The 55052-nt window shown below is 62.2% G+C and carries 59 protein-coding genes (2 of these 59 only partly in view); 29 read left to right on the top strand and 30 right to left on the bottom strand.

Going from position 1 to position 55052, the window contains the following annotated elements:
* Both ACX82Z_RS02735 and uvrB read right to left on the bottom strand, forming a co-directional pair.
* A protein-coding gene (locus ACX82Z_RS02735) for a VOC family protein (RefSeq protein ID WP_459586613.1) crosses the window boundary here: on the bottom strand, nt 1–52 show its 5' portion. It extends 350 nt beyond the left edge of the window; 52 of the gene's 402 nt are visible here — the first part of the coding sequence; the start codon lies at nt 50–52; its stop codon lies off the left edge, out of view.
* Between the two features lie 10 nt (nt 53–62).
* Nucleotides 63–2975, bottom strand: coding sequence for an excinuclease ABC subunit UvrB (gene uvrB, locus ACX82Z_RS02730; protein ID WP_459586612.1), 2913 nt, complete (start codon nt 2973–2975; stop codon nt 63–65).
* 167 nt (nt 2976–3142) lie between these two features.
* On the opposite strand from uvrB, the gene ACX82Z_RS02725 reads away from it, so the two are divergent.
* Nucleotides 3143–3334, top strand: coding sequence for a hypervirulence associated TUDOR domain-containing protein (locus ACX82Z_RS02725; protein WP_459586611.1), 192 nt, complete (start codon nt 3143–3145; stop codon nt 3332–3334).
* On the opposite strand, the gene ACX82Z_RS02720 is transcribed toward ACX82Z_RS02725, so the two are convergent.
* The 3 genes from ACX82Z_RS02720 to ACX82Z_RS02710 all read right to left on the bottom strand — a co-directional run bounded on the left by ACX82Z_RS02720 (nt 3335) and on the right by ACX82Z_RS02710 (nt 6411).
* Entirely contained in the window at nt 3335–4363 is a 1029-nt protein-coding gene (locus ACX82Z_RS02720) for a fatty acid desaturase (RefSeq protein WP_459586610.1), read from the bottom strand. It abuts the gene before it with no gap.
* 195 nt (nt 4364–4558) lie between these two features.
* Nucleotides 4559–5593: a serine hydrolase domain-containing protein gene (locus tag ACX82Z_RS02715; protein WP_459586609.1), complete on the bottom strand. Its 1035-nt coding sequence runs from the start codon at nt 5591–5593 to the stop codon at nt 4559–4561.
* Between the two features lie 56 nt (nt 5594–5649).
* The gene (locus ACX82Z_RS02710) at nt 5650–6411 is read right to left on the bottom strand and encodes a transglycosylase SLT domain-containing protein (protein WP_459586608.1); all 762 of its coding nucleotides are present in this window, start codon (nt 6409–6411) and stop codon (nt 5650–5652) included.
* 262 nt (nt 6412–6673) lie between these two features.
* On the opposite strand from ACX82Z_RS02710, the gene ACX82Z_RS02705 reads away from it, so the two are divergent.
* Both ACX82Z_RS02705 and ACX82Z_RS02700 read left to right on the top strand, forming a co-directional pair.
* Nucleotides 6674–6919 (top strand): hypothetical protein, encoded by a 246-nt coding sequence (locus ACX82Z_RS02705; protein WP_459586607.1) that lies wholly within the window; start codon nt 6674–6676, stop codon nt 6917–6919.
* 1 nt (nt 6920) lies between these two features.
* The gene (locus ACX82Z_RS02700) at nt 6921–7424 is read left to right on the top strand and encodes a hypothetical protein (protein WP_459586606.1); all 504 of its coding nucleotides are present in this window, start codon (nt 6921–6923) and stop codon (nt 7422–7424) included.
* A gap of 4 nt (nt 7425–7428) precedes the next feature.
* Here the strand turns inward: ACX82Z_RS02700 and ACX82Z_RS02695 are convergent, their stop codons facing one another.
* The 7 genes from ACX82Z_RS02695 to ACX82Z_RS02665 all read right to left on the bottom strand — a co-directional run bounded on the left by ACX82Z_RS02695 (nt 7429) and on the right by ACX82Z_RS02665 (nt 14323).
* The gene (locus ACX82Z_RS02695; RefSeq protein WP_459586605.1) at nt 7429–8514 is read right to left on the bottom strand and encodes a sn-glycerol-3-phosphate import ATP-binding protein UgpC; all 1086 of its coding nucleotides are present in this window, start codon (nt 8512–8514) and stop codon (nt 7429–7431) included.
* Between the two features lie 4 nt (nt 8515–8518).
* Nucleotides 8519–9367, bottom strand: a complete 849-nt coding sequence (gene ugpE / locus ACX82Z_RS02690) for a sn-glycerol-3-phosphate ABC transporter permease UgpE (RefSeq protein WP_459911597.1) — start codon at nt 9365–9367, stop codon at nt 8519–8521.
* Between the two features lie 61 nt (nt 9368–9428).
* Nucleotides 9429–10313: a sn-glycerol-3-phosphate ABC transporter permease UgpA gene (gene ugpA / locus ACX82Z_RS02685; RefSeq protein ID WP_459586604.1), complete on the bottom strand. Its 885-nt coding sequence runs from the start codon at nt 10311–10313 to the stop codon at nt 9429–9431.
* Between the two features lie 101 nt (nt 10314–10414).
* A complete protein-coding gene (gene ugpB / locus ACX82Z_RS02680) occupies nt 10415–11725 on the bottom strand; it encodes a sn-glycerol-3-phosphate ABC transporter substrate-binding protein UgpB (RefSeq protein WP_459586603.1) in 1311 nt (436 codons plus the stop codon).
* A 173-nt stretch (nt 11726–11898) separates the two neighbouring features.
* The gene (locus ACX82Z_RS02675; protein WP_459586602.1) at nt 11899–12513 is read right to left on the bottom strand and encodes a glutathione S-transferase family protein; all 615 of its coding nucleotides are present in this window, start codon (nt 12511–12513) and stop codon (nt 11899–11901) included.
* Nucleotides 12514–12606: 93 nt separating this feature from the next.
* Nucleotides 12607–13461: an EAL domain-containing protein gene (locus ACX82Z_RS02670; protein WP_459586601.1), complete on the bottom strand. Its 855-nt coding sequence runs from the start codon at nt 13459–13461 to the stop codon at nt 12607–12609.
* 1 nt (nt 13462) lies between these two features.
* Nucleotides 13463–14323, bottom strand: a complete 861-nt coding sequence (locus tag ACX82Z_RS02665; protein ID WP_459586600.1) for an EAL domain-containing protein — start codon at nt 14321–14323, stop codon at nt 13463–13465.
* Between the two features lie 170 nt (nt 14324–14493).
* On the opposite strand from ACX82Z_RS02665, the gene ACX82Z_RS02660 reads away from it, so the two are divergent.
* The 5 genes from ACX82Z_RS02660 to ACX82Z_RS02640 all read left to right on the top strand — a co-directional run bounded on the left by ACX82Z_RS02660 (nt 14494) and on the right by ACX82Z_RS02640 (nt 19190).
* Complete coding sequence (locus ACX82Z_RS02660; protein ID WP_459586599.1) at nt 14494–15696, top strand: pyridoxal phosphate-dependent aminotransferase; 1203 nt, start codon at nt 14494–14496, stop codon at nt 15694–15696.
* A 197-nt stretch (nt 15697–15893) separates the two neighbouring features.
* Entirely contained in the window at nt 15894–17528 is a 1635-nt protein-coding gene (locus ACX82Z_RS02655) for a BCCT family transporter (RefSeq protein WP_459586598.1), read from the top strand.
* A gap of 204 nt (nt 17529–17732) precedes the next feature.
* Nucleotides 17733–17945 carry a cold-shock protein gene (locus tag ACX82Z_RS02650; protein ID WP_252913784.1) on the top strand — a complete coding sequence of 71 codons (213 nt, stop codon included), beginning with the start codon at nt 17733–17735 and terminating at the stop codon, nt 17943–17945.
* A 380-nt stretch (nt 17946–18325) separates the two neighbouring features.
* Nucleotides 18326–18538 (top strand): cold-shock protein, encoded by a 213-nt coding sequence (locus tag ACX82Z_RS02645; RefSeq protein WP_459586597.1) that lies wholly within the window; start codon nt 18326–18328, stop codon nt 18536–18538.
* Between the two features lie 208 nt (nt 18539–18746).
* Nucleotides 18747–19190: a BA14K family protein gene (locus ACX82Z_RS02640; RefSeq protein WP_459586596.1), complete on the top strand. Its 444-nt coding sequence runs from the start codon at nt 18747–18749 to the stop codon at nt 19188–19190.
* An 85-nt stretch (nt 19191–19275) separates the two neighbouring features.
* Here the strand turns inward: ACX82Z_RS02640 and ACX82Z_RS02635 are convergent, their stop codons facing one another.
* Nucleotides 19276–19914, bottom strand: coding sequence for an MBL fold metallo-hydrolase (locus ACX82Z_RS02635; RefSeq protein ID WP_459586595.1), 639 nt, complete (start codon nt 19912–19914; stop codon nt 19276–19278).
* Nucleotides 19915–20058: 144 nt separating this feature from the next.
* Nucleotides 20059–20949, bottom strand: coding sequence for a branched-chain amino acid aminotransferase (locus ACX82Z_RS02630; protein ID WP_459586594.1), 891 nt, complete (start codon nt 20947–20949; stop codon nt 20059–20061).
* 270 nt (nt 20950–21219) lie between these two features.
* Here ACX82Z_RS02630 and ACX82Z_RS02625 point away from each other — a divergent pair, with 270 nt between their 5' ends.
* The 4 genes from ACX82Z_RS02625 (at nt 21220) to ACX82Z_RS02610 (ending at nt 24432) form a co-directional block, all read left to right on the top strand.
* On the top strand, nt 21220–21753 hold the full coding sequence (locus ACX82Z_RS02625; RefSeq protein ID WP_459586593.1) for a MarR family winged helix-turn-helix transcriptional regulator: 534 nt from the start codon (nt 21220–21222) through the stop codon (nt 21751–21753).
* Between the two features lie 30 nt (nt 21754–21783).
* Nucleotides 21784–22488 (top strand): response regulator, encoded by a 705-nt coding sequence (locus tag ACX82Z_RS02620; RefSeq protein ID WP_459586592.1) that lies wholly within the window; start codon nt 21784–21786, stop codon nt 22486–22488.
* Nucleotides 22485–22961, top strand: coding sequence for a RidA family protein (locus ACX82Z_RS02615; protein ID WP_459586591.1), 477 nt, complete (start codon nt 22485–22487; stop codon nt 22959–22961). Before ACX82Z_RS02620 ends, ACX82Z_RS02615 begins: the two co-directional genes overlap by 4 nt.
* Before the next feature lie 151 nt (nt 22962–23112).
* Nucleotides 23113–24432 (top strand): ATP-binding protein, encoded by a 1320-nt coding sequence (locus ACX82Z_RS02610; protein ID WP_459911595.1) that lies wholly within the window; start codon nt 23113–23115, stop codon nt 24430–24432.
* 6 nt (nt 24433–24438) lie between these two features.
* Here the strand turns inward: ACX82Z_RS02610 and ACX82Z_RS02605 are convergent, their stop codons facing one another.
* From ACX82Z_RS02605 to ACX82Z_RS02590, 4 genes are all read right to left on the bottom strand, one after another.
* The gene (locus tag ACX82Z_RS02605; RefSeq protein ID WP_459586590.1) at nt 24439–24798 is read right to left on the bottom strand and encodes a tRNA-binding protein; all 360 of its coding nucleotides are present in this window, start codon (nt 24796–24798) and stop codon (nt 24439–24441) included.
* 143 nt (nt 24799–24941) lie between these two features.
* A complete protein-coding gene (locus ACX82Z_RS02600; RefSeq protein ID WP_459586589.1) occupies nt 24942–25442 on the bottom strand; it encodes a type III secretion system chaperone family protein in 501 nt (166 codons plus the stop codon).
* A gap of 359 nt (nt 25443–25801) precedes the next feature.
* Complete coding sequence (locus tag ACX82Z_RS02595) at nt 25802–26074, bottom strand: accessory factor UbiK family protein (RefSeq protein WP_459586588.1); 273 nt, start codon at nt 26072–26074, stop codon at nt 25802–25804.
* A gap of 95 nt (nt 26075–26169) precedes the next feature.
* Nucleotides 26170–28152, bottom strand: a complete 1983-nt coding sequence (locus ACX82Z_RS02590) for an oleate hydratase (protein ID WP_459586587.1) — start codon at nt 28150–28152, stop codon at nt 26170–26172.
* Nucleotides 28153–28346: 194 nt separating this feature from the next.
* On the opposite strand from ACX82Z_RS02590, the gene lgt reads away from it, so the two are divergent.
* From lgt to ACX82Z_RS02560, 6 genes are all read left to right on the top strand, one after another.
* A complete protein-coding gene (lgt, locus tag ACX82Z_RS02585; RefSeq protein WP_459586586.1) occupies nt 28347–29183 on the top strand; it encodes a prolipoprotein diacylglyceryl transferase in 837 nt (278 codons plus the stop codon).
* 44 nt (nt 29184–29227) lie between these two features.
* Entirely contained in the window at nt 29228–30241 is a 1014-nt protein-coding gene (locus tag ACX82Z_RS02580; protein WP_459911593.1) for a class I SAM-dependent methyltransferase, read from the top strand.
* 99 nt (nt 30242–30340) lie between these two features.
* Nucleotides 30341–31135 carry a peptidoglycan editing factor PgeF gene (gene pgeF / locus ACX82Z_RS02575; RefSeq protein ID WP_459586585.1) on the top strand — a complete coding sequence of 265 codons (795 nt, stop codon included), beginning with the start codon at nt 30341–30343 and terminating at the stop codon, nt 31133–31135.
* A 3-nt stretch (nt 31136–31138) separates the two neighbouring features.
* Nucleotides 31139–32290, top strand: a complete 1152-nt coding sequence (locus tag ACX82Z_RS02570) for a M24 family metallopeptidase (protein WP_459586584.1) — start codon at nt 31139–31141, stop codon at nt 32288–32290.
* A gap of 31 nt (nt 32291–32321) precedes the next feature.
* On the top strand, nt 32322–32846 hold the full coding sequence (locus tag ACX82Z_RS02565; protein ID WP_459586583.1) for a hypothetical protein: 525 nt from the start codon (nt 32322–32324) through the stop codon (nt 32844–32846).
* 113 nt (nt 32847–32959) lie between these two features.
* Nucleotides 32960–33892, top strand: coding sequence for a ribose-phosphate pyrophosphokinase (locus ACX82Z_RS02560; protein WP_459586582.1), 933 nt, complete (start codon nt 32960–32962; stop codon nt 33890–33892).
* Here the strand turns inward: ACX82Z_RS02560 and chrA are convergent.
* A complete protein-coding gene (gene chrA / locus ACX82Z_RS02555; protein ID WP_459586581.1) occupies nt 33889–35193 on the bottom strand; it encodes a chromate efflux transporter in 1305 nt (434 codons plus the stop codon). The two genes, ACX82Z_RS02560 and chrA, sit on opposite strands and share 4 nt — an antisense overlap.
* Before the next feature lie 47 nt (nt 35194–35240).
* Nucleotides 35241–36833, bottom strand: a complete 1593-nt coding sequence (locus ACX82Z_RS02550) for an ABC-F family ATP-binding cassette domain-containing protein (protein ID WP_459586580.1) — start codon at nt 36831–36833, stop codon at nt 35241–35243.
* Nucleotides 36834–37025: 192 nt separating this feature from the next.
* On the opposite strand from ACX82Z_RS02550, the gene ACX82Z_RS02545 reads away from it, so the two are divergent.
* Nucleotides 37026–37331 (top strand): hypothetical protein, encoded by a 306-nt coding sequence (locus tag ACX82Z_RS02545; protein ID WP_459586579.1) that lies wholly within the window; start codon nt 37026–37028, stop codon nt 37329–37331.
* Nucleotides 37332–37344: 13 nt separating this feature from the next.
* A complete protein-coding gene (locus tag ACX82Z_RS02540; protein WP_459586578.1) occupies nt 37345–38352 on the top strand; it encodes an alpha/beta hydrolase family protein in 1008 nt (335 codons plus the stop codon).
* Here ACX82Z_RS02540 and ACX82Z_RS02535 read toward each other — a convergent pair whose 3' ends face one another.
* Entirely contained in the window at nt 38353–39150 is a 798-nt protein-coding gene (locus ACX82Z_RS02535; RefSeq protein ID WP_459586577.1) for an AraC family transcriptional regulator, read from the bottom strand.
* Between the two features lie 89 nt (nt 39151–39239).
* Between ACX82Z_RS02535 and ACX82Z_RS02530 the strand changes: the two genes are divergently transcribed.
* The 9 genes from ACX82Z_RS02530 (at nt 39240) to ACX82Z_RS02490 (ending at nt 47067) form a co-directional block, all read left to right on the top strand.
* Nucleotides 39240–40451, top strand: coding sequence for an MFS transporter (locus ACX82Z_RS02530; RefSeq protein ID WP_459586576.1), 1212 nt, complete (start codon nt 39240–39242; stop codon nt 40449–40451).
* 59 nt (nt 40452–40510) lie between these two features.
* Nucleotides 40511–41623 (top strand): LBF_2804 family protein, encoded by a 1113-nt coding sequence (locus tag ACX82Z_RS02525; protein ID WP_459911591.1) that lies wholly within the window; start codon nt 40511–40513, stop codon nt 41621–41623.
* A 175-nt stretch (nt 41624–41798) separates the two neighbouring features.
* On the top strand, nt 41799–42488 hold the full coding sequence (locus tag ACX82Z_RS02520) for a 50S ribosomal protein L25/general stress protein Ctc (protein ID WP_459586575.1): 690 nt from the start codon (nt 41799–41801) through the stop codon (nt 42486–42488).
* 30 nt (nt 42489–42518) lie between these two features.
* Entirely contained in the window at nt 42519–43229 is a 711-nt protein-coding gene (gene pth, locus ACX82Z_RS02515; RefSeq protein WP_459586574.1) for an aminoacyl-tRNA hydrolase, read from the top strand.
* Nucleotides 43230–43313: 84 nt separating this feature from the next.
* The gene (locus ACX82Z_RS02510; protein WP_459586573.1) at nt 43314–43916 is read left to right on the top strand and encodes an exopolysaccharide biosynthesis protein; all 603 of its coding nucleotides are present in this window, start codon (nt 43314–43316) and stop codon (nt 43914–43916) included.
* Between the two features lie 73 nt (nt 43917–43989).
* Nucleotides 43990–45093 (top strand): redox-regulated ATPase YchF, encoded by a 1104-nt coding sequence (gene ychF, locus ACX82Z_RS02505; protein WP_459586572.1) that lies wholly within the window; start codon nt 43990–43992, stop codon nt 45091–45093.
* A 12-nt stretch (nt 45094–45105) separates the two neighbouring features.
* Complete coding sequence (locus ACX82Z_RS02500; RefSeq protein WP_459586571.1) at nt 45106–46071, top strand: magnesium transporter CorA family protein; 966 nt, start codon at nt 45106–45108, stop codon at nt 46069–46071.
* Nucleotides 46072–46135: 64 nt separating this feature from the next.
* The gene (locus ACX82Z_RS02495) at nt 46136–46603 is read left to right on the top strand and encodes a MaoC family dehydratase (RefSeq protein WP_459586570.1); all 468 of its coding nucleotides are present in this window, start codon (nt 46136–46138) and stop codon (nt 46601–46603) included.
* Nucleotides 46600–47067: a MaoC family dehydratase gene (locus tag ACX82Z_RS02490; protein ID WP_459586569.1), complete on the top strand. Its 468-nt coding sequence runs from the start codon at nt 46600–46602 to the stop codon at nt 47065–47067. The genes ACX82Z_RS02495 and ACX82Z_RS02490 overlap by 4 nt, the downstream gene beginning before the upstream one ends.
* 3 nt (nt 47068–47070) lie before the next feature.
* Here ACX82Z_RS02490 and ACX82Z_RS02485 read toward each other — a convergent pair whose 3' ends face one another.
* From ACX82Z_RS02485 to ACX82Z_RS02445, 9 genes are all read right to left on the bottom strand, one after another.
* Complete coding sequence (locus ACX82Z_RS02485) at nt 47071–47697, bottom strand: FMN-binding negative transcriptional regulator (RefSeq protein ID WP_459586568.1); 627 nt, start codon at nt 47695–47697, stop codon at nt 47071–47073.
* Nucleotides 47698–47767: 70 nt separating this feature from the next.
* A complete protein-coding gene (locus ACX82Z_RS02480; RefSeq protein ID WP_459586567.1) occupies nt 47768–48283 on the bottom strand; it encodes an N-acetyltransferase family protein in 516 nt (171 codons plus the stop codon).
* Nucleotides 48283–48828, bottom strand: a complete 546-nt coding sequence (locus ACX82Z_RS02475; protein WP_459586566.1) for an adenine phosphoribosyltransferase — start codon at nt 48826–48828, stop codon at nt 48283–48285. The genes ACX82Z_RS02480 and ACX82Z_RS02475 overlap by 1 nt, the downstream gene beginning before the upstream one ends.
* 85 nt (nt 48829–48913) lie before the next feature.
* Complete coding sequence (locus tag ACX82Z_RS02470) at nt 48914–49759, bottom strand: cytochrome c1 (protein WP_459586565.1); 846 nt, start codon at nt 49757–49759, stop codon at nt 48914–48916.
* A gap of 33 nt (nt 49760–49792) precedes the next feature.
* A complete protein-coding gene (locus tag ACX82Z_RS02465; protein ID WP_459586564.1) occupies nt 49793–51097 on the bottom strand; it encodes a cytochrome b in 1305 nt (434 codons plus the stop codon).
* A gap of 21 nt (nt 51098–51118) precedes the next feature.
* Entirely contained in the window at nt 51119–51682 is a 564-nt protein-coding gene (gene petA / locus ACX82Z_RS02460; RefSeq protein ID WP_459586563.1) for a ubiquinol-cytochrome c reductase iron-sulfur subunit, read from the bottom strand.
* A 226-nt stretch (nt 51683–51908) separates the two neighbouring features.
* Nucleotides 51909–52217, bottom strand: a complete 309-nt coding sequence (locus ACX82Z_RS02455; protein WP_459586562.1) for a DUF6665 family protein — start codon at nt 52215–52217, stop codon at nt 51909–51911.
* 4 nt (nt 52218–52221) lie between these two features.
* Complete coding sequence (locus tag ACX82Z_RS02450; RefSeq protein WP_459586561.1) at nt 52222–54111, bottom strand: ABC transporter ATP-binding protein; 1890 nt, start codon at nt 54109–54111, stop codon at nt 52222–52224.
* Nucleotides 54108–55052, bottom strand: the 3' portion of a protein-coding gene (locus ACX82Z_RS02445; RefSeq protein ID WP_459586560.1) for an ABC transporter ATP-binding protein. It continues 921 nt past the right edge of the window; 945 of the gene's 1866 nt are visible here — the last part of the coding sequence; its start codon lies off the right edge, out of view; it ends in the stop codon at nt 54108–54110. Before ACX82Z_RS02445 ends, ACX82Z_RS02450 begins: the two co-directional genes overlap by 4 nt.

Genomic DNA, 55052 nt, shown 5'->3' with positions numbered 1-55052 from the left:
ACGCAGCAGCGCGTGACAGGTCGCTGACGCCGATCATGGTGTAGCCGATCATTTGTTCTCCCTTACTGCCCCGGCCTTCCGGTCTTGCCCGGACGGCGCTTTTGCTTGCGCTGGTCGGCCGGGTCCTCGTAAGAGCCGATGCCGGCGCGCTCGCGCTTGACGGGTTTATCCGGCAGATCGCCCTCGACCGGCTTTTCGGTGCGCCGCACCGTCATCTCGTCAAGATCGTTCTTGCGGAAGAGCGACCGGCCGGCGGGCACGGCATAATCGCCGGCCCTGCCCATATCGTCCAGATGCGGCTTGGCGAAGAGCGATTTGCCATCCTCCTCCACTGTGCGATGGCGCGCTTTGCCCTTGTTGTGCTGGCCCTTGCGGCGACCCGAATCCGGACTTTCCAGCTCGACTTCGCGGGCAAGCGGGTCGTCGGAAATCGCAAGCTCGGTTTCGCGTAACCGCTTGACCTCGTCGCGCAGGCGCGCGGCGCGCTCGAAATCGAGATCGGCTGCCGCGTCGCGCATCTCCTTTTCCAGATGTTCGAGATGCGCCTTGAGATTGGCGCCGACCATCTGGCCGTCCTTCGTGACGCCGGAAATGTCGGGACGCACATGGTCGCGCTCGTAAACCGAAGACAGGATATCGCCGATGTTCTTCTTCACGCTTTCGGGCGTGATGCCGTGCTCTTCATTGTAGGCGAGTTGCTTCTCGCGGCGGCGATCCGTCTCCGCCATCGCCCGATCCATCGAGCCGGTGATATTGTCGGCATAGAGCACGACCTTGCCGTCGACGTTACGCGCGGCGCGGCCGATGGTCTGGATCAGCGAAGTTTCGGAGCGCAGGAAGCCCTCCTTGTCGGCGTCGAGAATGGCAACAAAGCCGCACTCGGGGATGTCGAGACCCTCGCGCAGAAGGTTGATACCGACGAGTACATCGAACGCGCCGAGACGCAGATCGCGCAGGATTTCGATACGCTCCAGAGTGTCGATATCCGAGTGCATGTAGCGCACGCGAATGCCCTGCTCGTGCAAATACTCGGTCAGATCCTCAGCCATACGCTTGGTCAGAACGGTGCACAGCGTACGGTAGCCCTTGGCGGTCGTCTCGCGGATTTCGCCGAGAACATCGTCGACCTGGCTCTTGGCCGGGCGCACCTCGACGGGCGGATCGATCAGCCCGGTCGGGCGGATGACCTGCTCGGCAAAGACGCCGCCGGACTGGTCCATCTCCCAACCGCCGGGCGTTGCCGACACCGCGACGGTAAGCGGACGCATTGCGTCCCATTCCTCGAAGCGCAGCGGCCGGTTGTCCATGCAGGACGGCAGGCGGAAGCCGTATTCGGCCAAGGTCGCCTTGCGACGAAAGTCGCCCCGGTACATCGCGCCGATTTGCGGCACGGTGACATGGCTCTCATCGATGAACACGAGCGCGTTGTCGGGAATATATTCGAACAAGGTCGGCGGCGGTTCTCCGGGGGCTCGCCCGGTCAAATATCTGGAATAGTTCTCGATACCCGCGCAAGAGCCTGTCGCTTCCAGCATTTCGAGGTCAAACCGCGTGCGCTGCTCAAGCCGTTGGGCTTCCAGCAAGCGACCGGCCTTTTCGAGTTCGGCGAGGCGCAACTGAAGCTCCGCCTTGATCGATTTCGATGCCTGATTGAGCGTCGGGCGCGGCGTGACATAGTGCGAATTGGCGTAGATCTTGACCGATTTCAGATCGCCGGTCTTCTGGCCGGTAAGCGGATCGAACTCGACGATGGTCTCGATCTCGTCGCCGAACATCGAGATGCGCCATGCACGATCCTCAAGATGGGCCGGAAAGATTTCGATCGTGTCACCGCGCACGCGGAACGAGCCGCGCACGAAATTGATGTCCTGACGCTTGTATTGCTGGGCAACGAGGTCGGCGAGAAGCTGGCGCTGGTCGAGCCGGTCGCCGACGCTCATCTGGAACGTCATCGCAGTGTAGGTTTCGACCGAACCGATACCGTAGATGCACGAGACCGACGCGACAATGATGACGTCGTCGCGCTCCAGAAGCGAGCGGGTCGCGGAGTGGCGCATCCGGTCGATCTGCTCGTTGATCGACGATTCCTTCTCGATGAAGGTGTCGGTGCGCGGAACGTAAGCCTCCGGCTGATAGTAGTCGTAATATGAAACGAAATACTCGACCGCGTTGTTCGGGAAGAACGACTTGAACTCGCCGTAGAGCTGTGCGGCGAGCGTCTTGTTCGGCGCAAGGATGAGCGCCGGGCGCTGCGTTTCCGCGATCACCTTGGCCATGGTGTAGGTCTTGCCCGAGCCGGTGACGCCGAGCAGAACCTGTGTGCGGTCGTGTTCGGATACGCCCGAGACGAGATCGCGGATGGCGGTCGGCTGGTCGCCGGACGGCTTGAACTCCGTTTCCATCCGGATCGAGATGCCGCCTTCGGACTTTTCCGGCCGGGCGGGCCGGTGCGGCACCCAGGCCTTACCGTTCTTGTGCAGCGGATTGCCGCTTTCGATCAGCGCCGAAAGCGCGGCCACGGTGGCGGTGACGCCCGATGATGAGAGAGAGGCTGCATCCTCAAGGCTGACATCCAGACCCGCGACGGGATTGAGGCCTGCGGCAGCGCGCTCCTTCGGCGAAGCCGCACCGCCCATCGACGTGCCACGGCCCGAGCGCGTGGGAGCGGAAGAGCGCTCCGGGATTTTCTTGTTTTTCTTTGCACTCGCGCTGTCGCCGCTTTGCGGCTCGCTCCGTGAGGGCGCGCCATCCGGCGCGACGGCCGGTCGGCCTTGCCGGGCGTTGCCCGGTGTTTGCGGTTTTGCCGCTTCGTCGGAAATCTGCTTAGCCCAATCGGAGACTCCGCCGGTCAGCGGCGCGCCCTCGAATTCGGATTGCGGTGCTTCGCCGAAGCCGCCCGGCTCCAGCGGTTCCGACGCATCCATGAAATCGGTCAGCGGGCTGCGCCGCTGCTGTTTGGGGGAGGTTTTGGCCATTGCCGGAATATGGAGAGAGTCCGGCCGGAAGAAAAGGGTATGCCTATACTGGACGTGCCATCCTGACAGAAGGGTGTCAGGATGGCAGGAACTTGCGCGCCGCTCCCCGCATTGCATCCTGTTTGAAAGGGTGCGCGGCATGAGCAAATACCGCAAGGGGGGCGAAAGTGAGCTGGAACTGGGCCAGCGGCACCGCAACCGGCAAGGTGGTCGAAAGCTTCACCGACGGTGTGGAGCGAACGATCAAGGGCGCGAAGATCAAACGCAAGGCGTCAAAGGACGAGCCGGCCTATCTCGTCGAACAGAAGGACGGCGACAAGGTGCTCAAGAGCCATTCGGAACTGACGAAGGCGTCGTGATCAGACGACGGCCATACGCACTTCGCGGAAAGAACAGAGGCGACGGCTCTGCTCGTCCCAAAGAACGAGCTTTACGCAGCGAAGGCTTTCCAGAAAGGTAATGCGACCGATGCCGCGCAATTCGGGATGATCGTCCAGAACCTGCGGCAGGCGATAGAACGGCACCTTGCTCGACAGATGATGGACGTGGTGGATGCCGATATTGCCGGTAAACCAGCGGAAAACCGCCGGAAGGTCGTAATGCGATGAGCCGTGCAGCGCCGCCTGTTGAAAATTCCAGTCCTGCTGCTCGCTCCAGTGCGTTTCCTCGAACTGGTGCTGAACGTAGAATAGCCAAACTCCGACCGTGGCCGCCATGAGCGTAATCGGCAGTTGCACCATCAGGAACGGTCCGAGACCCATCAACCAGATCAAGATCGCTGCCGGCACGGCTATGCCCAGATTGGTCGCCAGCGTCGAGGTCCATGGCGTGATGCCGGCCCGCATCAGGCCGATCGGCAGGCGGTACTGGCAGATGAAAAGCCAGGCTGGCCCAATTCCGAACATGACGAGCGGGTGACGATAGAGCCAGTATTTCGTGCGCCCCCAACGCGAAAGCGCCCGGTATTCCGCCACCGTCAGCGTATCGATGTCGCCGATGCCACGCTGGTCGAGATTGCCGGTCGTCGCATGATGAACGGCATGCGTGCGCCGCCAGTAATCGTAGGGCGTAAAGGTGAGGACGCCGATGATGCGGCCGGTCCAGTCGTTCGCTCCGCGACGCGCAAACAGCGAACCGTGGCCGCAATCGTGCTGAAGCATGAACATGCGCACCAGAAAGCCAGCGGCGGGGATCGTCAGCACCAAGGCCCAGTAATGGCCATAGACGACGCCGAGCGCGGCTGCGGTCCACAAAAGAACGAAAGGCACCACCGTGACGGCGATTTCGAAGACGCTGCGCTTCGTGCTCGGCTCGCGATAGCGGGAAAGAACCTTGGTCCAGGCGCGCGCGCTCTGCACGGCATCAGCGGTCGTGGTGTCAGGTGTCATCGAAGGTCCATGCAAGAAGAAGGAACGCCAACTGCCGAAACATCCGACGCGTAAAATTCAGGTGAAGGAACGTTCTGGACGTCAATTGCGTCGAAAGACGGTGCAATCGAATCTGTCATCCCCCTGCCGCTGCGTAGTCACATTGGCGAAGCGGCGCAAGACGCAAGTGCGTCGGTCACTTTCGATGAGGTGGTATCAATCCGCTTGAAGATCCGCCGTATCCCCCGTACGCGCGACGTCGATGATGCGACCAAGCAGCGCATGAAGGTCCGTACGATGACCGGTGCGGGCAGAACCATTGTTCTCGTCCGAAGTCATCACGACGGTGAGGTTTAGTGCTGGCACGATGTAGAGCATCTGGCCGCCATAGCCCCAGCCATATTTCACGTCCTCGCCGTTGATCCGGCGCAGGAACCAGCCATAGCCGTAGCCATCGCCGTTGAAGCGCGAATTGGTGCGCCGCTGCCAGGACTGCTCGATCCAGTCGGCCGAAACGATGCGGGTGCTGTCGGGCGTCTCGCCGCCATTGCGATAGACCTCGCCGAAAGCGAGCAGCGCGCGCGGGCTCATCGCCATCTGGTTGCCGCCGAGATAGATGCCTTGCGGATCGCGCTCCCAGCCGCCGATGCGAAAGTCAGGGATCGGGCCGAGCCATTCGCGAGCAAGATCCAGCGTCGAGCGGCCGGACTGCCGGGTCAGGATGGCGGACAAAAGGTGCGTGGAGCCTGTCGAATAAAGCATCCGCCCGCCGGGCTCGTCGTCGAACGGCATGGAGAGCGCGGCGCGCACCCAGTTGCGGCTCGCCACCCAGCGCCCGTAATTGCCGCCCGACGTGCGGCCGAGACCCGCCTGCATCGACAACAGATGGCCGATCGTGATGTCCTCGATGCGCGGGTCGGGATCGGCAGGCATGTCGGCGCCAAGAAGCGGCGCGATCCTCTGTTCCGCGCTTTCCAGCACGCCCTTGTCGATGGCGATGCCGACAAGCGCCGAGACGACCGATTTGGAGGCCGACTTGATGTTTGTCGGCGTATCGACGGAATTGCCGCGATAGCCACGCTCGGCCACCGTATCACCGTTGAGCGAGACGACGACCGTTTCGAGCGGCGCGAGCGCTGCCGCGTCGTCAAGGATGGCCTCGAATGTGACGGGCGCGTCCTCATCCTGCGCGAAGGCGGGAACGACGAGCGTGGCGGCGATGGTGCTGAGAAGCAGGGTGCGACGGTTCATGATCGCGAGATAGGCCGAAGCTGCGGCGAAGTCACGACCGTCACGTCAAAGTGAGATCAGGAGCGCAGGCCCGTTTCGCGCAGCAATCCCTTGCGCTTGGCGTCGTAGTAGTAGCCGCGCGCGTAAAGCCGCACCGCGCGGTCATGGTCGCCATCGGCCGTCAGGAACGCGCCGCGCAGATATTTGACGGCGTAGCGCAGATTCGTCTCGGCATCGAGAAGCCCCTCGGCCGAGCCGCGATAGCCCATGGTGCGGGCGGTATCGTGCCGGATCTGCATGAGGCCCCAATAAGGACCGTTGCGCGCGCCGGGATTGAACGTGCTTTCGCGATCGACGACGCGGCGAACAAGTTCGACCGGCACCTGATAATGCCCGGCATATTTGACGATCAGGATATCGAGTTCGGGGCTGCGCGCGGCAACCTTGCCGATGCCTGATGGAACGATGGCTGCCTGTAACGCGCTCGAATGGACGATCGCGCCGGTAGCCCCGCCCGATGGCGTGGCACCCGCATAGGCGGCCGCAACGACGACAGGCTCTTCGGTCTGCACCGCAGCAACCTGAGTGGTGGCAGGAGCGGCTTCGGCGTCTTCTGAGGCGGCGACAGGTTGGGGAGCATCGGCAGGCGCGGCCGTGGCAGTCGCCACATTCGGCGAAGGACGCACATCGACCTGATCGGGAAGCGCGACCTCCTCCTCGGCGGCAGCCTGAAGCTGCGTGGCAAGGTCGCCATTGGTAGAAGTGCAGCCCGAAATCAGGCCGATCGCAACAAAGGAAACGGCGGCGTATCGCGCCGGAAACGTCTTTTGGGAAGCCAAGGTCGCCTCTCGCAGATTGTCTCGAATATCGCTCCGCCCCGACGCTTCTTTACGCGAGTGCGACGGTCAGGGCAATCGGGTGTGTTAACCACGTATCGGCTGCAACGGAAAGTGCGGCGTACGCAATAACAATCGACATCTTGCGCCAGGCTTTCCACGCTATCCACTTCTTCTTGTGCCTGCGGCTAAGCACGCCATACTTGGGACAATCGATTCGCATCATGAAGGCGTCGGAAGAACGTCGCGTTTCAGGGGCAACGACATGACCAAGCCAGTGGAAGATTGCGCGAAGCGTCGCCTGATCGAACGCCGCGAGCTTGAATTCGCAATCCGTTTCATGTGCCAACGCGGTGTCGAACTGGGCGACGTTCCGGTGCAATTGACACGTTATTATTATGTCGACATCGACGAGGTGAACGACATCCTCGCCGAGATGGAAGCCACCGAACAGACCCCGGCCGAAACCGTGACGCCCGCAGCGGCGCAGACCTTCAGCAAGGTCGCCTGACATGCGCGCGCTGCGGACCGCTGCACTGACGCTCGCTCTGGCAGTATCTGCGCTCGCGATCTTCCCGCCCTCGTCAGCCCCGGCCGCGCAAGCCGACTATGTGAAGATCGGAACCTATTCCGACATGATGATGCGCGCAGCCACGCTTTTCTCGGAAGGCGAACACGACCGCGCGACATTCTGGTTCTATGCCGGCCAGTTGCGTTTCCGAAGCTATCTCGTGGCCAATCCCGACATCGACCCGTCGGGCGGACCGGCTCTTTTCGCGTCCCTCATGGAAACGGTCGGGCGGCCGATTAACGAATATGCCTATGGCGACATTCCGCGCCTCGTTGCAATCCTCGACGAGGTCTTGGAATGGGACGAGGCCGATCCCGATCCGGCCTTACCGGCCGAAACGCACCGCAACATTCGCGAGGGCCTCGAAGGGCTGCGCGACCAGACACAACGCGACGCCGCACAAATCCGCACGCAGCGTGAAGCGAACGGCCTGCCGAACCGCTAGATACTCAAATCCGCTTGCCGGTGGCCGCGTCGAACAGATGCGTCATGCCTGGAGCGATAGCGAGGGGAAGCGTGTCGCCGACCTCGACCTTCGTGCCGCCCGGCAGGCGCGCGATGATCTCGCCGCCGGCCTGCGCCGCGTCGACCGGCTGTCCATGGGCCAGAACGTCCGCGCCGAGAATTTCGACCGCCATCACCTTGAGCGTAAGATCGGCCGTGTTGCGGCTGTCCGTCATTTTCATGTGCTCGGGACGAATGCCCAGAACCACTTCACGGCCCGCTTCGGGAAGAACGGTGTCGCGCGGCTTCACGGTGCCGCCACCGCCCGCCAGCGTCAATCCGCCATCGGCCACGGTTGCGGTCAAAAGGTTCATCGCAGGCGAGCCGATGAAGCCCGCCACGAATGTCGAGGCCGGCTTTTCATAGATCGCCATCGGCGTGTCGATCTGTTCGGCAAGACCGCCATTCATGACGACGAGCGTGTCGGCGAGCGTCATCGCCTCGACCTGATCGTGGGTGACGTAGACAGAGGTGACGCCGAGACGACGCTGCAACGACTTGATCTCGACGCGCATCTGGCCGCGCAGCTTGGCGTCGAGATTGGACAAGGGTTCGTCGAATAGGAACGCCTTGGGGCTGCGCACGATGGCGCGGCCCATGGCCACGCGCTGGCGCTGGCCGCCCGACAATTCGCGCGGACGGCGCTGGAGGAATTCGGCCAGGCCGAGCGTGGCGGCAGCTTCCCGGACGCGCTTTTCGATCTCGTCCTTTGCCATGCCCCGGTTCTTCAGGCCGTAGGCCATGTTGTCGTAGACCGACATATGCGGGTAGAGCGCGTAGTTCTGGAACACCATGGCGATGTCGCGCTCGACCGGGCCCTTGTCGTTGACCACCCCGTCGCCGATCGAGATTGTGCCGTCGGTGATGGATTCAAGACCGGCGATCATGCGCAAGAGCGTGGACTTGCCGCAGCCCGACGGGCCGACGAGGACGCACATCTGGCCGTCGGGAATGGAGATGGAGACGCCTTTGACGGCCTCGACCTTGCCGCCATAGACCTTGCGGACGTTGTTCAGTTCGACGGTTGCCATATTCTCACTTCTCGGTTTCGACGAGGCCCTTGACGAACCAGCGCTGCATGAAGACGACGACGGCGACGGGCGGCAGCATGGCCAGGATCGCCGTGACCATGACGATGTGCCACTGCGTTTCGGCGTCGGCGAACGAGATCATCCGGCGCAGCGCGATGACGATCGTGTTCATGTCGTTCGACGTGGTGATCAGTAGCGGCCACAGATATTGCGTCCAGCCATAGATGAACATGATGACGAAGAGCGCGGCGAGGTTGGTCTTCGACAAGGGAAGCAGGATGTCCTTGAAGAAGCGCCACGGCCCTGCCCCGTCGACGCGCGCCGCCTCCACCAGTTCGCCCGGAATGGTCAGGAAGAAGGTGCGGAAGAGAAGCGTCGCCGTCGCGGACGCGATCAGCGGAATGATGAGGCCGGCATAGGTGTTGATAAGGCCGAGATCGACCATGACCTTGTAGGTCGGCAAAATGCGTACCTCGACCGGCAGCATCAGCGTGATGAAGATCAGCCAGAAGAAGATCATCCGCCCCGGAAAGCGAAAGAAGACGATCGCATAGGCCGACAGGAGCGAGATCGCGATCTTGCCGACCGCGATGCCGAGCGCCATCACCATCGTGTTGAAAAGCAGGAGGTCAGCGCCGACGCCGCCCGTCTGACGCACGCCGCCGAAGATCGCCTGATAGTAGTTCGCGAAGAACTGATCGCCGGGCAAAAGCGGCAGCGGCGGACGCAGGATCGTCTGCAACGAATGGGTCGAGGCAACGAAGGTGTAGTAGATCGGGAAGGCGACGATGATTACGCCGATAATCAGGATCGCATGGGCGATGTAGCGCGACGTCTTCGAGACGCCAAGCATCGCACCCTCTTCCTTGCGGCCGAGCTTGGCGGCGGTGGATTTTCCGGTCACGGCGACAGCTTCAGCCATAGTGCACCTTCTTTTCCACGTAGCGGAACTGGATCGCCGTCAGCGCGATGACGATGACCATGAGGATGACCGATTGCGCAGCGGAATCGCCGAGAATGAGGTTCACGAAGCCGTCGTGATAGACCTTGTAGACGAGCGTTTCGGTAGCCCGGCCCGGTCCACCGCCGGTGACGGCGTGGATGATGCCGAACGTATCAAAGAAGGCATAGGTCGTGTTGATGACGAGCAGGAAGAACGTCGTCGGCGCGAGCAGCGGGAAGACGATCGTCCAGAAACGCTTGGTCTCGCCCGCGCCGTCGATGGCGGCGGCTTCGATGAGCGTCTTCGGGATCGCTTGCAGGCCGGCGACGAAGAACAGGAAATTGTAGGAGATCTGCTTCCACGCGGCCGCCGCGATGACGAGCCACATGGCCTGATCGCCCTTCAACAGCGGGTCCCACGCATAGCCCGACGAGCGCAGCATATAGGCGAAAGTGCCCATCGCCGGATTGAACATGAACAGCCACACCATGCCGGCGATCGCCGGCGCAATGGCGTAGGGCCAGATCAGCATGGTCCGGTAGAAGCCCTTCCCCTTGATGATCTTGTCGGCCATGACCGCCAGAAGCAGCGCGATACCCATGGCGAGGAAGGCGACGGCGACGGAGAACACGGCCGTGTTCTGGACCGCGTTGATATAGTTGGGGTCGGAGAGGACGCGCTGGAAATTGCGCATGCCCACGAAGGTCGTCCGAAGGCCGAACGGGTCTTCTCTCAGCACGGACTGATAAAGCGCCTGGCTCGCAGGCCAGTAGAAGAAGATGGCCACGATGATGAGCTGCGGGGCAAGCAGCACATAGGGCAGCACCTTGTTGGGAAAGACGACGCGCGGGGACAAGGATTTTCCTCTCGGGCCAGATCGCGGGGGTCGTTCCCCGTTTTATCAAGAAACCGCCCGCGTGTCGTCCACGCGGGCGGAAAGAGCGTATCGCGTCGGTCTTAGTTGCCGATCGCTTCCTGGATGGCGGCGTTGCCGCGACGAACGGCGTTGTCGAGCGCCGTCTGGGCATCCTGATCGCCGGCGAGCATGCGCTCGAACTCTTCATTCTGGATGTCGCGGACCTGCGGCAGGTTGACGAGGCGAACGCCACGCGAATTCTCGGTCGGTGCCTTGCCCATCATCTGCGTGATCGGGATTTCGCGGCCCGGGTTCTCGTCATAGAAGCCCGATTCCTTGGTCGCCTCATAGGCGGCCATCGTCACCGGCAGATAGCCCGAAACCTGATGCAGGCGCGCCTGGATTTCGGTCTGCGACAGGAACTCGAAGAACGCCGCGACGCCCTGATATTCCTCGTCCGACTTGCCCTCGAACACCCAAAGGCTCGCGCCGCCGGGGATCGTGTTCTGTGGAGCGCCTTCGGCTTCCGGATAGTAGGGAAGCTGGCCGAGGCCGTAATTCATGCCCGAATTGATGACGTCGCCGAGGCCGCCTGACGATTCCGTCAGGATCGCGCATTCGCCGGAGGTGAACAGGTTTTTGGCTTCGGACGTGCGGCCGCCATAGCGGAACGTGTCGTCGGCGGCCAGATCGGCGATGTTCTGGAAGTGCGTGACGAACATGCCCTCGTTGATCTTCAGCTCGACATCGGTGCCGGCAAGGCCGTTCTCGTTGGTGCCGTACTGGAGGTTGTTCCAGGCTGCGAAGTTCTCAAGACCGATCCAGGTCAGCCAGGTCGAGGTGAAACCGCAGGCGGCAGCGCCCGATTCCTTGATGGTGCGGGCAGCCTCGAAGACTTCCGGCCAGGTGGTCGGCGGGTTCTCCGGATCGAGGCCGGCTTCCTCGAACAAATCCTTGTTGTAGTAGAGGATCGGAGAGGACGAATTGTAAGGGAACGACAGCATTGTGCCGTCCGGACGCGAATAATAGGCGACGATGCCCGGCAGGTAGTTCGCCGGATCGAATTCCTCGCCCGTCAGCGAGATGATCTCGGCGACCGGCTTCGTCGCGCCTTCGGCAGCCATCATGACGCCGGTGCCGACGTCGAAGACCTGAATGATGTGCGGAGCCTGATTGGCGCGGAAAGCGGCGATGCCGGCGTTCAGCGTCTCGGGATAGGTGCCGCGATAAGCCGGCACGACGCGATAGTCGTCCTGGCTGTCGTTGAATTCCTGGGCAAGCTCTTCGACGACGTCGTTGTTGGCGCCGGACATGGCGTGCCACCAGTCGATCTGCGTCTGCGCGAGCGCGGTCGACGCGCTCAAAACGGTGAAGGTTGCGGCAAGACCGGCCGCATAGGTTTTCATGGACATGTTTCGCTCCCGTTTGTTGGCGAAAGAGTTGACTTCCGCGACCCGCACTATCGGCGGTCTGTGACAACTGGACGACACCAAGTTCGTCATCCAGTGAAACTGACAAACGAAATTTCCTGAAATCGGCTAAGAGTCAACTACATTGACGCAAAAAGCCGCGCTTTGCTTAGCGTTTAAGCAGGTTTCCAACCGATTTCGACGTGGCCCGCATCTTCGGCAACGCGCGAAAGCCACGCCGAAACGAAAGGAAAGCGCGCCAGATCGAAACCCGCGATGGCTGCATCATGCGTGTAAGCGTAAAGCGCCAGATCGGCCACGCTGATCGTTTCGCCGGCGAAGAACGGGGACTTCGCAAGACCTTCTTCCATGACGGCGAGCGCCTTGTTGCCGCCTTCCAGAAGCGCGGCCATCCGCTGTTCGGTCGCGTTGGCAGCCAGATGCGGGTACTTCACCAGCGAGCGGCGAACGGCGATCTGCGGCTCATGACTGTATTGCTCGAAGAAAAGCCACTGATAACAAAGCGCGCGCTGATAGGCGTCGGCAGGCAGAAAGCGCGTGCCTTCGGCCAGATGAAGGAGGATCGCGTTGCTTTCAGCCAGAAGCCGCCCGTCCTCCAGTTCCAGAAGCGGCACCTTTCCGTTCGGGTTTTTATCCAGATAATCCGGTGCACGCGTGCCGCCATCGGTCGTGCTGACTTCGACATGGCGAAACGGGACGCCCAGCTTCGCCAGAAGCAGGCGCGGCTTGTAGCAATTGCCGCTGTCGGTCATTCCATAAAGCGTCAGCATGGTTGTCTCCCCGTGAAGTCGATGAAGACTGCCCGTTTCGCCGACCGGATGCGAGGCCGTAACGGCGATGGTTCGATGATTTTCGCTGATGGATCAGGCGGGCCGGCGCAGCGGAATGATGCGTGCGCGTGGACGCAGGAGTTGCGGCAGGCCGAGAGGTCGTTCCGTAACCCTTGCTCCCGCAAGAACCGGCGGTGAAAACAGGAAGCCCTGGAAGAGGTCCGCACCGATTTCGAGCGCTGCCTCGAGTTCATGAACCGCCTCGATCCCGTCAGCCAGAATCTCGATGTCGTCCGCGTGGAGAACTGCGATGACACTGGACAGAAGCTTGAGAGCCTCGGGCATGCGCGCGACCTGACGGAACCATGTGCCGTCGATGCGCACATAGTCCGGCTTCGCGACGCGCGCGATCTCGACGCCGGCGATGTCCGGTCCGAAATCACGAAGCGCAACGCGAAAGCCGTGGCGGCGCACCGCGTCCGCCCGCAGCGCGGACGCCTCTTCGAGGCCGCATCCCAGTTCGCAGGTGATGCGCGGCGGATCGTAACCCTCATTTCCAAGCTCGGTGACGGCCGTACTCAACAGCGCCAACGCGATTTCGAAATCGTCGGCGTCGGTCGCATCGATGCGAAGCGACAGCGACCGGGTCTCAAGATCGAGATGCGGAAGATTGGCGATATGCAAGGCGCGGCAAAGGCACTCCAGACGCAGCCGGTCGGCCGCGCTCAGCCGGTCGAAAAGACGCACCGGAACCGACGGGCGTCCGCCCCTGACAGGGCGCACCAGCCCGCGCGCGCCAGCGACCGCCATTTGCCCCTCATGCGAGCGATAGATCGGCTGATATGCGCTGCGCAAAACATGCGCGTTGAACTGCGCCACGCTCGGGCCGTCATCCTCGTGACGGATCGAAGCTTCTATCGTCTCGTAAAGCTCGTCCTCAACACCCATTTCACATCCTCCGCCGACCGAATGCGCGACCCGACCGTCGACGACCTGTCCCGATGCCGGGCGGTGGTTCATCGTCCTCCAGAGCCGCAAAATTCGTCGGCGCGATCTGGGGACGGGCAAGCGCAAAACCCTGGACCATGGAAACACCGATTTCGGCAGCCACATCGATCTGCCATTCTTCCTCGATGCCCTCGAACACGGTCCGGATATTCTTTTGATGGAATTCCTCGACCATGACGCTCAAAAGCGCAATACCCGGCCGCGTTTCCATCAGCCGGACGATCCATTTGGCATCGAACTTGACGATGTCGGGATGCAACTGCTTTACGCGCTCCATGTCGGAACTTTGGGTTCCGTAATCGTCGACGGCGACACCATAGCCATCGGATCGCAAGGCGGCTACGAAATCCTGAAGTGCAGCGGCTGAGGTGGAAGACTGTTCCGTCACCTCGCAAACGATACGCTCGGGCCGCAATCCGGCACGGGCGACGACATCGCGCATTTCGCCGAGTGCAGCATCCACGATCGCCCTGTCGCAAAAAAGCGACGGGTCGAAATTTATAAACAGGATGACGTCCGGCCCGAACGAAATGCCGGCGTTGAGAATTTGGAGATCGCGGGACAGCGTCTCGATTGCAAGACGATCGATCGCCGGGACCGCCTTGAAGAACACCTTGGGCGACAGCGCACTGTCATCGCGCGACGGGCGCACCAGAGCTTCGAACGCGTAAGGGCGCAGATGCCCCTTTTCAAAAGCGAAAATCGGCTGAAAGGCAGTTTGAAGAACGTAAGGACCCCAATGCCCGACGACCGTGCCGTCCGGCTCGTTGACGATATTCGAATGACTAAGGCCTCTGGCCAAATAGGGTCCTCCCTGGCCAACAACCCGTCAACTGTCCCTTAACAACGCTAATCGGCGGTTAACCGGCGAACGCACTGGCACAATTGCGAAACCTTGCGATTTCGCGGCAGATCATTCATGAAACGCGCGGCCGCGACAAGCGGCGCCAACCCATCCGGAGACGAAATATCATGGCCTTCCTTGCCGATGCCCTTTCCCGCGTTAAGCCGTCCGCGACCATCGCGGTCTCGCAAAAGGCGCGCGAACTGAAATCGGCCGGTCGCGACGTGATCGGACTGGGTGCGGGCGAGCCGGATTTCGACACGCCGGATAACGTCAAGAACGCGGCGATCGAGGCGATCCAACGCGGCGAAACGAAGTACACGCCTGTTTCCGGCATTCCCGAATTGCGCAAGGCTATCGCGGCGAAGTTCAAGCGCGAGAACGGTCTCGACTATACGCCCGAGCAGACGATCGTCGGCACCGGCGGCAAGCAGATCCTGTTCAACGCTTTCATGGCGACGCTCAACGCGGGCGACGAAGTCATCATCCCCCGCCCCTACTGGGTGTCGTACCCGGAAATGGTGGCGATCTGCGGCGGCGAGAACGTCTTTGCCGAAACGTCCATCGACAACGGCTTCAAACTGACGCCTGAGGCGCTGGAAAAGGCGATCACGCCGAAGACCAAGTGGTTGCTGATGAACTCGCCGTCTAACCCGTCCGGCGCGGCCTACACTGAAGTCGAATTGCGCGCGCTCGCAGACGTGCTTCTCAAGCATCCGCATGTGTGGACGCTGACCGACGATATGTACGAGCATCTCGTCTTCGATGACTTCGCGTTCAAGACGATCGCGCAGGTCGAGCCGAAGCTCTACGAGCGCACGCTGACGATGAATGGCGTCTCCAAGGCATATGCCATGACCGGCTGGCGTATCGGCTACGCGGCCGGCCCGCTCGCGCTCATCAAGGCGATGGACATGATCCAGGGTCAGCAGACCTCGGGCGCGTGCTCGATCGCGCAATGGGCCGCCGTCGAGGCGCTCAACGGTCCGCAGGACTTCGTGGAAAAGAACAAGGCGATCTTCCAGAACCGCCGCGACCTCGTCGTCTCGATGCTGAACCAGGCCAAGGGTATTTCCTGCCCGGTGCCGGAAGGCGCGTTCTACGTCTATCCGTCCTGCGAAGGGCTGATCGGCAAAAAGACGCCGGGCGGCAAGGTGATCGAAACCGACGAGGATTTCGTTTCCGAGCTTCTCGAAGCCGAAGGTGTCGCGGTCGTCCACGGATCGGCGTTCGGTCTCGGACCGAATTTCCGCATTTCCTACGCAACGTCGGAAGCCTTGCTGGAAGAGGCCTGCAGCCGAATTCAGCGCTTCACGGCGTCGCTTATCTGAGCCGGGTTATCCACCGCCGGCCAGAATTATGGTTGAAATGAGGCGTCAGCGCGTTAGGTTCCCGGGCCATCGCGCTTTCGCCGGCTTTCTTTCAGGTTGATCAGATACCGTCATGATATGCCGCAGCGGAAGCTGTGCATTCCAGCTTGCTGGCAGAGGATAGCTCTGAGCAAGGAACTGACGACGGGGAGCAACCCATGGAAGACGAACCAAAGAAAAGCGCGGTCACGGTCGATGACATCGACTATGAGGTCGGGCAGGACAACATTCAGGTCTTTGGGCTGGACATTCACAACCCGGTCTTCGCGATTTCAGGCGGTGTGGTCGTCGTCTTCGTGATCCTGACGCTGCTATTTCCAGTGACGACGGAGGAATTCTTCTCATGGCTGCGTCCCTGGCTGACGGATAATTTCGACTGGTTCCTGATGATCGCGGGCAATCTGTTCGTGCTGTTCAGCCTCGCGCTGATCGTCACGCCGCTCGGCTCGATCCGCCTCGGCGGGGCCGACGCAACGCCCGATTACAGCTATCTGGGCTGGTTCTCGATGCTGTTCGCAGCCGGCATGGGCATCGGCCTCATGTATTTCGGCGTTTCCGAACCACTCGGGCATTATCAGGCAGCGCTCGGCGGCATTACTGTCGAAAACGGCGTTCGCACGGACTGGGCTCCGCTCGGCGGCGCAGAAGGTGACGCGGCTGCCGCGCAAAGCCTCGCAATGGCCGCGACCATCTATCACTGGGGCCTTCACCCTTGGGCGATCTATGCCGTCCTCGCGCTGTCGCTCGCTTTCTTCTCCTATAATCGCGGCCTTCCGCTGACGTTGCGTTCGGTCTTTTACCCGCTTCTGGGTGAACGCGTCTGGGGCTGGCCCGGCCACATCATCGACACGCTCGCCGTTTTCGCCACGTTGTTCGGTCTTGCGACCTCGCTCGGCTTCGGCGCGGAACAGGCGATGGCGGGCATCGAGTTCCTGTTCGGCATCCCGGCGACGGACACCAACAAGGTGATCCTGATCGTCATCATCACCGCCATCGCGCTCGTATCCGTCGTCGCCGGGCTTGAAGCTGGCGTGAAGCGGCTGTCCGAGATCAACATGGCGCTCGCGCTCGTGCTGCTCACGTTCATCCTTCTGGCCGGCCCGACACTGGTTATCGTCACCGGCTTCTTCCAGAACACGGTGTCGTACATCACCTACTTCCTGCCGCTCGCCAATCCGTTCGGCCGCGAGGACGTGAACTTCCTGCATGGCTGGACGACCTTCTACTGGGCCTGGTGGATTTCCTGGTCGCCCTTCGTCGGCATGTTCATCGCACGTGTTTCGCGCGGCAGAACGGTGCGCGAATTCCTGACATGCGTCCTGATCGTTCCGACCATCCTGTCGATCATCTGGATGTCGACCTTCGGCGGGACGGCGATCGAGCAGGTTTCCAGCGCAACCAACGCGCTCGTCGCCGAAGCATCGGACGACCTGAAACTGTTCATCATGGCGAACGCATTGCCGCTGACGCAGATCGTCTCGTTTATCGGCATCGTGCTCGTGATCATCTTCTTCGTCACGTCGTCGGATTCAGGCTCGCTGGTGATCGACACCATCACCGCCGGCGGCAAGGTCGACGCACCGACGGCGCAGCGTGTCTTCTGGGCCTCCTTCGAGGGACTGGTCGCCATCACGCTTCTTTTGAGCGGTGGTCTGGCTGCATTGCAGTCCGCGGCCGTGGCGACGGGTCTGCCTTTCGCACTCCTGCTGATCCTGATGATGTTCAGTACCTTGCAGGGCCTGCGCGGCGAGCGATACGTGACGACGCCCCCGGCAACCGCGCCGGGTCAGTAACCCGCTACGGGGCCAAGGCGAGGTGCAACCATACCTTGCCTTGGCCCGTTTTCCGTGCAATGGATTTAAACGTTCGGGTATTTGACGGCCCGGAGACTGGAACGTTTTGGACGACCTTTCCCCGATTTCGTGAACTCTCGACAACAGCGATACCGTGCAAAATCGTATGGACGCTAACTGCAATCAGGGCACAGGAGTCCCAAAATGAGCCAGAGCGGCACCGTAAAGTTCTTCAACACCACCAAGGGTTTCGGCTTCATCACGCCTGACGACGGCGCCAAGGACGTTTTCGTCCACATTTCGGCAGTCGAAAAGTCCGGCCTGCGCACCCTCGTCGACGGCCAGAAGGTCACGTTCGACATCGAGCCGGACCGTATGGGCAAGGGCCCGAAGGCCGTCAACCTTCAGGAAGCCTGATCGCTTCCAGCCTTGTGCTGAACGTTTTGAAAAGCGCCGCGATTCGTGGCGCTTTTTGTTTGCACGCACAATTCGCTTAACATGTAAATCAAACTTTTTGTTGCCGTATGTGAAAAAATGCGGGACAGTCTTGACGTTCGGGCAACTGCCAGCCCGGAGACTGGAATAGAATGACCGGATCGACCAGACGACCATGATCGCTTGCCCTGTCCATCCGGCTCGACCGCGTAAGAAGAGGGTTTTGATGACGACCCCGTACGCGCTGGCCTGTTTCTTCTCCCGCACGAGCGCACTGCCCACCCCCGCATCGATAAATCAACGGGCCGGATTTTCAGGTGCCGAACACGCCTGACGTAAAATCCGGGAGAGAGGAACTTCCCATGTCGCAAAGTGGAACAGTCAAGTTTTTCAATCACGCCAAGGGCTTCGGTTTCATCACGCCGGACGATGGCCAAAAGGACGTGTTCGTCCATATCTCGGCCGTGCAGGCATCCGGCCTGCCGGGACTGGAAGACGGCCAGAAGGTCTCGTTCGAGACCGAGCCAGACAAGCGCGGCAAGGGGCCAAAGGCCGTCAATCTGACGATCGGCTGATCGGCGGCACCAGGTCTCGTTTCGAGCGGCGTTCACCGACAAGCGTGTGCGCCGCATACCCAGGGACCGTCATGCGCACGCCGGGTCCGTGCGCAACTGGTGATGAATCGGCGGCATGGACACCGTTCAGCCGCCATTCATGTTCAAAATCCTATCTCTTCAACAACGCCGGCGTCGGGATTGCTGGTCCGGCGAAGGAGTAGGATCGATGAACAACATTGTGAAAACTGCTGCCGCCTCGGCGCTGATCGCTGCGACGACGCTGGTCGCGATCGCGCCTGCAAGTGCGCATGATCACCGCCGCTATCGCGACAACACCGGCGCGATCGTCGCTGCCGGCGCGCTCGGCCTTGCCGCCGGTGCGCTGATCGGAAACGCGAACCGTCAGGGCGATGTCGTCTATCGCTATGGCGACGATGCCTATTACGACCGTTACGACGAGCCGCGCTACGCACGCCCGCTTCCTGCCTATGAGCGACCGGTGCGTGTCTATGAACAGCCGCGCCCCGTCTATGTCGAGCGCTATTCGAGCTTCGAGCCATGGACGCGCGACTGGTATCGCTACTGCTCGGACCGCTACCGGTCCTTCGATGCGCAAAGCGGCACCTTCATGGGCTATGACGGCGTACGCCATTTCTGCGTGGCGAACTGAGTATCCAAGCACAAAACAAGCTTCGATATGCGAGGCTGATCCGGAAGAACCCGCCGCAAGGCGGGTTTTTTCGTTGACGCTGCCGTCAGGTCAGAAACGGATTGTTGCGGCGCTCCTCGCCGAAGCGGCCGCCCGGCCCGTGGCCGCAAATGAAGCCGATTTCGTCGCCGAGCGGCAGGAGCTTTTCCTTGATCGAGCGGATCAGCGTGGCGTGATCGCCGCCCGGCAGATCGGTGCGACCGATCGAGCCGGAAAAGAGCACATCCCCGACATGGGCGAATTTGGCGTTGCGATTGTAGAAGACGACATGGCCGGGCGCGTGACCGGGGCAGTGCAGCACTTCGAATATGTGGTCGCCAAATGCGACCGTCTGGCCCTCGGTCAGAAAACGATCAGGCGTGCAGTTCGCAAGGCCGGGAATGCCATATGTGCGCGCCTGTTCGGCAATGCGCGACAAAAGCGGAGCGTCGGCCTCGTGCGGGCCGACGATCTCGACGCCGAGCGCGTCCTTCAGTTCCATCGCGCCGCCCGCATGGTCGAGGTGGCCATGCGTGATCCAGATGGCTTCGATCGTCAGGCCGTTATCCTCGATGGCCTTGACGATCGCCGGTACGTCACCGCCCGGATCGACTACGACCCCCGCCTTCGTCTCGTCGTCGAACAGGATGGTGCAGTTCTGCTGAAACGGCGTGACGGGAACGATCCCGGCGCGAAGCTGACCCATGAAAATCTCCTTTTGTTGCGTCCTAACTGAGGAGAAACCGGGCCGATTGCAAGGGCGCGGACAAGAGTGCTGCGCGCCTTCATGAGCGGCCAAAAGGAAAGGGCGGCCAAAGCCGCCCTCGCCTGCGCATGAGATTCGGCGCGATTATTCGGCTGCGATGGCCTTCGGCTGCACTTCGGCCGAATAATCGTTCATCAGCGTGGCCGAGATTTCGCCCGGCGTGAACCGGTAGGAACCGACTTCCGAAACTGGCGTGACTTCCGCTGCCGTGCCGGTCAGGAAGCATTCCGTAAAGCTTTCCATTTCCTCCGGCATGATCACGCGCTCGTTGACCTTAAGGCCGCGCCGACGCGCAAGATCGATGACCGTACGGCGCGTGATGCCGTCGAGGAAGCAGTCGGGCGTCGGCGTGTGAAGCTCTCCGTCCTTGACGAAGAAGACGTTCGCGCCGGTCGCTTCGGCCACCTGCCCGCGCCAGTCGAGCATCAGCGCGTCGGCATAGCCCTTCGCCTCGGCCGCGTGCTTGGAAAGCGTGCAGATCATGTAAAGGCCGGCGGCCTTCGACTTCGAGGGTGCGGTGCGCGGATCAGGCCGGCGATACTCGGCCAGGTCGAGACGGATGCCCTTGAGTTTCTGCTCGGGATCGAAATAGCTCGGCCATTGCCAGATCGCGACCGCGCAATTGATGCGGTTCGTCTGCGCCGACACGCCCATCATCTCCGACCCGCGCCAGGCGATCGGGCGGACATAGGCGTCGGAAAAGCCCTGTTTCACCAGAAGCTGGCGGCAGGCGTCGTCGATCTCGGCCACCGAATACGGAATCTGAAAGCCCAGCAGACGCGCCGATTCATGCAGGCGCTCGGTGTGCTCGGTCAGCTTGAAAATCTCGCCGCCATAGGCGCGCTCGCCCTCGAATACGGCGCTGGCGTAATGTAGCCCGTGCGTGAGCACATGTATCTTGGCGTCCGCCCATTTGACGAATTCGCCGTTCATCCAGATATGGCCGTCCAGTTGATCAAAAGGAACGGATGCCATGAAAACCTCCCGTGGGCCGGTGGCCCTTTCGGTCTAGAGCTGAAGTTGCAGTCCGTGGCTGCATCCTCGCCAGATTGACCCGAAGCATAAGGCAAATTGAAGGAAATTCCGTCGAATTCCGTTTGGACTTGCCTTTTCGTTCGTCAATTGGCGAAAAGATTGGCAAAAGTTACAAGCCCATGCAATTTAAGTCAACAAGGCTGACATAAATTTCGGATCACGATAGGTTGGCAAGGATGCGGCCCGCTCGGCTGCGCGAAAGGTGACCTGATGGGGGATGCATTGGAAAAGGCGATCCGTACGCCGCTGACCGTGGATGACGGGTTCGATTTCTCGCTGATCGAGCTCTTCTTCTTCGCCTATCGCGACTTCACCTCCGATCCCGACCAGATCCTCGACACCTATGGTTTCGGGCGCGCGCACCACCGCGTCGTCCACTTCGTCAACCGCATGCCGGGCCTGACGGTGGCCGAACTCCTCGACGTTTTGAAGATCACGAAACAGAGCCTTGCCCGCGTGCTCAAGCAACTGATCGACATGGATTACATCGTCCAGATTCAGGGCCTTCGCGACCGGCGGCAGCGCGAACTCTACCCCACCGCCAAGGGGCGCGATCTGGCGCTGGCGCTGGCAGCGCCACAGTCCCGCCGCATCGCGAGCGCACTCGATAGCCTTGAAATCAACGATCGCACCGTCATCGAGACATTCCTGAAATCGATGGTCGATCCGCATTTGCGCGCGCAGATCGACAAGCTTCCCGCAGTCGGCCATGAACAGGATGGAAAACCGGCGCGGACGGACTAGTTTACGGGCGGACTATCGAAGGAAACATCCATGAGCGAATCTTCTTCCATTCCAGACGACGACGCCCCGCATCTGCTCGTCGTCGACGACGACACACGCATCCGCAGCCTGTTACAGCAGTTTCTCGGCGAGAACGGCTTCAGGGTGACGATCGCCGGTTCGGCGGACGAAGCGCGGCGCAAGCTCTCGGGCCTCGACTTCGATCTGATCATACTCGACGTCATGATGCCCGGCGAAACCGGCGTCGAACTGACGAAATCCCTGCGCGAGGAAAAGGACGTACCGATCCTTATGCTGACGGCGCTGTCGGAGACGGACAATCGGGTCGAGGGACTTGAAGCGGGCGCCGACGATTATCTGCCGAAACCCTTCGATCCGCGCGAACTGATCCTGCGCGTGAATGCGATCCTGCGCCGCGGTGGGCCGCAGGCGACGCCGAAGGTCGAGCAGATCGTTTTCGGTCCCTACACGTTCCAGATCACCCGCCGCGAACTGAAGCGCGGCGGCGAACTGCTGCGCCTGACGGATCGCGAACAGGAAATCCTCGCAATGTTCGCCGAACGCGCAGGCGAGACGATCCCGCGCTACGAACTGGTCGGCGATGGTTCCGAAGTCGGCGAGCGCACGATCGACGTGCAGATCAACCGCCTGCGCCGCAAGATCGAGAAAGACCCGTCAAATCCGATCTGGCTGCAAACCGTGCGCGGCGTCGGCTACCGGCTGAGCGTGGAATGACACGCCGGACGATCGTTCCGGTGGAATTAAAGCCGGTCTACGACCAGTGGCATTTCGCGCCTGCGGTCATCTCGAACGGCTTCATCTTCTGTTCGGGCATCATCGGCACCAGCGTCGACGGCAAGGCACCCGACATCGCGGAGACGGGCGCGCTTTCAGGAGCCGGCAAAAGCGCTGCGGGCGACGATGCATCTTTGGCCTCGCTCGTCGCGGTGCGCGACCCGCAAGCGCAGTTCGCAACGGCCTTCGAGGCGCTGCGCGCGATACTTGAAGAAGCGGGCGCGTCATTGGCCGACATCGTGGAACTGACGAGCTATCACGTCGACATGGCTGCACATATGGAAACGTTCATGCGCGTGCGTGACCGATATCTTTCCGATCCCTATCCGGCCTGGACCGCCATTGGCGTGTCGGAGTTGATCGTGCCGGGCGGGTTGGTCGAGTTGCGCGCCATCGCGGCTGCGCCAAAGTGACGTTTGAGCTTGGCCGCGCGGTCGCCTAAACTCGAACCGGACGGCGGCAGGGACCGGCATGGCAAGTTCTGAATTGACCGAGCAGACACACGAGGCGAAGGAGCGCAGCGCGCCGACATTTGGCGAGAGCGCGGTGTCCGCGTGGCGCGGCATGTCGCGCCGCATCGCGCGTTACATGCCCAAGCGGCTTTACGCCCGCTCGCTAATTATCGTCATTGCGCCGATGATCCTCTTCCAGTCGGTCGTCGCCTTCGTCTTCATGGAGCGCCACTGGCAAACGGTCACGCAGCGTCTTTCAGCTGCGGTCGTGCGCGACATCTCGGCGATCATCGACATGATCGAGACCTATCCGCCGGGCGAAAACTACTCCAACGTGATCCGCATCGCGCAGGACCGGCTGGGCCTCAAGATCGATCTCCTGCCGCTCGACCCGCTGCCCGCACCCGGTCCGAAACCGTGGTTCTCGATCCTCGACAATTCGCTCAGCCAGGAGATCAACAGGCAGATCAGCCGCCCCTTCTGGCTCGATACGGTCGGCAATTCCAACGTCGTCGAAATCCGCGTGCAATTGCAGGACCGCGTGCTGCGCGTCTTCGCGCGGCGCAGTCAGGCCTATGCGTCCAACACGCATATCTTCCTGCTATGGATGGCGGGTACGTCGCTGGTTCTGCTGTCGATCTCGGTCGCCTTCCTGCGCAATCAGATCCGCCCGATATTGCAGCTTGCCGAAGCCGCCGAAAGCTTTGGCAAGGGACGCCCGATGCCGGCCGATTTCCGACCGCGCGGGGCCGACGAGGTGCGACGCGCCGGTCGCGCCTTCATCCAGATGCGCGAGCGCATCGAGCGTCAGATCGAACAACGCACGACCATGTTGACCGGCGTCAGCCACGATCTGCGCACCATTTTGACCCGCTTCAAGCTGCAACTGGCGCTGGCGGGCTCGAAGATGGACACCGGGCCTATGGAAAAGGACATCGACGACATGCAGTCGATGCTGGAGGGCTACCTCGCCTTCGCACGCGGCGACGCGTCCGAGGAGACCGGCTTTTTCGATCTGGAAGAATTCCTGGAAAAGCTGGAACGCGAAGCCAAGCTGCACAAACGCAAGCTGACGACGAAGCTCACCGGAAAGTCGGCCATAACCGTGCGCCCGATCGCGTTCTCGCGATTGATGAACAACATCGTCGGCAACGCTTTCCGCTATGCCAAAAAGGTCGAAATTGTCGCGACCCACTCGGCCGGATCTCTGCGGATCGTCGTCGACGACAATGGACCGGGCATTCCGGAGGATCGCCGCGAAGACGTCTTCAAGCCGTTCGTGCGGCTCGACGACGCGCGTAATCAGGATGCCAGCGGTACGGGCCTTGGGCTTTCGATCGCCCGCGATATCGCGCGTGCGCATGGCGGAGACATCACCCTTGCCGAAAGCCCTCTCGGCGGATTGCGGGCGGTCATCAGGCTGCCGGCGTAAACGACTTTAAAAAAGTCGTCCGCCGTTGGGGACCCGCTTGTCGATCGCGGCCAGCACGACTTCGCCCTCTTCGTCCGGGAAGCCGAGCGTCAGGACCTCGGACATGAACTTGCCGATCTGGCGCGGCGGGAAGTTGACTACCGCCATGACCTGCCGCCCGACGAGATCATCCGGCTCGTAATGCTTCGTGATCTGGGCCGAAGTCTTCTTGATGCCGATCTCGGCACCGAAATCGATGCGCAGCTTGAAGGCAGGCTTGCGTGCTTCTGGAAACGTCTCAGCCTCGACGATCGTGCCGATGCGAATGTCGACCTTGTCGAAATCGTCGAAGGTGATCTCGGGCTTCAGGTCGACACTTACGGACATTGATCTGTTCCGATGGTGATTGGCCAATTCAGGTCAGGGTGAGCCGAAAACGGTTGATTTCGAGAACCGGAGCGGAGCGTACATCAGTACGTGAGCACCGGAAGCGCAGAAAGCAGCGGTTTGCAGGCCGCCCTCACCTGAATTTACGCGTTGCCCTTCGTCTCGAACAACACGTTTGCAAGCGCGTCCTTGGCGCTCGAGCCGGACCAGACGACGAACTGAAACGCGGGGAAGTAGCATTCGCAAGCTTCGAGCGCGGAATGGAGAAGGACTTCCACCTGCTGGCTGGTCGGCTCGGCTCCGCCCGAAAGAAGCAGCGACTGGCGGAACATGATCGCGCCTTCCTGCTCCCAAAGGTCGAAATGGCCGAACAGCATCTGCTCGTTGATCAGCGACAGGAGCCGCATGACTTCCAGCGTGCGATTTTCGGGCACCTTGATGTCGAATGCGCAGGCCAGATGCAGCGCCTCGAAATCCTCCATCCAGGAGAATGAGACGTGGTAGTCCGTCCAGCTTCCGGCGACCGAGATCGCAATCTCGTCCGACCCCGTGCGCTCGAACGACCATTCGTTGGTGTTCGCGACATGCTCGATCACATCCACAGGATGAAGATCGCGGGCGATATCGAGTTCCAGAAGGCTCATCAAAATCTTTGCTTTCCCGTTCCGCCCCGCCGCGCTTTGCGCACCGCCGGACCCGCCCCAACGCGGACTGAAATCTCATTTTCCGACCGGGCGATTCGCACCGCCCCGTCGCCTCCACCTGATTGGAGCGCCGCCGGGCGCTTCCGAATCATGCTGTAGATTCAGTCTATTGAAGCCGAGTCGCGTGAACAGCCCCTTTTGGGATCGAGGCGCGAGCAAGGTGTGGATAGTCGCGGGGTGGCAAAAATGAAGGAAGGCTTAAGCGATTCACTGAAAAGGTCTTTTCGCGCTCGCGGCCTGTGGAGAAACAGGCCCGCAATCCTTGCGCGAAACTTGCGCCGCGATGACGCTGGGGCAGATCAGGCGGTGGGTTCGCTCACTTTTTCGCCAAGACGCGCTTCGAGCGCCTCGATTCGAGCGGCGAGCTTCTCGTTTTCGGCACGCGCCTTCAGAGCCATTTCGCGCACCGCTTCGAATTCCTCGCGCTGGACGAGGTCCATGGAATTCAAGATGCGCTCGGCCTGCCCGCGAAACGCGGTTTCGAATTCGCGGCGAACGCCTTGCGCCGCACCGGCAGCGTCGGTCATCAGCCGGGCGAATTCGTCCAGAATGCGATTTGGGCCAGTCGACATGATCTCAACTCCGCTTGAGCGTTTCGTTTGAGGTAGTCGCCGCCCGGCCCGATTGCAAGCGAAAGCGAACCGCTCGTCAGACCCGCCGGGCCGTCTTAGTCCCCCGATTTTCGGCGGCCGAAATTCTCGCGGACTTTTTCCATCCAGTCGAAGACACGGCCAACGGCCTGCTCGCCGCTGCCAAGCAACCCCGACAATTCGCTTTGCGCCTTTTCGCGTAGAGAACCATCCCGTTGGGGAAGCGGCGGCAGGATATGCGCGAAATAGGTATTGTCGAGCAGACGGTGGAGAAGGCGCTCGCCGGGAAACGGCTCTTCATTGTTGAGCGCCCGCGCGGCTTTCAGAAGCGTTCTGATATCGTATTGCACGGGGCTGATGTCCGGCACCTGCTTACGAAGGCCGAGCAAAGTATAGACGCCGACGCGCGCAGTCCGGATCGAACTGTCCATCGTGAAGATGATGTCGTTCGACGTTTCCACGAACTGGCCCATCAGCGCCAGATTAGTGCAACCGGCCGGCACGACATGCGGCCGGTCGCCCGCCGCACGCGGCATAAACATCGCAGTGATGTAGGGCATGAGCGCAAGGCGCGCCTTGGTGTTGGCGACGACTGCGTCGATCTGATCCTCGATGCCGAGATGATAGCAAAGCTCGGCGATGATTTCGCGTCCGGTGCAGGCCAGCATCGGCTTCTTCACATAGTTTCCGTCCTTGTCCATCAAAAGCGCGTAGACCCACACGACGAGGACGTCGCCGGGCTGGTCCGGGAAGTGGGGCTGGCGGTTGCAGGTGAAGCTCAGGACCCAGTTCGAATCCGTGAAGGTGATGATGCCACCGGTCGCGGTCTTGCCCGAATACGGATCGTTGACCGACAATTCCTTCAGCTTGTCCACGAATGGCGAGGGCTTGCATGTGAGAGTGACCGATTCCCACATCGACTTTTCGGTGTCGCCGTAGAATTTTTCCGGCTTGCCGAACACCGGCGATTTCTTCGCCAGATTCTTCCATAGCATCCAGTCGCTCGTCTCGCCGGGCTCGTGGCGACCGCGTTCGAGCTTCGGAGCCGTTTCCATGTCGCCATAGGCGGTGCCTTCGGTCATCGAGCCGGTCAGCGCGAAAACCACGTCATCCGCGCCGACGGCCATCACCTCGTCCTTGCCGTCGACATTCGCGCGGATGCCTGTGACCGTTCGCGTATCGCCCTCGGTTTCGAAATCGAGATCGTAGGCACGGGTGCCGAACTGGACCTTGACGCCCTTTTTCTTCAGATGCTCGACCAGCGGCCGCACGAAGCTGTCATACTGGTTGTATTTGGGGAAGATCAGCGCAGACATGTCCTTGAGCCCGTCGAGAGCGTCGAGGAAACGGTGCATGTAAAGCTTCATTTCGAGCAGGCTTTGCCAGTTCTCGAATGCGAACATCGAGCGCCACAGATACCAGAAATTGGTCTCCAGGAAGCCGGCGCTGAAATATTGCTCGATGGTGATGTCATCGAGCTCTTCCTTGCGCTTCAAAAGCAGCCGGATGAGTTCCCATTGCTGCGAGCGTGACAGGCCCAGCGTCGAGAAATCACGGATCTCGCCCTGCTTGTGCATCAGGCGGGCCTTCGAATAGTTCGGGTCGTTGTCGTTGACGAGCCGGTATTCGTCGAGGACGCTGTAGCCTTCGGGCAGTTCCAGCGCCTGAACATCCTGAAACATGTCCCACAGATTGTCGTAGTTCCAGTTCATCTCCCGGCCGCCCCGGATGATGTAGCCGTCGTCGGGATTTCCTGCGCCGTCGAGCGAGCCGCCCTCGACATTCATCGCATCGAGAATGGTGATGTCCTTGCCGTCCATGCCGCCGTCGCGGATCATGTAGAACGCTGCCGCAAGGCCGGCGATGCCGCTGCCGATGATCCAGGCCTTGCGCCCCTCGACCTTGTTCTCGATCACGGGCCGGTTGCGCATGTAAGCGCCCATCATGTCCGGCGGCGGAAGCGTGTTTTCGGGCCGGTGATGCCAGTAGCCGGAGGTCGTGTCGTTCTCGACGTGGAAAGGTTTACGATCGTCGGAGAAGGAAGATTTCGCCTTGGTCATGCAAATTCACCTTTCGAGCAATTGCCCCCGTAACAACATTTGCAAGCAACTAACGAGATTTCCACTGTCGTTTTTGTGACAGCGTTAAAATTTCCCGGCCAACGTGCTTGCGAAAACGCACCGCATCGTCTTCGCCTTGACCGGCATCACGCCCCCGCGCCATATGTGCCGACGCATCCACCGGAGAGCATATTTTGCCCGACTATCTCGCTTTGCCGCTTTCCGCCCTCGCCTTTCCGAACATCGATCCGGTCATCGTCCAGGTCGGGCCGCTTGCGATCCACTGGTACGGGCTGGGTTACGTCATCGGCATCCTGTTTGCGTGGTGGTACGCCAAACACCTGATCGCCAAGCCGGCGCTGTGGCCGAACGACATCGCGCCGATCAAGCCGGTCGACATCGACGACTTCCTGATCTGGGCGGCGGCGGGCGTCGTGATCGGCGGGCGGCTCGGCTATATGCTGTTCTACGATTTCGAGCGATACGCGGCCAATCCGATGGAGGCGCTGGCGGTCTGGCGGGGCGGCATGTCGTTCCATGGCGGACTGGCGGGTGTCACCGTTGCGATGATCCTGTTTGCGCGCCGTCGTGGCTTTTCCACCTTCAGCCTGTTCGACGTGATCGCGGCGGGCGCGCCTGTCGGCCTCGGGCTGGTGCGGCTGACGAACTTCATCAATTCCGAACTTTGGGGCCGTCCGACCGACGTGCCGTGGGCCGTGGTATTCCCAAATGGCGGGCCATTCGCGCGCCATCCGAGCCAGATCTACGAGGCGATCCTCGAAGGGCTCGTGCTGTTCGTCGTTCTGTTCGTGCTGGTCCACAATGGCAAGGCTCTGAAACGGCCCGGCACCGTCGCGGGCGTCTTCATCGCCGGCTACGGCTTGTCGCGCATCTTCGTCGAGTTCTTCCGTGAGCCGGACGCGCATATCGGCTACCTTCTCGGCGGCTGGCTGACGATGGGGATGGTGCTGTCCGTACCGCTGGTGCTGATCGGCCTCTGGTCGATCCTGCGGGCGCGCAAATCCGCGTGAACCTGAAGCGCCGCATCGCCGAACTGATTGCCGAGGCGGGGCCGATGCCTGTCTCGCAATATATGGCGCTCAGCCTGTTCGATCCCAAAGAGGGTTACTACACGACGCGCGAGCCATTCGGCGCGAAGGGCGATTTCGTCACCGCGCCGGAGGTGAGCCAGATGTTCGGCGAGTTGCTGGCGGTCTGGCTCTACGCGGCTTGGCAGGCAGGCGGTGAGCCTGAGGACGCGATTTTCGCCGAAATCGGGCCGGGACGCGGCACGCTGGCGCGGGACATGGCTCGGACATGGAAACGGCTGCCGAACGCCGCAAAGATCGCGCGCGCGCTGATCGAGACGAGCCCGCGCCTGACGCAGATCCAGAAGGAGACGCTGAGTGAACGCTCGGCGTCATGGCATCGCGACATATCCGAACTGCCGGACGCGCCGCTTTTCATCGTCGGCAACGAACTCTTCGACGCGGTTCCGATCCGGCAATTCGTCAAGACGGGAAAGGGCTGGCGCGAGCGCTGCGTCGGACTTGACGACGACGGCAGCCTGACATTCGTGGCCGGCGCGGGCGCGATCGAGCCGGACCTGATGCCGCACGGCGCAAACGAAGCCGATGACGGTGCGATCTTCGAGGTCGCGCCAGCGCGCACGGCGCTGATGCAGGCCGTTTCAGAGCGAATCGCAACGCAGGGAGGCGCGGCGATCTTCATCGATTACGGGCATCTTTCTTCCGGCCTCGGCGATACCTTGCAGGCGATGCGCGCCCATGGCTACGCGGATGTGCTGGAGGAACCCGGACACGCTGACCTGACCAGCCATGTCGATTTCGCCGCGCTGGCCGCGACAGCGAACGCCGCAGGGCTAGAAACCCGCATGATGACGCAGGGCGAATTCCTCGTCGGCATGGGCCTTCTCGAACGCGCCGGGCAATTGGGCAGCGGCGGCAACGGTGCGTTGCGCGAAAAACTGACGGGCGAGGTTGAAAGACTTGCCGGCCCGGACCAGATGGGCAACCTCTTCAAGGTTTTGATCGTGGCGCGAGAAGTCAACGGCCTGCCGCCCGTTTGAACGCGCGATTGACACCACCCCCACCCTCCCCCACCATCGCGCGCCGGTGGGGATCACGAGGACAGGCCGCGTGCGGCGGCTCTTGCAGAAAGGCTCGATATGCTCGATGCGACGCGACCGGACCCGGTGCGGTCCGATCTCCTGGATGAACTTGCCGCAAATGGCGTGAGACACGGCTTTTTCACGCGGCGCGGTGGTGTGTCCGACGGCATCTATGCGGGTCTCAATGTCGGATACGGCTCGTCGGACGAGCGGGCCGCCGTCAGGGAAAATCGGGCACGCGCAGCGCGCTGGCTTGGCGTTGGCGAAGACAGCCTTGCCACCGTTCATCAGGTCCATTCGGCCGATGTGGAAGTCGTCGATGGTCCCGTATCGCTCGATGAGCGTCCCAAGGCCGACGCGCTGGTAACGGCAACGCCCGGACTGGCCATCGGCATTTTGACCGCAGATTGCGGGCCGATCCTCTTTGCGGACAGTACCGCCCGCGTCATTGGCGCGGCACATGCCGGCTGGAAGGGCGCGCTTTTCGGCATCACCGAAAACACGATCTCGGCCATGGAAGGCCTAGGTGCCAGGCGCGAGAACATCCGCGCCGTTCTTGGCCCCGCAATCAGTGCGGCGAGCTACGAGGTCGGGCCGGAATTCATCGTGCGCTTCATCGAGGCAGAGGGCAAGAACGAGGCCTATTTTTCCCCCTCCGGCAAGGCGGGTCATGCGTGGTTCGACCTCAACCGCTACACGCTCGACCGGCTAAGGCTTGCGGGCGTCAAGGTTGACCACGTCGCGCGCTGCACCTATGCGGAGCCGGACAATTTCTATTCCTATCGGCGAACGACGCACAGGCAGGAGCCCGATTACGGCCGCCAGTTGTCCGCCATCGTCCTGGAGATCTGAAACATGGCGCTGCACTTCGACAGAACCGAATTCGATTCGAGGCGCGATCGCCTGATCATCGAAATGGCCGACCGCAAGCTCGACGCACTCGTGCTGTTCGCGCAGGAAAGCATGTACTGGCTGACCGGCTACGACACGTTCGGCTTCTGCTTCTTTCAGTCGCTCGTCGTGAAGGCTGACGGCTCGATGGTGCTCCTGACCCGCTCGGCCGACATGCGCCAGGCCAAGCACACCTCGACCATCGAGAATGTGAGCTTGTGGACCGACCGCGACAAGGCCGACCCGACCGTCGATCTGCGCAACCTTTTGAACGATCTCGACCTGCTCGGCTCCCGTATCGGCGTCGAATACGACACGCACGGCCTGACCGGCCGCAATGCGCGCCTGCTCGACGAGCAGTTGAAGACATTCGGCAAGATCGAGGACGCGTCGGATCTCGTCTCGCGCCTGCGCCTGTTCAAGAGCGCCGCGGAGATCAAGAAGGCAGAGCGCGCGGCCGCACTGTCGGACGAAGCATTCGAAGCAGCGCTTCCCCTGATCAAGCAGGGTGGAGACGAAGGTGCGATCCTCGCCGCCATGCAGGGCGCGATCTTCGCGGGCGGCGGCGACTATCCGGCCAACGAGTTCATCATCGGATCGGGCGCCGACGCGCTTTTGTGCCGTTACAAATCCGGCCGGCGCAAGCTGACCAAGAACGACCAGCTAACCCTCGAATGGTCCGGCGTCTTCGCCCATTATCACGCGCCGATGATGCGCACGGTGCTGGTCGGTAAGGCGACCAAGCGCCATCAGGAACTCTTCGAGGCCGCGCAGGAAGCGCTGACGGCGGTGGAGCGCGCGATGGTGCCCGGCCAAACTTTCGGCGACGTGTTCGACGCCCATGCGAAGGTGATGGAAGCGCATGGCCTGACGCGCCATCGCCTCAACGCCTGCGGCTATTCGGTCAGTGCGCGTTTTTCGCCGTCCTGGATGGATGCGCAGATGTTCTATTCGGGCAATCCCGAGCCGATCGCGCCCGACATGACGCTCTTTGCCCACATGATCATCATGGATTCGGACTCGGAAACCGCCATGACGCTCGGCCGCACATATCTGACGACCGACGCTGCGCCGCGCTCGCTTTCCCGGCTCGATCTCGACTTGATCGTCCAATGATTGCATAATTGCGACTCGACGAGGGGCGGCAATGAAGCTTTGGCAAGCGATCGGTATTGTGAGCGTGGCGGCATTGGCCGGCTGCACAGCCGCGCGCGCCCCGCAGCCCAACGCTTTGACGAGCACGCAGCAGGAAGCGATCGACGCGGCCTCACCGGGGGGCCGGCAGACGGCCGCACTGACGCCGGCCGGCAATCCGCAACTGACGATCACGCCCGCGGTCGGCGCGCCGGACGCTGCGATGGTGCCCTTAAACACGCGCATGGCCTCGCGCGCCGCAGAACTCGGCATTCCGCTTTCCGCGTCGCCATCCTCGGACGGGCTGACGATGAAGGGGTATTTCTCCGCCTTCACCGAGGGTGCCGAGACGACCGTGATCTATGTCTGGGACGTGATCGACGGCAGCGGTAACCGGCTCACCCGCATCCAGGGACAGGAGCGCACGCCGCGCGTTGCCGGAGAAGGCTGGGCGAGCGTCGAGCCGCACGTGATGGACCGCATCGCCGACCAGACGATCGACGCCTATGCGTCCTGGCTTCTCGCACGCGCGAGCTGAGCGCTCGAACCCGACGCAAAGGGCGGGACAGCGCAATTGAATCGCCGCATAAGGGTTGCAATCGCACAGACTGCCGCTACAAGGCCGGTCAAATCCTTTGCAGGGACATCTCCATGAAGCTTTTCGCGGGCAATTCAAACCGGGTGCTGGCCGAAGCCGTCGCCCGATACCTGAACATTCCGCTGGGAAAGGCGAGCGTGCGCCGCTTCGCCGATCAGGAAATCTTCGTCGAGATCCAGGAAAACGTGCGTGGCGAGGATGTTTTCATCCTCCAGTCCACCTCCTATCCGGCCAACGATCATCTGATGGAAATGCTCATCATGATCGACGCCTTTCGCCGGTCCTCGGCGCGGCGCATCACGGCCGTGATCCCCTATTTCGGCTATGCGCGTCAGGATCGCCGCGCCTCGGGCCGCACGCCGATTTCGGCCAAGCTCGTCGCCAACATGATCACGCGGGCGGGCGTCGACCGCATCCTGACGCTCGATCTCCACGCCGGGCAGATCCAGGGCTTCTTCGACATCCCGACCGATAATCTCTTCGCCGTTCCCGTTCTGGCGCGCGATGTGAAGGCGAACTATTCGCTGCCCAACACGATGGTCGTCTCGCCGGACGTCGGCGGCGTGGTGCGCGCGCGCGCACTCGCCAAGCGCATCGATTCCATGCTCGCCATCGTCGACAAGCGCCGCGACCGGCCCGGCGAATCCGAAGTCATGAACATCATCGGCTCGGTCGAGGGCAAGGACTGCCTGCTGATCGACGACATCGTCGATTCGGGCGGCACCTTGTGCAACGCGGCCGACGCGCTTCTCGCCAATGGCGCGACGAGTGTGACTGCCTATATCACGCACGGCGTGCTTTCGGGCGGTGCCGTGGCGCGCATCACCGGCTCGGCGCTGAAAGAACTGGTGATCACCGATTCCATCCAGCCGACCTCGGCCGTGGAAGCTGCGCACAACATCCGCGTCGTTTCCATCGCCGATCTGATCGGCGAGGCGATCTCGCGCACCGCATCGGAAGAGTCAGTGTCGAGCCTGTTCGACTAGGACAGCAACCACGCCATTCCGGCCGCGCTCGCGGCGGCCAGCACCACGATCAAATTGACGCGCAACACCATGAGCGCGACGGCCGCACCCATGGCGATAATCGCGGCGGCGGGATCGAAGGTCGCCGGATCGGGAACGAGCAGGCGAAACGGACCGGCTGTCACCTCTTCGAGCGTGCCGAACAGAACGTGCAGGCCGAACCAGACCGCGAGATTGGCGATGACGCCGACGACTGCCGCCGTGACGGCGGAGAGTGCGGCTGCGAGCCTTTTCGACCGGCGGATCGTCTCGACATAGGGTGCGCCCGCGAAGATGAAGAGAAACGACGGTGCGAAGGTGAACCAGAGCGCTACCAGAGCGCCGGCGATCCCGCCCGTCACCGGATCGAAATCCGACAGGCGCGCACCGCCGAGAAATCCGACGAAGGCGAGGACGAGCACCAGCGGTCCCGGTGTCGTTTCGGCAAGACCGAGACCGGTCAGCATCTCGTCGGGACGCAGCCAGCCATAGGTCTCGACCGCCTGCTGCGCGACATAGGCGAGAACGGCATAGGCTCCACCGAAGGTGACCGTCGCCATGGTGGAGAAGAAAAGCGCCTCCTCCACGAAAACGTTACCGCGTCCCATGGTTCCGAAAAGAACGGCCAGAGGCACAAGCCAGATACCGAGCCAGATCAGCGTCGTCCGCACGAAACTCGTTGCGTTAGGCCGGGCGTGATCCGGCAGGGGCTGAAGCTCGGTCTCGTCATCGGCCGTAGCCTTGCCCGAAAAGAACACCGCACCGATAAACGCAGCGGCCAGGATGACGACCGGAAACGGAATTTGCAAAAGCGCGATGGCGGCGAACGCCATGACGGCGACGCCAATCATCGACTCATCCTTGAGCGCACGGCGCGACACCTTGACGAGCGCATCGATGACGATGGCGAGCACCGCCGCCTTGAGGCCGAAGACGAGCCCCTCGACGATCGTCGCCTCGCCCGCCACGAGATATACGATCGACAGCACCGTGATCAGGATCGCGCCGGGCAGGACGAAAAGCAGCCCCGCGATGAGGCCACCGAGCGTGCCGCGCATGAGCCAGCCGGAATAGATCGCAAGCTGCATCGCTTCGGGACCGGGCAAGACCATGCAGTAGTTCAAGGCGTGGAGAAAGCGCGCTTCCTCCAACCATCGCCGCTCCTCGACCAGTTCGCGGTGCATCAGCGCGATCTGGCCGGCAGGGCCGCCGAAGGACAAGAGCCCGATCCTGCCGAACACACGAACGACTTCACCGACAGATGGCTGCGGACAAGCGGTCACGAACGTCCCTCACGTTTTCGCCTGCCTATCCGACGCTGCGTGACCGTTCAATGACGAAGGCATCCGTGCTCCAGAACGAACTCGCGGTCTACGCCGATCGCATCCAGAAAGCTTCGGTCATGGCTGACGACGAGAAGCGCACCGGCGAAGCCCTGAAGCCCATCCTCCACCGCCGCGATCGAATCGAGGTCGAGATGGTTGGTCGGCTCATCGAGGATCAGGAGTTCTGGGGCGGCCGCACCGCCTGCCGAACAGGCAAGTCCGGAGCGCAGGAGTTCTCCGCCGCTCAGGTTTGCAACACGCTTCAAGGCGTCGTCGGCGCGGAATGCGTATCGCGCCAGCGCGCTGCGGGCATCGTGCGACGTCGCGTCTGGATTGAGCCGGGCGAAATTGTCGAGGATAGACAGCGACGGATCGAGTATCGAAACGTGCTGGTCGAGAATGACCATACGGCCGAGACGATGGACCGTTCCGCACATCGGTTCAAGATCGCCTGCGATGACGGCAAGCAGCGTCGACTTTCCAGCGCCGTTCGGACCGGTCAACGCGATCCTTTCCGGCCCGACAATGGAAAGGCCGATGTCATGGATGACGGGCACATCGCCGAAACCTGCCGCGACATCGTCGAGAGTAAGAAGCACGCGACCACGGTGAACGGCGCTCTTTGCCATGCCAGCGGCGAAGGGCGTCGTTCGCTCGATGCGCGAACGTGCCTCAGAAAGCGATTCAGCGGATTTGGCTTTCAGCCGGTCGCCCAGACGACCTCCCCGCCCTGCCGTGCCTTCGGCGCGCTCCTTGCGCGCATCGAGCAAAATCTTCGGGTCCGAGCTTCCCGCCCGCGAGCGTCGTCCGCCGGCATCGCGCCGCTCCTGTCGTTCGCGCATCTGCTGCGCCTTGCGCTCTACACGGCGCATCTCCTGTTCGGCACTTTTCAAATCCGTTTCGGCAACGGCGCGCTCGGCTTCGCGCGCGGCGTGATAATCGTCGTAATTGCCGCCATACACACGCGCACCGAGCGGCGAAAGCTCCACGATCCGGTCCATGCGGCGCAGGAGTTCGCGGTCGTGGCTGACAACGACGGCTCCCCCTCGCCAACTATCCAGAAGGTCGAGGACGAGCCTGCGGCCTTCTGCGTCCAGATTATTGGTCGGCTCGTCGAGAAGGATGAAATCCGGCCGGTCGAAGACGAGCGCGGCGAGACCGGCGCGTGTGCGCTGCCCGCCGCTGAATTCGTCGAGCGGCGTCGAAGGGTCGATGCCGGAAATGCCAAAACGGACCAATGCCGCTTCCAACCGCGCGGGCAGTTTCCAGTCGATCCCGGTCAGTTCGTCCATCCCGGCCTCGCCCATTTCAGCGCGCTCGATGGCGGCAAGCTGCTCGGCAATACCGAACAGGGATACAAGCGTTGCGTCCTTTTCCCCTACCCTTTGGGACAACATGCGCACGACACCATCGCGCGAGACGGCCCCCGACGACGGCGCGGCATAACCGGCAAGGATGGCGAGCAGCGACGACTTCCCGGCGCCGTTACGCCCGACAAGGCCGATGCGCTCGGTGCTGAAGGAAAGATCGAGATTTTCGAAAAGGGTGCGTCCGTCAGGCAGACGGAACGAAAGGTCGTGAACGGAGAGCGAAAGCATGGGACACCGGAAGAACGTTTGAGAGGCGAGCGAGTGGGGCGCGCATCGTGTCGTTCATCGGCGTGACCGTCCTGTTGAAGTTTCCGTTCTGCCCGCCAGATAGGCTGATGCGGGATGATCTTCAAGCCGCGCCTGTCACATGGCTGTCGGCGTTGGCACGTAGGCGTTGGGCGAATGCGAGGAGAGACGAGTATGCGGACGATTTTGGCGGCAATTTTCGTGGCAGGACTTGGCGGCGCGGCGCTTGCGCAGGAAACGGCACCGCAAGGTCACAACCGGATCGACGTGATCCGTCCCGATGCGCCCGAACTGAGCCCACATGGCGACCTGCCCATCGGCGTGCGCACGATCGAGGTGACCAATCCCGACCAACTCGACATCGTCAACATGTCGGGCGGCGGCGAGCCACGCTACGACCGGGCTTTGACGCTGGAAAATCTGGTATCCGGCAGCGGACGGCACCGGCAGCGAAGGCACATATCGCGCTTTCCTGCGTGACGGCGAAACGGAAGTGACGCTGACTGGGCGCGGTGTTCGCGATGCGCAACCGGCGGCGGATGGCCCCTACCCGCTCGTCATCGTCTCGCATGGCTATCCCGGAAATCGATTCCTGATGAGCCATCTGGCCGAAAACCTTGCGACCAAAGGTTATGTCGTCGCCGCGATCGATCACAAGGACTCGACCTATAACGATCAGGCCGCGTTTGGCTCCACGCTGGTCAATCGCTCGCTCGACCAGATGTTCGTGCTGGACGAAATGGAGCGGCTTTCCAGCGAGGACGGCGACTTCCTCTCCGGCCTTGTGGATACGGACAATACCGGGCTGATCGGGTATTCGATGGGCGGTTACGGCGCTGTCATCACGGCAGGCGGCGGCGTGACCGAAGCCGCCATCGGCTATCCGAACCTGACGCCGCCCGGCACGCTCGCAATCCATCAGGCCGGGTCGGACGAGTTAGCCGAGCGTGCAGACGAGCGGATCAAGGCCGTCGTCGCCATTGCGCCATGGGGCCGCCAGCGCGGCTTTTGGGATGCGGCGGGCATGGAAGGCATCACCACACCCATCTTCTACATTGCCGGCTCCGTCGACGACGTTTCCGGCTACGAGGACGGCGTGAAGCTGCTCTATGACGAGACGGTCAACGCAGAGCACTATCTGCTGACCTTCGAAAACGCCAACCACAACGCCGCCGCGCCGATCCCTGCCCCCGCCGAAAGCCATACCGTCTCGGCAAAGCTCGGCTACGCGCCCTTCGATCATTACGCCGATCCCGTCTGGGACACGGTGCGCATGAACAATATCGCCCAGCATTTCGTCACCGCCTTTTTCGGCAAACACGTGAAGGGGGACGCGGCGATGGACGACTATCTCGACCTTTCAGTCGAGAACGCGTCGGACGGTGTCGTGGCGCGCAACGAAGCGGGCGAGCCCACCGAAGCGCATACATATTGGATGGGCTTTGCCGACCGCACCGCCGCCGGACTGTCCCTTATGCGCGGCATCCCGGACGCAGAGTGATCACCCGGTTCGGAAATAGGCGCGCGGCGCGGTGCCGAGCATGCGTGAGAACATGGTCGTGAAGGCGGGTACGCTGTCATATCCAAGATCGAGCGCGACGGCGGTGACGCTCTCACCCTCGGCCAGACGCGGCAATGCTGCAAAAAGGCAGGCCTGCTGACGCCATAACCCAAGGCTGACACCGGTCTGCCTCTGGAAGAAACGCGTGAAAGACCGTCGGCTCATGCCGAGCCTCGACGCCCATTCGTCGATCGCGATCGCATGGGCGGGCTGCGCCAGAAACGCGCGGCACAGCGCCAGAAGCCGCCGGTCGGACGGCAGCGGCAGGGCGAGCGGGCGCTGCGGCAGACGCGCGATCTCCTCGACGAGAAGCCCCATGGCCAGTTCGTCGCGGCGCGAGCCTGTGACGGCGGTTTCGGCCTCGACCGCGATGGCGACGAGAGCGCGCATCAAATCCGTCATGGCGAGCACCGCAAGATCGCGCGGTGCGTCCCGTGCCGCCTCGGGCCGCAGATAGACCGAGCGCATCGCGACCGCGCCCATCATCTCGACCGAATGCGCGACGCCTGCGGGAATCCACATTGCATGCTCGGGCGGAACCATCCAGCGGCCGGCGGCGCTCGACACGAGGACGACGCCGCTTCGCGCATAAAGGAGTTGCGCACGCTCATGGCTGTGCGGCGGCACGACATGCCCGTCGAGATAGTGCGAGGCGCGTCCAACGACGGTGGCTTCAGCACTGTCCAGCGAGGCGAGGCTCTCGCGCCATTGCGGGTCGATCTCGGCATAAGGCGGCATTGCTTTGGCCCGTTCGCGTAAGAAATCGACCAAACCACGTAAGCGACCATGAGGCAACACCACTATAACGCGGCGACAGGAGCCTGAAAGTGACCGATACCGCCGCCCAACCCGCCCGCCTGCCCGCCGAGACGACGACCTTCGCCGTGATTTTCGCGGTGTCGTTCTGCCACATGCTGAACGATGTGATGCAGTCGCTGCTGGCCGCGCTCTACCCGATGCTGAAGGAAGATTATGGACTTGCCTTCTGGCAGATCGGCCTACTCACCATGGCGTTTCAGGTGACCGCCTCGCTGCTCCAGCCGCTGGTCGGGCTTTATACAGACAAGAATCCGAAGCCCTATTCGCTTGCCTTCGGCATGGGCTCGACTTTCTGCGGGCTGCTGTTTCTGGCCTATGGTGATCGCTATTCGATCCTGCTTCTGGGCGCATCCCTGATCGGCATCGGCTCGGCGATCTTCCACCCGGAAGCCTCGCGCGTGGCGCGCATGGCGTCGGGCGGCCGCTTCGGCCTCGCGCAATCGCTGTTTCAGGTCGGCGGCAATTTCGGCACCGCCATCGGCCCGCTGCTCGCCGCCTTCATCGTCGTGCCGCGCGGGCAGACGAGCGTTGCATGGTTCTGCGCTGCCGCGCTTTTGGGCATGGTGATCCTCCAGCAGGTTGGTGGCTGGTACAATCGCTATACCGCCGCGCGCAAGGGCAAGGGCGGCCCGGTGCCGACCGTGAACCTACCGCGCAAAAAGGTCGTAACCGCGCTCGTGGTTCTGGCGCTGCTGGTCTTCACCAAGAACATCTACACCGCCTCCTTCACGAGCTACTACACGTTCTACGCCATCGAGCGCTTCGACGTGACGGTCCAGCAATCGCAGATGATGCTGTTCCTGTTCCTCGGCGCGATCGCGCTCGGCACCGTGCTCGGCGGACCGATCGGCGACCGCTTCGGCTCCAAGACCGTGATTTGGTTTTCGATCCTCGGCATCCTGCCCTTCACGGTCGCGCTGCCCTTCGTCGGCTTCACCGAAACGCTGGTGCTGACCTTCATCATCGGCGTGATGCTCGCCTCGGCTTTTCCCGCAATCGTGGTGTTCGCGCAGGAACTGGTTCCCGGCCGCGTCGGCATGATCGCCGGCATCTTCTTCGGCTTCGCCTTCGGCATGGGCGGCATCGCGGCGGCCGTTCTGGGTGTCATCGCGGACGCGAAGGGCATCGAGTTCGTCTATCTGATCTGCGCGTTCCTGCCCTTCCTCGGTCTTCTCACGGTCTTCCTGCCGAACATGCGCGAACTGCGCGCGGCGGGTTGACGGGAACCGGATCGCGCTGACACGATTTCCCCCGCAGGCAACAAGGGGCGGAGGGGAAAATCGCCGATCCAGTCGAGCATTACGCGCCGGAACTGAACGCGCTGGAAAAACGTGCGCGCGATTATCTGTCGAGCGCGCCGGCAGGCACGGGCAAACTGCCGCTCACCAAGAGTGATCTGGCCCGGCTAGCCGCGATCCGCAACCGCGCCGTCATCCTTGCGACGATTTCCGGCACCATTTCGGGGTTGATCATCGGCGGCGGCGAAATCTGGATCAGGCTCGGCCTCCTGAACGGCGACCAGCAAAGATCGCTACTGGACGATCCCTGGCTCTGGGCAGGCTTTTATGCCGTCGTCGGCCTTCTCACGATCGTCGAGATTTTCTTCCTCTATTGGAATGCGCTCAACGCCATCACCAGGATCGGCGATGTCGTCGGCCTTGCGATGAAGGACGAGCCAGGTTCCGGTCTGGTCGCGACGGGCCTGGCACGCTCGGCGCTCGAAATCCCCAACCCGCACCGCAAGATTTACGGCATCGATCCCTATGCGAACCTGCCGCGCTGGCGGCTCCTGCTGTGGAACCTCGCCTACAAGGCCAAGGTCGGCGTAACGAGCTTCGTCTTAAGGATTTTGCTACGGCGCGTTTTCGCCCGCGCGGTTTTGCGCGGCTACGTCCCGCTGCTCGCCGTGCCGCTTTATGCGGCTTGGAACGCCTGGATCACATGGGCGGTGATGCGCGAGGCGCGGCTGCGCGCGCTCGGGCCATACGGCGTCGAACAGATCGTCGAGATGGCGGGCCGGCGCGAGGACGAGCCGTGGCGAACCGCCCTCCTTCATGCGGTAGGCGAAACTGTGCGGCGCGGCGGTGACGCGCATCCGACCTATGTTCTTCTTCTCGCTCGCCTGCTTGAAACGCTCGACCGGGAGCGCGACGAGATCGAGGTGGACTGGGCGACGGCAAAGCAGGAAGCACGCGCGCTCGACGAGGAAGGTCGAACGGCGCTCGCCGACCTCATCGCCTGCGTTGCCATCCTGGCCGGCAAGCCGTCAAAATCGCAAGATGAATTGTTGCGCGAACTGAACGAGATCGCCGGGCGGCCGCATGACGCGGAGCGGATCGCAAAGCTGCGCGGCGCTCTGATCGACGGACAGCCTTTCGCAGACGCTTCATGACCGCGAACTTGCACCCTTTCCCCACTTCGTCTATAGCCACGCCACCCGCGTAGACACCCTTGGAGGCAACGCGGGCGATGGCCGCCGGAGCTTGTCGAGCACGGGCGGCTTTCGACGTTTGCGGCACCGGCTTTGCCACCGTCGCAGGCGCTCCAGAAACCTGAAAGGAAATGCCATGAGCCACGAGAGCTACACGCTCGAGGCCGAAGCGCGCGAAACGGTCGGTAAGGGGTCCGCCCGAGCACTGCGCCGCGAAGGCCGCGTACCCGCCGTCATCTACGGCGACAAGCAAGACCCCGTCTCGATCTCGCTCCCCTACAAGGAGCTGTTCATGAAGATCCATGGCGGCGGCTTCAAGACGACCGTCGCAACGATCAAGGTCGGTTCGAAGTCGTACCAGGTCCTGCCGAAGGATTACCAGCTCGACCCCGTCAAGGACTTCCCCGTTCACGTCGACTTCCTGCGCGTCTCGAAGAAGACCGTCGTCACTGTCAACGTGCCGGTCCACTTCCTGAACGAGGAAGCTTCGCCCGGCATCAAGCGCGGCGGCGTTTTGAACATCGTCCGCCACGACGTCGAGGTTCACTGCCAGGCGGATTCGATCCCCGACTCGCTGGACTTCGACCTGACCGGTCTGGAAATCGGCGATTCGATCCACATTTCGGCGACCAAGCTGCCGAAGGGTGTCGAGCCGACCATCACCGACCGCGACTTCACCGTCGCTACCATCGCCGCTCCGGCCGTCCTGACGGCTGAGGAAGAGGCTGGCACGACCGAGGAAGTCGACGCCGAGGCCGTCGAGGTCGAGAACGGCGCCGAAGGCGAAGACGCCGAGGGCGAAGCCGAGGAAAAGAAGGGCGAGTAATCGTCCGGCACGGTCCGGGAGCGTTTGGACATGCGCATCATTGCAGGTCTCGGCAATCCCGGATCGAAATACGAGAACAACCGGCACAATGTCGGGTTCATGGCGGCGGACGCGATTGCCCGCCGCCATTCCTTTTCGCCCTGGTCGAAGAAATTCCAGGCGCTGATCGCGACCGGCATGATCGGCACCGAAAAGGTGCTTTTGATCAAGCCGCAGACCTTCATGAATTTGTCCGGTCAATCCGTCGGCGAAGCCATGCGCTTCCACAAGGCCGACATTTCCGACCTGACCGTGCTTTACGACGAACTCGACCTCGAGCCGGGCAAGGTGCGCATCAAGACGGGCGGCGGCCATGGCGGCCATAACGGCATCAAGTCCATCGACGCGCATTGCGGCAAGGATTACCGGCGCGTGCGGATCGGCATCGGCCATCCGGGCGTCAAGGAAATGGTGACGAACCATGTGCTCGGCGATTTCGCCAAGGCCGATCGCGACTGGCTGGACCCGCTGCTCGACGCCTTTGCGGACCATGCAGAACTGCTCGCCAAAGGCGACGACGCAGGCTTCATGAACAAGGCCGCGCTCAGCCTTCAGGGTAAATCCACCGCGCCTGTCAAAAACGCGCAAAAGCCGAAGGCGCAAAGCCATATAAGGCAGGCGCGCGGAAACGCGCCGCAGGTGAAGATACCCGAGACAGGTCCGATGGCCGCGATGCTGAAAAAACTTTTCGGCAAGGACTGATCCGCGCCCTTTTCGACGGGAACGAAAGAACTGCCGCGCAGTGCTGGCGGAACCGATTGCCGGTTCGCGTCTTTCCACGAAGCAATGACGAAGGTCGATATGCTCGAAGAACGCAATCTGGATTCGATGGAAGCCGTCGTCGACGTCATGGCCGAGGCCGGCGTCGATGAGCGCGTGTGCGTCGGCGACGTTGTCGACGAAATCGACGGCAACGCCTTCGGCCCCCTGATGCTCGTACCGGCCATGATCGCGGTGACGCCCGCCAGCGGCATTCCCGGCATGACCGCGACATGCGGGCTTATCATCGCGCTTATTGCCATCCAGATCGTTCTGCGGCGCAAGGCCTTGTGGCTGCCCGGTTTCCTGCGGCGGCGTTCGATTTCCCGCTCGCGGCTTGAAACCGCTCGCGACTGGCTGGCAAAGCCTGCGCGCGTGATCGACAGGCTGACCGGAAAGCGGCTTACCTTTCTGGTCAAGCCGCCTTTCGATATTGTGCCGGCGCTGATCTGCCTGATGATCGGCCTTTTGATGCCCTTCATGGAGTTCGTGCCTTTTTCCGGCACCATGGCGGGCGCTGCCGTCACCTTGTTCGCGCTTTCGCTCACCACCGAGGACGGCTTGCTCGCGGTGCTCGGCACGGCCTTTCTCGGCGTCGTCGGCTATCTTGGCTTCACCACGGTGACCTGAGCGGGCCTTGACCTTCGCGCACCCAACGCCCATAGCCCTGCCAACGAGAATTCCGTAACAGGACTGCACTTCCATGGGCTTCAAATGCGGCATCGTCGGCCTTCCTAATGTGGGCAAGTCGACGCTTTTCAACGCGCTGACCAAGACCGCCGCGGCGCAGGCGGCGAATTATCCCTTCTGCACGATCGAGCCGAACACCGGCGAGGTCGCCGTGCCGGACCCGCGCCTGAAGGCGATTTCCGGCATCGCGAAATCGAAGGAGATCATCCCGACGCGCATCTCATTCGTCGACATTGCAGGCCTCGTGCGCGGTGCCTCGAAGGGCGAAGGGCTCGGCAACCAGTTCCTCGCCAACATCCGCGAGGTGGATGCCATCGTCCATGTGCTGCGCTGCTTCGAAGATGACGACATCACCCATGTCGAAGGCAAGATCGACCCGGTCGCCGATGCCGACACGGTCGAGACCGAACTGATGCTCTCGGACCTCGAAAGCCTCGAGCGTCGTGCGCTTCAGTTTCGCAAGCGCGCGTCCGCGAAGGACAAGGAGGCTCTGACGGTCCTGCCGATGATGGAAGAGGCGCTGAAGCTTCTCCATGACGGCAAGCCGGTGCGCATGCTCCTGAAGGGTATCGCTCCCGAAGACCTGAAGATCCTGCAGGAACTGAACCTGCTGACGTCCAAGCCGGTGCTCTATGTCTGCAACGTCGCCGAAGGCGATGCGGCTGGCGGCAACGCGCATACTGAGGCAGTTGCCGAGATGGCGAAAGCGCAGGGCGCACATACGGTCGTCATCTCGGCTGCCATCGAGGCCGAAGTCGCACAGCTTTCCGACGAGGACGCCGCCGAATTCCTTGGCGATCTGGGGCTTGAAGAACCAGGCCTCGATAAGCTCATCCGTGCCGGCTACGAGCTTCTCGATCTCATTACCTATTTCACCGCGGGGCCGAAGGAAACGCGCGCCTGGACCGTCGCAAAGGGCTCCAAGGCCCCGCAGGCGGCCGGCGTCATCCACACGGATTTCGAACGCGGCTTCATCCGTGCCCAGACGATCGCGTATAACGACTATGTTGCGCTCGGCGGCGAAACGGCGGCCAAGGAAGCCGGCAAGGCCCGCGACGAAGGCAAGGAATATGTGGTGCAGGACGGCGACGTGCTGCTCTTCAAGTTCAATACGTAAAAACGGTATGCCATGATCCGCGCCTACGCCCTTCGCGACGGTCTGCTCGTCCCGGTCGATCCGCAGGGCGAGGCGCGCGATACGGCCGTCTGGGTGGACATGGTCGCGCCGACAGATGCCGAAGAGGCAATCGTCGAGGAGTGGTTCGGCATCAACGTGCCGACCCGCGACGAGATGGGCGAGATCGAAATCTCCTCCCGGCTCTATACGGAAAACGGTGCCGTGTTCATGACGGCGATCATCGCCGCCAACACGCAACGCGAGCGGCCGGCGGCCGGGCCCGTCACGTTCATCTTGACCAACCGGCGGCTTTTGACGGTGCGCTATGTCGAGCCGTCGAGTTTCACGCTCTTTGCCGAGCGAGGCGCGCGCGTTCAGCTCGGCTGCGAAAACGCGACCGGCATTTTCTTCGCGCTTCTGGAAGCGATCGTCGGGCGTGCTGCAGACGTCCTTGAAAATGTCGGCGGCGACATCGGCGAATTGTCGGAGCGCATCTTTCACCCGGCGGCAACCAAAGCCTCACGTCGCGACCGTGATTTCCAGGCGATCCTGCGCCGGATCGGCCGCAAGGAAGAACTTCTTGCAAGCCTGCAGGAGAGTTTCCACACGCTCCAGCGTCTGGTGAGCTACTGGGTTCACATGTCAGATCAGGAAAAGGCGGGGCGCAACCGCGCCCGGTCGCTGACGCGCGATCTTGCCGCGCTTTCCGACTATGCCGAGCGCCTGTCGAACAAGATCACCTTCCTGCTCGACGCGACGCTCGGCATGATCTCGATCGAGCAGAACACGATCATCAAGATCGTGTCCGTCGCGGCGACGATCTTCCTGCCGCCGACGCTCGTCGCCTCCATCTACGGCATGAATTTCGAGATCATGCCGGAACTGGAGTGGCCCTATGGCTATCCGCTTGCGCTGCTCGTCATGGTTGCCGCGGCGGCGCTGCCGTTCTGGTACATCAAGAAGAAGGGCTGGCTTTGAAACGCGCCTTGCGCGACGCGTGTTCGGCGGGCCAGATTTCGTCGATGCTTGAGGGAGGCATGTGATGAGCGAAAAGCGCTGGGCGTTCGAGGATTTCACCGTCGGACGCGAAATCGAACTGCCGGAAAAGAAGGTCACCGCCGAGGAGATCGTGGAATTCGCCTCGCAGTTTGACGCGCAGCCGATGCATCTCGACGAGGAAGCCGGCAAGGCCTCGATCCTCGGCGGGTTGGCGGCGTCCGGCTGGCACACCTGCGCGATGTTCATGCGCATGATGTGCGATGCCTTTTTGCTGGATTCGACCTCGCAGGGCGCGCCCGGCGTCGATTATGTGCGGTGGAAGAAGCCGGTGCTGGCCGGCGACACGCTATCGGGCGTGAGCCGGGTCGCCGCCGCGCGCGTGTCGGCCAAGCGGCCCAATCTCGGCTTCGTCTCGGTCGAGCACACGATCCGCAACCAGAACGGCGAGATCGTTTGCGAACTCGCCAATACGGGCATGTTCCTCCTGCGCAATCCGAAGGCTGCCGCATGACGCTGGACGACTATCTGAAGGTCAACGAGACGATCACGCTCGGTTCGCACACATTCACCGCTGACGAGATCAAGGCATTCGCCGCGAAATACGACCCGCAGCGCTTCCACATGGACGAGCGAGAGGCCGAGGCCAGCGTCTTCGGCAGGCTGTGCGCGTCCGGCTGGCATACCTGCGCGATGTGGATGCGCTACAATCTGGAAAAGCGTCAGGACATGCTCGGCGAGTGGACCGGAGAAGGCGAAGCGCCCGTCTTTGGCCCCTCCCCCGGCTTCACCAATCTGAAATGGCTCAAGCCCGTCTATGCCGGCGAGACGATCACCTTCACACGCCGGGCACGGGCACACCGGCCGATCGCCTCACGCCTCGGTTGGCACGTGATGACGCTCGACTGCGAAGCGTTCGATTCGACCGGCGACAAGGTACTGGAATTCGAAAGCGCAGTACTGTTGCAGGCAGGCTGAAGCTTACCGCTTAGCGACGATAGCACCAACTGCTCGGTCTTTTTCATCCTCGCTTGAACCGAGACCGGCCGCCACACCCTCGCGATCGGTTTCGGGCCGGTTCTGGCTCATCTTGCGCTTGCCGAAGACGCGGCTGATAGGCAGACGAAAGCCGACGATGCCGCGAAGCTGCGAAGCAACGAACCGCTCGGGTGCATCGGAAACCGCCCACGCGTCGGGGCGGCTTTGCTCATGATGCTCGGTCAGGCGTGTGACGACATCCAGAAGACGATCAGGATCATCGAAGAACTCGACCGGCCCGTGAGCGTGGACGGCGACGTAGTTCCAGGTCGGCACGACCTTTCCATGCTCACGCTTCGAAGCGTACCAGGACGGCGTCACATAGGCGTCCGGACCGGAAAAGATCGCCAAAGCATCGCTAGTAGGCTGAAGCGTCCACTGGTTGTTGGCTTTGGCGACATGGCCGTAAAGCGTGCCTTGTGGCCCCTCGCTCGCTTCGAAAAGCAGCGGAAGCGGCGTTGCGATCAGGCCCTCGCTCGTTGCGGTAACGAGGGTCGCAAGGCCTGCATCTCGCATGATGGTGGCGAGCGCGGCGGGGTCATCCTCACGAAAGGCAGGGGGCGTGTACATCACGGCAGATTATCAGCGATGACGTCACGAAACAGATGTTCCTGCGCCAAATCATTGGTCCAAGTGCATTTCAATCAATTCGGCGCATCATCAGCACTTCGTCTAATGCGACGCCACCCACGATAGTGGCCGAGGGGATGCGGCCGATCACCGTATAGCCCTCGCGCTCATAAAGACGCCGGGCCGGTTCGTTCTGCGCGGCGACGCCGAGTTCGAGTTGATCGATGCCCTGTGCCCGCGCATGGCGTGTCAGAACGTCGAGAAGCCTTTTCGCAAGTCCTGCCCCACGGATGGCTTCGCGCACATAGACCATCACGACCGTCGCGCGGTGGTGTGCATTAGACGAGCGTTCCCGGACATAGCCCATCAGCGCGACCGGTTCTGCGCCGTCGAATGCCGCAAAGGCTGGATTGTCGGTCAGCCGCCGAAGCCATTCGCTATCGTCGAAACGCGCCCAGTCCTCGAACGTACTTACAAACGCGGTCGGATGCAGCCGCAGCGCCTCCAGTCGGATGCGCCGGAACGCGTCGACATCGTCAGGTCCGAGGCGGCGAATGATGATGTCATCCGTCGAGGACATGGTCATCAATGCCCGTCGAACGAGACCAGCGTGCGGACCGGAACGTCGAGCGCTTCGAGCTTCGCCCTGCCGCCAAGGTCCGGCAGGTCGATGACGAAGCAGGCCGCGACGATTTCCGCGCCCATCTGGCGGATGAGCTTGACCGCGCCCTCCGCCGTGCCGCCGGTCGCGATCAGATCGTCAACGAGAATGACCTTTTCGCCGGGCGCGACGGCATCCTTGTGCATCTCCATCTCGTCGATGCCGTATTCGAGCGAATAGGCGACACGAACGGTCTCGTAGGGCAGCTTGCCCTTCTTGCGGATCGGCACGAAGCCGGACGACAACTGATGGGCCATGGCCCCACCAAGAATGAAGCCCCGCGCCTCGATGCCGGCGATCTGCTCGATCTTGGAGCCGGCATAAGGGTGGACGAGTTCGTCGATAGAACGACGGAACGCCCGCGCATCGCCAAGCAAAGTTGTGATGTCGCGAAACAGGATGCCGGGCTTGGGATAATCGGGAATGGTTCGGATCGCCGAAACCAGCGTGTCCTGCAGCGTCGTGGTCATGATCCGGCTCCCGTTTGCTGACATGTTCGATTGAACCCATGAAAAAGGGCGCCAGCGGCGCCCTTCATCTGCATATGTGCCGCTTTCAGTGAGCGTTCGCCCACACTTTGCGCTTGGTCAGATACATCAGCGCAGCGAAACCGACGAGGAAAAGCATCACGACGAAGCCCATGCGCTTGCGCGGCTCCAGATGCGGTTCCGCCGTCCACATCAGAAAGGCAGTTACGTCATGCGCGTACTGCTCGACCGTCTCCGGCGTCTCGTCGTCGTAGGAGACGAGGCCTTCCTGAAGCGGCGGCGCCATCGACAGCGACGTGCCGGAGAGGAAATGCGGGTTGTAGTAGGTGCCCGGTTGCTGCGTGTAGCCTTCCGGCGCATCCTCGTAGCCGGTGAGCAGGTTGTAGACGTAGTCCGGCCCGCTTTCGGCATACTGGGTGAAGATGTCGAACACGAAGGTCGGGAAGCCGCGCTCGACGGCGCGTGCCTTGGCGATCAGCGACAGGTCCGGCGGGGCCGCGCCATTGTTGGAGGCGGCTGCCGCTCGCGCGTTCGCGAAAGGCGACGGGAAATAGTCTGACGGGATGGCCGCACGCGTGAACATCTCGCCATCGGCATCCGGGCCGTCCTCGACCTCGTATTCGGCGGCCAGTGCACGCACCTGCGCATCCGAATAACCAAGATCTTCGAGCGTGCGGAATGCGACGCGGTTCAGACCATGGCAGGCCGCGCAGCTTTCGCGATAGACCTTGAGGCCGCGCTGCAGTTCGCCGCGATCATAGGTGCCGAACGGGCCGGCAAAGCTCCAGTCCTGCTGGACCGGCTTGATGAGCGGGTAATGCGGCGTGCCGCCTTCTTCCGCGCTCATTGCCGCTCCTGTGCTCATCGCGGCAGCTAGGCCGATACCGGCAATCACCTTGAGAACAGTTTTCATTGTCACTTCAGTCCTTTCGAGCCGGCAAGCGGTTCAGCCTTTGGTTTCCGGCGACGCATTGGCGCCGGCGGGCTGGGCAGATGCCGCCCCCTTCTTCTTGCCAAGCACGGCTTCGGTGATCGAGTTCGGCAGGCGCTTCGGCGTTTCGATCAGGCCGAGGATCGGCATCACGACCAGGAAGAACGCGAAGTAGAAGATCGTCGAGACCTGCATCGCCGGGATATACCAGCCTTCCGCCGGGCGCGAACCGAGCCAGCCGAGGAAGATCGAATTGATCACGAACAGCCAGAAGGCGAGCTTGTACCATGGACGGTAGACCGCCGAACGGACACGCGAGGTGTCGAGCCACGGCACGAAGAACAGAACCGCGATGGCGCCGAACATGGCAAGCACGCCGCCGAGCTTGGAATCGATCGGCCCGATGTCGAAGGTGATGGCGCGCAGGATCGCGTAGAACGGCAGGAAGTACCATTCGGGAACGATGTGCGACGGCGTCTTCAGAGCATCGGCCATGATGTAGTTGTCGGCATGGCCGAGATAGTTCGGGATGTAGAAGACGAAATACGCGAACATGATGAAGAACAGCACCATCGCGAACGCATCCTTGATGGTCGCGTAAGGCGTGAACGGAAGCGTGTCCGTCTTCTGCTTGACCTCGATGCCCGTCGGGTTCGTCTGGCCGGTGACATGCAGCGCCCATACGTGCAGGACGACGACGCCCGCGATCATGAAGGGCAGCAGGTAGTGCAGCGAGAAGAAGCGGTTGAGCGTCGGGTTGTCGACCGCGAAGCCGCCGAGCAGAAGCTGCTGGATCCATTCGCCGACCAGCGGAATGGCGGTGAAGAAGCCGGTGATGACGGTCGCGCCCCAGAACGACATCTGGCCCCACGGCAGGACGTAGCCCATGAAGGCGGTCGCCATCATCAGAAGGTAGATGATCACGCCGAGGATCCACAGAAGCTCGCGCGGCGCCTTGTAGGAGCCGTAATAAAGGCCGCGTGCGATGTGGAGGTAGACGGCGATGAAGAACATCGACGCGCCGTTGGCGTGGATGTAGCGCATCAGCCAGCCGGAATTGACGTCACGCATGATCTTTTCGACCGAGTCGAACGCATAGTCGACATGCGCCGAATAGTGCATGGCAAGCACGATGCCAGTGACGATCTGCACGACCAGCATGATCGAGAGAATGCCGCCGAACGTGTAGGCGTAGTTCAGGTTTCGCGGAACCGGGTAGGAAACGAAGCTGTCATGCACCAGCCGCGGCAGCGGCATGCGCGTGTCGATCCAGCGTTCGATGCCGGTCTTCGGCGTATAGGTAGAGTGTCCACCGCTCATGTCTTGATCTTCTCTCTTGCCTTAGCCGATTCTGATGACCGTATCGGAAATGAAGTCGAATACCGGGACGAGAAGGTTCGTCGGCGCGGGACCGACGCGGATGCGACCGGCTGTATCGTAGTGCGAACCATGGCAGGGGCAGAACCAGCCGCCGAAGTCACCGGCCTGACCAAGCGGAACGCAGCCGAGATGCGTGCACGAACCGACCATGACGATCCAGTTCTCGCGCCCTTCGCCGGCCGAGCGGGCCAGGTCGGTGGCGGGTTCGGCGTCCGGCAAATTCTCGTTGCGGGCGACGGGGTCCTTGAGCTGTGCGAGTTCGACGGCCTGCGCCTCTTCGACCTCCTGCTCGGTGCGATTGCGGATGAAGATCGGCTTGCCGCGCCACTGCGCCGTCACCGACATGCCCGCCTCGATCTGCGAGATATCCACGTCGACAGTGGCCAGCGCCAGCGTCGAGGCATCGGGGCGCATCTGGTCGATGAAGGGCCAGACGGCGCCACCCACGGCGACGACGCCTGCCATGCCTGTTGCGATATAAAGAAAGTCGCGGCGGGTCGGCTCGGTCGTATCGTTCACGCTCACGGGACTATGATCCTTATTGCCTCAATTCGACCGCAGGAAAACGTGATGTTCGGTTCCCCGCATCCTTCGTTTCCACGGCCTGAACCAATGGCGTTGGATGCCGGAGGATTCCCCCAGTCATTTGGCGAAGGTTTCTATGCGCGAGCCGGGCGATTGTCCAGCCGTTACAAGGTGTGAGGGCAGATTGTCGCGGCCACCTGTTGATAGCAGGAGACAGGTGCGGCGATCAGCGCGCGCCAAGCCGCGCCAGCACCTCGTCCGGAATGCAGTAGTCGCGGATCGCGTCGTGATGCCGGCGCAAGCCCACGAGTTCGCGCTGGATGAAATAGGCGTGGACGGCGTCTGCCGCCGCCTTTCGCAAGACGATTCGCTCTTCGTCGCGAGTTTCGTGCGCCTTGAGCGCGGCCAGCGTCTCGGCAACGCGCAGCCCCGCCCGGCCGAGCGAGGACGCCATTTCTCCGGCAAGTTCATAGTCGAGCGTGTCAAGACCGGTCTGGACCCGCGCGCCGCCCTGGCCGGGAAGCCGAAGCGCCATCGCCCTACTCCGCCGCCAGATTGTCGGCGAGGAAGCCGCCGGACTGCCGTTTCCACAATTGCGCGTAAAGCCCGTCGCGCGCGATCAGTTCTTCGTGGGTGCCCTCCTCCACGATCCGGCCCTTGTCGAGCACGATGAGCCGGTCGAGCGCGGCGATGGTGGACAGGCGGTGCGCGACTGCGATGACCGTCTTTCCCTCCATCAGCCGGTAGAGATTTTCCTGGATCGCGGCCTCGACCTCCGAATCCAGCGCCGAAGTCGCCTCGTCCAGAAGCAGGATCGGCGCGTCCTTCAGCATCATGCGCGCAATCGCGATACGCTGGCGCTGCCCGCCGGACAGCTTCACGCCGCGCTCGCCGACATGGGCGTCGTAGCCCTTGCGCTCCTTGGGATCGGACACATCCATGATGAAATCGTGTGCCGCAGCATCCCGTGCGCCCTCGAATATCTCCTCTTCGGAGGCATCGGGGCGTCCATAGGAAATGTTATCCCGGATCGAGCGGTGCATCAGCATCGGGTCCTGCGCGACGACGCCGAACTGCGCGCGAAGCGAGGCCTGCGTGATGTCGCGGATGTCGCGCCCGTCGAGGAGAATACGCCCATCCTCGACGTCGAAAAGGCGCAGCATCAGATTGATGAGCGTAGTTTTGCCCGCGCCGGACGGGCCGACGAGCGCGACCTTTTCGCCCGGTTTGATATGCAGATCGAGCCTGTCGACGATGCCGCCTTCTTCCCTGCCATAATGAAAGGAGACGTTCTCGAAACGGATATCGCCCGTCGCGCGTGGGATCGTCACGGCGTCGGGCCGGTCGACAAGAGCCGGTTCGACCGAGATCGTGCCGGTCGCGTCCTGCACGGTCGCGAAGTTGCGGATCAGCCCGTTGATGTTGAACATCATATAGCCGGACATCTGATTAAGCCGGTAGGCGAGGCCCATCGCCGCCGCGATCGCGCCGGTCGTGGCGGCGCCGGCCATCCAGCTTTGCAGCGCAAGCAGGAACACTGCCGCCATCATGAAGCCGTTGATGATGGCGACGGCCGCGCGCACGCGCGTGATCGAACGCGTCAGCGTCTTTACGGCGCGTAGATAGCTCGCCATCCCCTCGCGCACATAGGAGTGCTCGCGCCCGCCATTGTCGAACAGCTTGACGGCGAGGATGTTCGTGAAGGCGTCGACCAGCCTTCCGTTGACGATCGACCGCTCGTCGGCCGTCTTTCTGCCCGCCGCACGCAGTGGCGGCAGAAGCTTCCAACCGGCAACACCATAGGCTGCGAGCCAGAGGCCGAGAACGGCGAGCATCCACGGATCGACCGCGAACATGATGCTGGCGGCGAGAACGAGGAAGGTCAGGAAGCCCCAGACGGTCTGGAGCGAGGAGATGATGAAGTCGCCCGTCGCTTCTGCGCCTTGCGTGATCTTGGTCGCGATACGGCCGGCGAAATCGTTCTGGAAAAAAGTATAGGGCTGGTCGATCACACGCTGGAACGCCTGCCAGCGCACGCGCTGATAAAAGTTCGGCGCGATCGTCTGCTCTTCGACGACGGTCTGAAAGATAAGCGCCACCGCACGCGCGACGAGGACCAGCAGGAGATAGGCGAGGATGGCCCAGCCATAGTCGGCCAGAAGCGCCGATGGCGCGGACGTATCGAGAATGTCGATGATCCGCCCAAGCGCCCAGTAGAGCCCGGCATCGACCGCACCGGCCAGACCGCCCGCCAAAAGCAGCATCACGAAAGACCACGGCGCCTGCCGCGCGAAGAAGACGATGAAGGCGAACGCCTCGCGCGGCAAAACCTTGCGCGACGTATCGGCGAACGGGTCGATGACGTTCTCGACCCGCTGCCAGGCACGCTCGGTGATGCCGTTGTTCTTGCCTTCGACGTTCTCGCTCATTCCGCGGCGATGTCCTTCGCGTCCGGTTCTGCCTCGTCGGGAAGAAGAAAGCCGCCCGACTGACGGTTCCACAGATGGGCGTAGAGCCCGCCCGCCGCGATCAGCTCGTCATGCGTGCCGTCCTCGACGATATGGCCCTTGTCCATGACGATCAGGCGATCCATCGCCGCGATGGTCGACAGGCGGTGCGCGATGGCGATCACGGTCTTGCCTTCCATCAGGCGATAGAGGTTTTCCTGGATCGCCGCCTCGACTTCCGAATCGAGCGCCGACGTCGCCTCGTCGAGGATCAGGATCGGCGCGTCCTTCAACATGACGCGGGCGATCGCGACGCGCTGGCGCTGACCGCCGGAAAGCTTCACGCCCCGCTCGCCGACATGGGCGTCGAGGCCCCTGCGACCTTCGGGATCGGACAGCCCGCCGATGAAATCGTGCGCCTCGGCGCGGCGAACGGCTTCCAGCATCATCTCCTCCGTCGCGTCGGGGCGACCGTAGAGAATGTTGTCGCGAACCGAACGATGGAGCAGCGATGTATCCTGCGTGACGACACCGATATGGGCGCGCAGACTCTCCTGCGTCACGTCGGAAATGTTCTGCCCGTCGATCGCCAGGCGTCCGCCCTCGACGTCGTAGAAGCGCAGGAGAAGGTTGACCAGCGTGGACTTGCCCGCGCCCGAACGGCCGACGACGCCGACCTTTTCGCCCGGCCGGATTTTGAGGTCGAGTTCCTCCAGAACGCCCTTGTCCTTGCCGTAGTGGAACCGGACATTGTCGAAATCGATCGCCCCCTTTTCGACGACGAGCGCTTTCGCGTCCGGCTTGTCGTCGACGACGCGCGGCAACGAGATCGAGGAAATGCCGTCCTGAACGGTGCCGACATTTTCGAACAGCGCGGTCAGTTCCCACATGATCCACTGCGACATGCCCCAAAGACGCAGGAC

This window comes from Aliihoeflea sp. PC F10.4 (genome assembly GCF_054612275.1).
Note: the sequence above shows the minus strand (reverse complement) of the source record. Positions and strands in the feature narration are given on the sequence as shown.

What these genes read in the sequence shown, in the direction of transcription:
- uvrB (WP_459586612.1), bottom strand. Translation starts at nt 2,975, where the DNA reads ATGGCCAAAACCTCCCCCAAACAGCAGCGGCGCAGCCCGCTGACCGAT.
- ACX82Z_RS02720 (WP_459586610.1), bottom strand. Translation starts at nt 4,363, where the DNA reads ATGACACCTGACACCACGACCGCTGATGCCGTGCAGAGCGCGCGCGCC.
- ACX82Z_RS02715 (WP_459586609.1), bottom strand. Translation starts at nt 5,593, where the DNA reads ATGAACCGTCGCACCCTGCTTCTCAGCACCATCGCCGCCACGCTCGTC.
- ACX82Z_RS02705 (WP_459586607.1), top strand. Translation starts at nt 6,674, where the DNA reads ATGACCAAGCCAGTGGAAGATTGCGCGAAGCGTCGCCTGATCGAACGC.
- ACX82Z_RS02700 (WP_459586606.1), top strand. Translation starts at nt 6,921, where the DNA reads ATGCGCGCGCTGCGGACCGCTGCACTGACGCTCGCTCTGGCAGTATCT.
- ACX82Z_RS02695 (WP_459586605.1), bottom strand. Translation starts at nt 8,514, where the DNA reads ATGGCAACCGTCGAACTGAACAACGTCCGCAAGGTCTATGGCGGCAAG.
- ugpE (WP_459911597.1), bottom strand. Translation starts at nt 9,367, where the DNA reads ATGCTTGGCGTCTCGAAGACGTCGCGCTACATCGCCCATGCGATCCTG.
- ugpB (WP_459586603.1), bottom strand. Translation starts at nt 11,725, where the DNA reads ATGTCCATGAAAACCTATGCGGCCGGTCTTGCCGCAACCTTCACCGTT.
- ACX82Z_RS02675 (WP_459586602.1), bottom strand. Translation starts at nt 12,513, where the DNA reads ATGCTGACGCTTTATGGAATGACCGACAGCGGCAATTGCTACAAGCCG.
- ACX82Z_RS02670 (WP_459586601.1), bottom strand. Translation starts at nt 13,461, where the DNA reads ATGGGTGTTGAGGACGAGCTTTACGAGACGATAGAAGCTTCGATCCGT.
- ACX82Z_RS02660 (WP_459586599.1), top strand. Translation starts at nt 14,494, where the DNA reads ATGGCCTTCCTTGCCGATGCCCTTTCCCGCGTTAAGCCGTCCGCGACC.
- ACX82Z_RS02655 (WP_459586598.1), top strand. Translation starts at nt 15,894, where the DNA reads ATGGAAGACGAACCAAAGAAAAGCGCGGTCACGGTCGATGACATCGAC.
- ACX82Z_RS02650 (WP_252913784.1), top strand. Translation starts at nt 17,733, where the DNA reads ATGAGCCAGAGCGGCACCGTAAAGTTCTTCAACACCACCAAGGGTTTC.
- ACX82Z_RS02645 (WP_459586597.1), top strand. Translation starts at nt 18,326, where the DNA reads ATGTCGCAAAGTGGAACAGTCAAGTTTTTCAATCACGCCAAGGGCTTC.
- ACX82Z_RS02640 (WP_459586596.1), top strand. Translation starts at nt 18,747, where the DNA reads ATGAACAACATTGTGAAAACTGCTGCCGCCTCGGCGCTGATCGCTGCG.
- ACX82Z_RS02635 (WP_459586595.1), bottom strand. Translation starts at nt 19,914, where the DNA reads ATGGGTCAGCTTCGCGCCGGGATCGTTCCCGTCACGCCGTTTCAGCAG.
- ACX82Z_RS02630 (WP_459586594.1), bottom strand. Translation starts at nt 20,949, where the DNA reads ATGGCATCCGTTCCTTTTGATCAACTGGACGGCCATATCTGGATGAAC.
- ACX82Z_RS02625 (WP_459586593.1), top strand. Translation starts at nt 21,220, where the DNA reads ATGGGGGATGCATTGGAAAAGGCGATCCGTACGCCGCTGACCGTGGAT.
- ACX82Z_RS02620 (WP_459586592.1), top strand. Translation starts at nt 21,784, where the DNA reads ATGAGCGAATCTTCTTCCATTCCAGACGACGACGCCCCGCATCTGCTC.
- ACX82Z_RS02615 (WP_459586591.1), top strand. Translation starts at nt 22,485, where the DNA reads ATGACACGCCGGACGATCGTTCCGGTGGAATTAAAGCCGGTCTACGAC.
- ACX82Z_RS02610 (WP_459911595.1), top strand. Translation starts at nt 23,113, where the DNA reads ATGTCGCGCCGCATCGCGCGTTACATGCCCAAGCGGCTTTACGCCCGC.
- ACX82Z_RS02605 (WP_459586590.1), bottom strand. Translation starts at nt 24,798, where the DNA reads ATGTCCGTAAGTGTCGACCTGAAGCCCGAGATCACCTTCGACGATTTC.
- ACX82Z_RS02600 (WP_459586589.1), bottom strand. Translation starts at nt 25,442, where the DNA reads ATGAGCCTTCTGGAACTCGATATCGCCCGCGATCTTCATCCTGTGGAT.
- ACX82Z_RS02595 (WP_459586588.1), bottom strand. Translation starts at nt 26,074, where the DNA reads ATGTCGACTGGCCCAAATCGCATTCTGGACGAATTCGCCCGGCTGATG.
- ACX82Z_RS02590 (WP_459586587.1), bottom strand. Translation starts at nt 28,152, where the DNA reads ATGACCAAGGCGAAATCTTCCTTCTCCGACGATCGTAAACCTTTCCAC.
- ACX82Z_RS02580 (WP_459911593.1), top strand. Translation starts at nt 29,228, where the DNA reads ATGCCTGTCTCGCAATATATGGCGCTCAGCCTGTTCGATCCCAAAGAG.
- pgeF (WP_459586585.1), top strand. Translation starts at nt 30,341, where the DNA reads ATGCTCGATGCGACGCGACCGGACCCGGTGCGGTCCGATCTCCTGGAT.
- ACX82Z_RS02570 (WP_459586584.1), top strand. Translation starts at nt 31,139, where the DNA reads ATGGCGCTGCACTTCGACAGAACCGAATTCGATTCGAGGCGCGATCGC.
- ACX82Z_RS02565 (WP_459586583.1), top strand. Translation starts at nt 32,322, where the DNA reads ATGAAGCTTTGGCAAGCGATCGGTATTGTGAGCGTGGCGGCATTGGCC.
- ACX82Z_RS02560 (WP_459586582.1), top strand. Translation starts at nt 32,960, where the DNA reads ATGAAGCTTTTCGCGGGCAATTCAAACCGGGTGCTGGCCGAAGCCGTC.
- ACX82Z_RS02550 (WP_459586580.1), bottom strand. Translation starts at nt 36,833, where the DNA reads ATGCTTTCGCTCTCCGTTCACGACCTTTCGTTCCGTCTGCCTGACGGA.
- ACX82Z_RS02545 (WP_459586579.1), top strand. Translation starts at nt 37,026, where the DNA reads ATGCGGACGATTTTGGCGGCAATTTTCGTGGCAGGACTTGGCGGCGCG.
- ACX82Z_RS02535 (WP_459586577.1), bottom strand. Translation starts at nt 39,150, where the DNA reads ATGCCGCCTTATGCCGAGATCGACCCGCAATGGCGCGAGAGCCTCGCC.
- ACX82Z_RS02520 (WP_459586575.1), top strand. Translation starts at nt 41,799, where the DNA reads ATGAGCCACGAGAGCTACACGCTCGAGGCCGAAGCGCGCGAAACGGTC.
- pth (WP_459586574.1), top strand. Translation starts at nt 42,519, where the DNA reads ATGCGCATCATTGCAGGTCTCGGCAATCCCGGATCGAAATACGAGAAC.
- ACX82Z_RS02510 (WP_459586573.1), top strand. Translation starts at nt 43,314, where the DNA reads ATGACGAAGGTCGATATGCTCGAAGAACGCAATCTGGATTCGATGGAA.
- ychF (WP_459586572.1), top strand. Translation starts at nt 43,990, where the DNA reads ATGGGCTTCAAATGCGGCATCGTCGGCCTTCCTAATGTGGGCAAGTCG.
- ACX82Z_RS02500 (WP_459586571.1), top strand. Translation starts at nt 45,106, where the DNA reads ATGATCCGCGCCTACGCCCTTCGCGACGGTCTGCTCGTCCCGGTCGAT.
- ACX82Z_RS02495 (WP_459586570.1), top strand. Translation starts at nt 46,136, where the DNA reads ATGAGCGAAAAGCGCTGGGCGTTCGAGGATTTCACCGTCGGACGCGAA.
- ACX82Z_RS02490 (WP_459586569.1), top strand. Translation starts at nt 46,600, where the DNA reads ATGACGCTGGACGACTATCTGAAGGTCAACGAGACGATCACGCTCGGT.
- ACX82Z_RS02485 (WP_459586568.1), bottom strand. Translation starts at nt 47,697, where the DNA reads ATGTACACGCCCCCTGCCTTTCGTGAGGATGACCCCGCCGCGCTCGCC.
- ACX82Z_RS02480 (WP_459586567.1), bottom strand. Translation starts at nt 48,283, where the DNA reads ATGACCATGTCCTCGACGGATGACATCATCATTCGCCGCCTCGGACCT.
- ACX82Z_RS02475 (WP_459586566.1), bottom strand. Translation starts at nt 48,828, where the DNA reads ATGACCACGACGCTGCAGGACACGCTGGTTTCGGCGATCCGAACCATT.
- ACX82Z_RS02470 (WP_459586565.1), bottom strand. Translation starts at nt 49,759, where the DNA reads ATGAAAACTGTTCTCAAGGTGATTGCCGGTATCGGCCTAGCTGCCGCG.
- ACX82Z_RS02465 (WP_459586564.1), bottom strand. Translation starts at nt 51,097, where the DNA reads ATGAGCGGTGGACACTCTACCTATACGCCGAAGACCGGCATCGAACGC.
- ACX82Z_RS02455 (WP_459586562.1), bottom strand. Translation starts at nt 52,217, where the DNA reads ATGGCGCTTCGGCTTCCCGGCCAGGGCGGCGCGCGGGTCCAGACCGGT.
- ACX82Z_RS02450 (WP_459586561.1), bottom strand. Translation starts at nt 54,111, where the DNA reads ATGAGCGAGAACGTCGAAGGCAAGAACAACGGCATCACCGAGCGTGCC.